The sequence below is a fragment of the Mycobacterium sp. ZZG genome, from assembly GCF_054786995.1.
The window spans coordinates 1-54513 of the sequence record NZ_JBTBFV010000021.1 but is presented as its reverse complement, the minus strand read 5'-3'; the positions used below and the strand labels follow the sequence as shown (position 1 = coordinate 54513).

The window sequence follows — 54513 nt, the reverse complement described above, 5'->3', positions numbered from 1 at the left end:
CGTTCTGCGTGCCGTGGCCCTTGGCGAACTTCACCTGGTCAGGATACGTCGCGCCAGGCGCGCAGCACTGCGTCGACGTTGCCGGCGCCCGAGCCGTCCAGCCAGACGATGCGGTGGTCGCGGCGGAACCATGAGCGCTGTCTGCGCACGTAGCGCCGCGTACCCAGGAACGTGGGTTCGCGCGCGGCGCTGCCGTCACCTCCGGCGTCGAGGTCGGCCAGCACCTGCGCGTACCCCAGGGCCCGCGCGGCGGTGACGCCGTCGCGCAGCCCCCGGTCGATCAGGGTGATGACCTCCTCGACCAGCCCCCGCTCGAACATCAGATCGGTGCGCCGCGCCAGGCGCTCGTCCAATGCCGTCGTCTCCCAGTCCAATCCGACGATCACGGTGTTCCAGCGCGGCGTCCCGATGGTCGGTGCGGACGCCGCGAAAGGCCGGCCCGTCAGTTCCACGACCTCCAGCGCCCGCACGATGCGCCGTCCGTCGGTGGGCAGGATCGACGCCGCCGCGGCCGCGTCGACCGCGGCCAGTTCGCGGTGCAGCGCCGCGACCCCGATCTCGGCGAGACGCTCCTCCCAGCGGGCCCGCACCTGCGGGTCGGTGGCCGGGAACGACCACTGGTCCAGCAGCGACTGGATGTAGAGCATCGAACCGCCGACGATGACCGGGACCGCGCCCCGCGCGGCGATCGCCTCGACGTCGGCGGCGGCGGCGACCTGGTAGCGGGCCACGGTCGCGGTCTCGGTGACGTCGAGCACGTCGAGCTGGTGGTGGGGCACCCCGCAGCGCTCAGCCGGGGTGAGCTTGGCGGTGCCGATGTCCATGCCCCGGTAGAGCTGCATCGCGTCGGCGTTGACCACCTCGACGGCGGTGTCGGCGCTCAGCGCGGCCGCGACGGCCAGCGCCAGGTCGGACTTGCCGGTACCGGTGGGGCCGACGAGGGCCAGCGGCCGCACGGCGGTCACGGTGTCCATACGCCGGCGAAGTAGCCGACGCCGTAGGGGGCGCCGCGGTAGAACTCCTCGGCCACGCGTGCGCCGGGCCCCGCCAGCCCCGCCAGCACCTGGTAGGCCACCCGGCCGAGGATCACCGACGGCAGGTCGGTCAGAGCCGCCGTGTCGCCGGCGGCCAGCGCGTCGTCGAGCGCGGCCTGCGCGCGCGGGGAATCCGGGTCGTGGCCGCCCGGGGCGGCCGGGGTGAGGGTGTTGGCGCCGTCGGCGACCACCAGGACACCGATCTGGTCCGGCTCGGCCTCGATCTCGGCGCGCAGCCGCCGGCCGGTCTCGACGGCGACGGCGGCATCCAGGTCGGCGCGGTAGCCGCGGACCTCGACCTCGGCGGCCGCGACGCCGCCGCGCAACCACGCAGCGATCAGCGCGCACAGCGGCAGCGCCGTCGCCTCGCCGGTCACAGCGCCGGCGGACAATCCGACGCGGACCTCGACGCCGTAACCGGCGAACGTGCCCACCGCGTCCGGCCGCAGGACTGTGTCGGCCGGTGTGACGCCGACGGCGATCCAGCGCGGTGGCAGTGCGGCCGCCGCCGACAACGCGGCCGCGCGCAGATTTTCGGTCTCGGTGGCCGCCGACGACGCCAATTCCGGGACCAGCAGCGGCGCCGACGGGACGAGCGCGATCGCGTTCAGCACGGCATCCAACTAATCACACGGTCACCGGATCACGGGTGGCCGCTTCGCCGCGGGCCAGCGCGACGGTGGCCACCACCATCACCGTCACCGCCGCCACGAGCGTGACCCAGCCCGCCTCCCCCGGCCGCAAGGTCTCACCCAGAACCACCACGCCCAGTCCGCACGCGACCATCGGCTCGGTCACCGTCATCGTCGGCAGCGAGGCCGTCAGCGCACCGGCCCGGAACGCCGCCTGCTGCGTCGAGGTGCCCAGGATCGCGACCACCGCCCACGCGTACAGCTCGGGCGTGCGCAACAGCTCCAGCACACCGGCCACGCTGGTGACGTCGAGGCGGTGCACCACCGCCTTGGTCAGCACGGCGAACAGCCCCCACAGCGCGCCGGACACCACCGCCATCAGGACCGCGCTGACCGGCCCGGACCACACGGTCGCACCGATCACGCACAGCAGCAGCGCGGGACCGAGCACCAGGGCCACGGCCAGCCAGGTCTCGGCCGAGGCCCGAGACGCCCCCGCGGTCGGGTTGCCGACGGTCACGATGATCGCGACCGCCCCGGCCAGCAGCGCCGCCCACAACCATTCCCAGCGGGTCACGCGCCGGTGCGCCAGTTTCGCGCTGATCGGAAGCGCGAACAACAGCGACGTGACCAGCAGGGCCTGCACCAGCAGCACCGAGCCCAGACCGAGCGCCGCGGCCTGCAGCGCGAAGCCGATCGCCGCCACCGCGCTGCCTGTCCACCACCGGCGGTCCCGCAGGAGTTTCGCGAAAAGCTGCAGGTGGCTGACCTGTTCGTCGGTCACCTCGTGTACCGAGCGCTGGTGCATGACATCACCGACCGCCACGAAGAAGGCGGCGGCGAGCGCGAGCAGGGCGGCCAGATCCGCCTTGGCCATCGACGACCTCCTCCGTGTTTCCCGGGAGAGCCTAGAGAGCTGCCGGACGCAAGGCGTGGGCGCAGCGCCGGGCAACCTGTTTCAATAGCCTGCAGGAGCGTTGTCACGCTCACAGGCGCCGCGCCGCGCGGCAGGTGCGTGGGAAACCGCGCGGAGACACGAGGTACGGACATGACGATCACCGAACCCGGCGGATCCCAGGACGCCGGACATCAGGACACCGATCCTGCGCAGGAGGCCCCCTCCGCGCCGGTCCCGGCCCCGAAGCCGTCCGCTGCCGCGAAACCCAAGCCGGGTCCGGCGCGGCCCGGACCCCGCCCCGCCGTCCCGGTGACGGCCCCCGTGGTGGGCACCGCACCGACCAGCGACCCGCACCGCTTCGGCCGCGTCGACCCCGACGGCACCGTCTGGCTGATCACCGCCGCCGGTGAGCGCACCATCGGCTCGTGGCAGGCCGGTGATGCGGAGGCCGCCTTCGCGCACTTCGGTCGCCGCTTCGACGATCTGCACACCGAGGTGGTGCTGTTGGAAACCCGGCTGGCGTCCGGGACCGGCGACGCCCGCAAGATCCGCTCGGCGGCGACGTCGCTGGCCGAGAGCCTGGCCGACGCGCACGTGCTCGGCGATGTCGACTCGCTTGCCGCGCGGCTGGCCGCCATCGTGGATCAGGCCGACAGCGCCACCCAGGAGGAGAAGGCCCGGCGCGAGGAACTGCGCGCCACCCAGACCGCCCGCAAGGAAGCACTGGCCGCCGAGGCCGAGGACATCGCCGCCAACTCGACGCAGTGGAAAGCCGCCGGCGACCGGCTGCGGGCCATCCTCGACGAGTGGAAGACGATCACCGGGCTGGACCGCAAGGTCGACGACGCGCTGTGGAAGCGCTACTCGGCGGCGCGCGAGACGTTCAACCGGCGCCGCGGCTCTCACTTCGCCGAGCTGGACCGGGAGCGCGCCGGGGCCCGGCAGGCCAAGGAGGCGCTATGTGAGCGTGCCGAGGCGCTGTGCGACTCCACCGACTGGGGTCCGACCTCGGCGACGTTCCGCGACCTGCTGACCGAGTGGAAAGGCGCCGGGCGGACGTCCAAGGACGTCGACGACTCGCTGTGGCAGCGGTTCAAGGCCGCACAGGACAAGTTCTTCTCGGCACGCAACGCCGCGACCGCCGAACGCGACGCGGAGTTCCGCGCCAACGCCCAGGCCAAGGAGGCGCTGCTGGCCGAGGCGGAGCGGATCGACACCTCCGACCTGGAAGCCGCACGCGCGGCGCTGCGGGCGATCGGCGACAAGTGGGACGCCATCGGCAAGGTTCCGCGGGAACGCGCCGCCGATCTGGAGCGCCGGTTGCGGTCGGTAGAGAAGAAGATCCGCGACGCCCCGACCGGCGGGGTCGACCCGGAGGCCCAGGCCCGCGCCGATCAATTCCGCGCCCGCGCCGAACAGTTCGAGCGCCAGGCGGAGAAGGCTGCCGAGGCGGGCCGCAGCAGGGACGCCGAGCAGGCCCGCGCCAGCGCCGAGCAGTGGCGACAGTGGGCCGACGCGGCCGCGGATGCGCTGAGCCGCAAGCGGTAGCTAGCTCTTGGGCGGGGTGGTGTCGTCGCCCTCGTCGGGGAACGATTCCAGCAGACCCTTCTGCTGGCCTTCCGCGGCGCGGCGGCGCCGCTCCTCCTCGGCCGCCAGGTGCAGGGCGGTCCGGGTGGCCACGACGCGCGCCCAGTGATAGCTGAGCAGGATCACCGCCAGCCACGCGACGATCAGCCCGATGCCGGGGCCGGGCTGGGACTCCAGCGCGGTCTGGCGCGACCACACCGCCAGCAGCCCGAGGAACGCCGACACGGTCGACCCCGCCAGCGCGATCCAGGCCAGCGTCCAGCGCCGCGTCAGCAACGCGAGCATCGAGAACCCGACCCCGAACACCAGCGACAGCCAGGTGAACACCCGCGAGGGCAGCGCAATCCCGACGTCGGAGGCGGCATCGGAGCCGGTGAGCACGTCAAATCCTTTGACGCCGCCCGTGTGGGGCAGCGCGAGGGTGGTCAGCAGCACGAACACCAGGATTGCCAGCACCAGCGCCCGCGGGCCGGGATCGATCTCGCGCGCCACGCGCCGTTCGGCCGCTTCGAGGTCGTTGCGGTAGGCGTCGAAACCGTTGGCCCCCTCGGCGCCGGCTGCCCCGGTCATCGGGCACATCCACTCGCCGCGGGCGTAGCGGCGGGCGCGCCGATCGAGGGCATGCCCAGTCCGACCCCGGTGCGTGGCTTCTGCCCGGCCGCGTGGGCGTCGCCGGCGCGGGTGCGCCGGTGCGAGATCAGCTGCCCATCGGCGATCAGATGGTGCGGCGCGGCTGCGGTGACGGTGGTGACGACGATGTCGCCCGGCCTGATCTCGCCGTCCGGCCGCCCGGGCGCGAAGTGCACCAGCCTCCCGTCGCGGGCACGGCCCGACATCCGGGCGGTGGCGGCGTCCTTGCGTCCCTCGCCGGTGGCGACCAGCAGTTCGACCCGGCGGCCGACCTGGGCGGTGTTCTCCTCCAACGAGATCCGCTCCTGAAGCTCGATCAGCCGTTGGTAGCGTTCGGACACAACAGCTTTGGGCACCTGGTTGTCCAGCTCCGCGGCCGGGGTCCCCGGCCGCTTCGAGTACTGGAAGGTGAACGCGCTGGCGAACCGCGCGGCGGCGACGACGTCGAGGGTGGCTTGAAAGTCCTCCTCGGTTTCGCCCGGGAAGCCGACGATCAGATCGGTGGTGATCGCGGCATCGGGGATCGCGGCACGCACCCGGTCGATGATGCCGAGATAGCGTTCGGCCCGGTAGGAGCGGCGCATCGCGCGCAGGATGCGGTCGGAGCCGGACTGCAGCGGCATGTGCAAGGTCGGGCAGACGTTGGGCGTCTCGGCCATCGCGTCGATGACGTCATCGGTGAACTCGGCCGGATGCGGCGAGGTGAACCGCACGCGTTCCAGCCCGTCGATGCGGCCGCAAGCCCGGAGCAGCTTGGCGAACGCCCCCCGGTCGCGCGGTTGGTTGTCCGCTGCCGTCAGGTCCTCGCGCAAGCGCTCGTCCGGTGCCGTCAGGTCCTCGCGCAAGCGCTCGTCCGCGAACGAGACGCCGTAGGCGTTGACGTTCTGCCCCAGCAGGGTGATCTCGAGCACTCCCTGGTCCACCAGCGACTGCACCTCGGCGAGCACATCACCCGGCCGCCGGTCGACCTCCTTGCCACGCAGAGACGGCACGATGCAGAACGTGCACGTGTTGTTGCATCCGACCGAAATCGAAACCCAAGCAGCGTAGGCGGATTCGCGACTCGCCGGCAGCGACGACGGGAACTCGCGCAGCGCCTCGGCGATCTCGACCTGAGCGACGCGGTTGTGCCGGGCGCGGTCCAGCAGCGCCGGCAGCGACCCGATGTTATGAGTGCCGAACACCACATCGACCCACGGCGCCTTGCGCAGCACCGAGTCCCGGTCCTTCTGGGCCAGGCAACCGCCGACGGCGATCTGCATGTCCGGGTCGGCCTGTTTGCGCGGGGCCAGATGGCTGAGGTTGCCGTACAGCTTGTTGTCGGCGTTCTCGCGGACCGCACAGGTGTTGAACACGACGATGTCGGCGTCGGCGCCGTCACCGGCGCGCTGGTATCCGGCTTCTTCGAGCAGACCGGACAGGCGTTCGGAGTCGTGCACGTTCATCTGACAGCCGTACGTGCGGACCTCGAAGGTTCGCACCCGACGATCGGGCGAAAACCCGCTCGCCTGCTGCGTCACCGTGGAAGTCACGGGCCCTATCCTACGGAGCACAGGCGGTCGTCCCGAAATCAACCGGGGGCGAGCGAAGCGACGGGGAAAACAACCGCGGGCGAGCGAAGCGACGGGGAAAACAACCGCGGGCGAGCGAAGCGACGGGGAAAACAACCGGGGGCGAGCGAAGCGACGGGGAAAACAACCGGGGGCGAGCGAAGCGACGGGGAAAACACCGATCGCGGTCTTCCAGCACACGGGACGTTCCCTGGGTAAGGTCTTCACGCATGGAGAGCCCCAGGGAGTCCCCTGACGTGCCGATGGTCTCTGTGAAGGCGGTGAACAAGCACTTCGGCGCCCTCCACGTCCTCAAGGACATCAATCTCGACGTCGGCCAGGGCCAGGTCGTCGTCGTGCTCGGGCCGTCCGGTTCGGGCAAGTCGACGTTATGCCGCACCATCAACCGGCTGGAGACCATCGATTCGGGCACCATCTCCATCGACGGCGTGGTGTTGCCGGCGGAGGGACGCAAGCTGGCCCAGTTGCGCTCCGATGTCGGCATGGTGTTCCAGTCGTTCAACCTGTTCGCGCACAAGACAATTCTGGAGAACGTGACGCTGGCACCGATGAAGGTGCGCAAGGCGTCCAAGGAACAGGCGCGGGAGAAGGCGATGCGCCTGCTCGAGCGCGTCGGAGTGGCCAACCAGGCCGACAAGTACCCCGCGCAGCTCTCGGGTGGCCAGCAGCAGCGCGTGGCGATCGCACGCTCGCTGGCAATGGACCCGAAGGTGATGCTGTTCGACGAACCGACCAGCGCACTGGATCCCGAGATGATCAACGAGGTGCTGGCCGTGATGGCGGGACTGGCCGCCGACGGCATGACGATGCTCGTGGTGACCCACGAGATGGGCTTCGCGCGCAGGGCCGCCAACCGGGTGGTGTTCATGTCCGACGGCGCGATCGTCGAGGACGCCGAACCCGCCCAGTTCTTCGAGAACCCGCAGACCGACCGCGCCAAGGATTTCCTCGGCAAGATCCTCCACCACTGATCAGGGCCCCGGCGAAAGGAACCCCACCATGTCCCCCAAATCCCTGTCCGCGCGTGTCGCGGGCGCATTGGCACTGGCCGTCGCACTCCCGTTCGCAGCGACCGCGTGCGGCGGCGGTGACGGTGGCGGCGGCGCGGGTGGCGGCGACACGATCGTCATCGGCACCAAGTTCGACCAGCCCGGTCTGGGGCAGAAGAACCCCGACGGCACCATGAGCGGCTTCGACGTCGACGTCGCCACGTATGTCGCGGGTGAGCTCGGGTACGCCCCCGACAAGATCGAGTGGAAGGAGGCGCCGTCGGCGCAGCGCGAGAACCTGATCCAGAACGGCCAGGTGAGCTTCATCGCGGCGACGTATTCGATCACCGACGCACGTAAGGAGAAGGTCTCTTTCGCCGGGCCCTACCTGATCACCGGGCAGAGCCTGTTGGTCCGTTCGGACAACACCGACATCACCGGCGCCGCGTCCCTGGAGAACAACAAGATCCTGTGCTCGGTGTCCGGTTCGACGCCCGCCCAGAAGATCAAGGACGAGTACCAGGGCGTGCAGCTGCAACAGTACGACACGTACTCGGCATGCATCGACGCGCTCAAGAACGGCGCCGTCGACGCGGTCACCACCGATGAAGTGATCCTGGCCGGCTACGCCGCGCAGTCCCCGGGCGCGTTCAAGATCGTCGGCGAGCCGTTCTCCGAGGAGCGGTACGGCATCGGCCTGAAGAAGGACGACTCCGAGCTGCGCACGAAGATCAACGACGCACTGAAGAAGATGGAGGACAGCGGCGCCTGGAAGGCAGCGTTCGACAAGAACCTCGGTCCGGCCGGGATCACCGCGCCGGCACCGCCGCCGCTGGACAACTAGGGCGCCCAGGTAGCCACCGGAGCCGCCCGTGGAGGTTTTCACCGAGTACCGAAGCGAGATCTTCGCCGCGTTCTGGACCACGATCCAGCTGACGGTCCTGTCAGGCATCGGCGCTCTCGTCCTCGGCACGGTGCTGGCCGCGATGAGACTCTCGCCGGTGCCGACGCTCAACTGGATCGGCACGGCGTACGTCAACATCGTGCGCAACACCCCGCTGACGCTGATCATCCTGTTCTGCTCGTTCGGCCTGGCCCAGACGCTGGGATTGACGCTGGCCGACCGGCAGTCGCCGACGTTCATCGCCGACAGCGGCTTCCGGCTGGCCGTACTGGGCCTGACCGTCTACACCGCGTCGTTCGTATGCGAGACGGTGCGCTCTGGGGTGAACACCATCCCGCTGGGTCAGGCCGAAGCGGCCAGGTCCCTCGGGCTGACATTCAGCCAGAATCTGCGGATCGTGCTGCTACCACAGGCATTTCGTGCGGTCATCATCCCGTTGGGTTCGGTGCTGATCGCGCTGACGAAGAACACCACGATCGCCTCGGCGATCGGGGTGGCCGAGGCCGCGCTGCTGATGAAGGAGATGATCGAGAACACCGCGGCGGTGCTGGTGGTCGGCGGCATCTTCGCGCTCGGGTTCGTGATCCTGACGCTGCCGCTGGGGTTGTTGTTCGGCTGGCTGGGCAAGCGGATGGCGGTGGCGCGGTGATGAGCGCGACTTCGACCGGCGAGCAGACACAAAATCGCGCATTCTGGCGGCCAGCGATGCGATTTACTGTCTGCTCGCCGAGGCAGGTGGGCTGGTTGTGACCGGGTCCTCCGTTCTGTTCGACGCACCCGGGCCGCGCGCGCGGATCCGCAACCGGGTCATCTCGGCGGTGACCCTGGTGGTCCTCGCACTGGTGGCGTGGGTGGTGTATTCGCGGCTCGACTCGCGGGGCCAGCTCACCGCCGAGAAGTGGGAACCGTTCCTGACGCCGGACCTGTGGCGCACCTATGTGTTGCCGGGCGCGGAGGGCACGCTGACCGCGGCGGCGGTGTCGATCGTGCTGGCGTTGGTGCTCGGTCTCGCGCTCGGCGTGGGGCGACTGTCCTCGCACACCGGGATCCGGTGGGCCTGCTCGGTGTTCGTCGAGTTCTTCCGAGCGGTGCCGGTACTGATCATGATGATTTTCGCGTACTTCCTGTACGCGTTCTACGACGTGTTCCCGTCCAAGCATCTGGCGTTGGCCGGCGTGATCACCGGGCTGACGCTGTACAACGGCGCGGTGATCGCCGAGATCGTGCGCGCCGGTGTCCACGCGCTGCCGCGCGGTCAGTCCGAGGCGGCATCGGCGCTCGGCCTGACGTGGGGGCAGACCATGCGGTCCATCCTTCTGCCGCAGGCGATCACCTCGATGCTGCCGGTGCTGATCTCACAGCTGGTGGTGGTGTTGAAGGACACCGCGCTGGGCTACCAGATCACGTTCGTCGAGATGGTGCGGCAGGGCACGGTGATCGGCTCGGCGTACGGCAACTACATTCCCGCGCTGATCGTGATCGCGCTGCTGATGATCGCGCTGAACTTCTCGCTGTCGTGGTTTGCCACCTGGTTGGAACGCCGGATGCGCAGATCCCGGAAGGGTCCGGCGCCGATGGAGGCCGAACCGCTGGACATGCAGGGCGACCGCAGCCGCGCGGTCTGACGCGGACCGCCGATGAGTTCCACCCTGCTGGCCTTCGAGGTGCTGCCCGAGTCGACGCTGCGGGACATGGTCGATCTGATGGTCCGCCTGATCGAGGCGTGCGGAGCGGTGGTCATCATGATCGGCGCCGTCGTCGCGATCGTGAAGTTCGTCGCCGCCCTGGGCCGGCGCAACATCAACCAGTTCTCCGCCGTCCGGCTCACCTTGGCCCGGTTCTTGGTGCTGGGGCTTGAATTCCAGCTCGCGGCTGACGTGTTGCGCACCGCGATCTCGCCGTCCTTCGATGAGATCGGCAAGCTCGCCGCGATCGCGGCGATCCGCACGGCGCTCAACTATTTCCTCAACCGCGAGATCGCCCAGGAGCAACGCGAGATCGAGCTGTTGCGCCACCCGCGGCCCACAGCCGATCCCCCACCGGTGTCGTGAACATCGTCCTCGACGCGTCATGGTGCTTCGCGCTCGCCGGCATCGTGCTGGGGTCGGCGGCGCTGATCGTCTTCCGCCGACCCCTGCCCGCCTTGCGGGTGACGCTCGAGCTGCTCACCGCGGCCGGGCTGCTGCGGTTGAGCGTGGATTCGTCGTGGACAGCGATCACGGTGGCCGCCGGGCTGATCGTGCTGCGCCGCGTCATCACTCGTACCCTGATCGCCGACCTCACCCCGTCACCGCGGCGGACGCCCCGAACCACGTAGACAGTGCGTCAGTCAGTCCCGCGCACTCCAAGTTCGTCGATCCGGTCGGTCAGCAGACGTTCAATGCGCTTCTGCCACAACGCCAGTCCGTACGGATGCGGAGTCGGAAAGTCACCGATGTCGAGGCTCACCTGTGCAAAACCGTGCAACTGCAGGGTTTCGCCGGCCGCCAGGAACCGGTCGGCGACACCGCGCTGGTCGAGCACCTGCTGAGCTCACACTTTCCGACGCTCCCTTTCGTTCGCCAACTCGGCGGTCACCACGTCCAGCGCCATCGACTGGTTGTAGCCACGGCGGGCCAGCATTCCCACCAGCCGTCGCGCCACCTTGTTCTCGGCCTCCCTGTCGTCGGGGTCGCCGAGCTTCTCGCGGCGTAGCTTGTCACGGACCAGTTGTTCGGCACGGGTGCGTTCGGCGCCGGCATCGATCCCGGCCAACGCCGCGTCGATCACCTCGTCGTCGACGCCCTTCTTGCGCAACTCGGCGGCCAGGGCGCGCTTGCCCTTTCCGGCGTTGATGCGTCGCGACCGCACCCACTGCTCAGCGAAGTCCTCGTCGTCGATCAGGCCGACCTGCGTCAAGCGGTCCAGGACCGCGACGCTCACGTCGTCGGGGTATCCGCGCTTGGCGAGCTGCGCCTCGAGCTCGGCACGCGTCCTGGCCCGGGCGGTGAGCAGGCGCAGGCACAGGGCCCGCGCCTGCTCAGCACGCTTGTCGGACTCGTCGACCTGAGCTCCGGCCGGGTCAGAAGTCGACGGGAGCGGGAAGAGCGTCATCGGCTGCATCATCGGTCAACTGAGCCCCGATACCGAGCTTCTCTTTGATCTTCTTCTCGATCTCGTTGGCCACGTCGGGGTTCTGCAGCAGGAAGTTCCGGGCGTTCTCCTTACCCTGGCCGAGCTGCTCCCCGTCATAGGTGAACCAGGATCCGGACTTGCGGATGAAGCCCTGCTCGACCCCCATGTCGATGAGCGAGCCCTCCCGGCTGATCCCGCGGCCGTACAGGATGTCGAACTCGGCCTGCTTGAACGGCGGCGAGACCTTGTTCTTGACGACCTTGACCCGGGTGCGGTTGCCGACCGCGTCGGTGCCGTCCTTGAGCGTCTCGATGCGCCGGACATCCAGGCGGACCGAGGCGTAGAACTTCAGCGCCTTACCGCCCGTGGTGGTCTCGGGGGACCCGAACATCACGCCGATCTTCTCGCGCAGCTGGTTGATGAAGATCGCGGTGGTGCCCGAATTGTTCAGCGCCCCGGTCATCTTGCGCAGCGCCTGGCTCATCAGGCGGGCCTGCAGACCGACGTGGCTGTCACCCATCTCCCCTTCGATCTCCGCGCGCGGCACCAGCGCCGCCACCGAGTCGATGACCAGGATGTCCAGCGCGCCGGAGCGCACCAACATGTCGGCGATCTCGAGTGCCTGCTCACCGGTGTCGGGCTGGGACACCAGCAGCGCGTCGGTGTCCACGCCGAGCTTCTTGGCGTACTCCGGGTCCAGCGCGTGCTCGGCGTCGATGAAGGCGGCGATACCGCCGGCAGCCTGCGCGTTGGCGACGGCGTGCAGCGCGACGGTGGTCTTACCGGAGGACTCCGGACCGTAGATCTCGATGACACGGCCGCGGGGCAGTCCGCCGATACCGAGCGCGACGTCGAGGGCGATCGACCCGGTCGGAATGACCGCGATCGGCGGGCGCACGTCCTCGCCGAGTCGCATCACCGACCCCTTGCCGAAGTTCTTGTCGATCTGCGCGAGCGCCAGTTCCAGGGCCTTCTCGCGATCAGGGGCTTGCGGTGCCATGGTGATACCTCTCCGGTAGTCGTTGTTGACCGGTTCTCGGTCGGTTGGCCGTGACGCTAGGCGAAGCCACCGACAAGTCCTTCGTACGATGTCTGCGGTCGAACTCCCCCCACAGTAGACGAACAGGTGTTCGATTCAAGTGGACACGCCGACGGCTCACCTTTTCCGGGCATGACGCGTCCGGATCCCGGCCGGTACCGCCGAGATGGCGGCGTACACATACCGGCCGCAGGTCGGCGGCGGTGACAGCGCATGAGCACGTGTCGTGAAGGCGCACGGCTTCACCGGCACCCGCGACGACGGCTCTCCGACCACGCCGAGGCGTTCGGCGGCGCCGGCCGCATCGTCGTGATGCGGGCCTCGTCGTTCAGCGACGGACACATCCTCGCCGCCTCCGCCGGGGATCCCCGGACCGCCGCGACGACCTCGCCGGACGCCAGGACCGGCTTCGAGGCGATTCGAAGCCCGAACTCCTTGGGGCGCAACGAGTTCGCCGCTCGGCTGGACGCGCCGCGCGCGCCGGTCCTATCGTGGATCATCCGCCACGGAACGGACTCTCATGCACGAGATGGCGATCACCCAGAGTGTCGTCGATGCCGTGTGTGAACACGCCGCCGGACGCCGCGTGCACGGCGTGACACTGGAAGTCGGCGCGCTGTGCGCACTGGTCCCCGACTCGATGCAGTTCTGCTTCGAACTGGCCACCGAGGGCACCGTCGCCGAAGGCGCACAGCTGGACATCGACGTGCGCCCCGGCACCGCACACTGCCGCGCCTGCGGCGCCGACTTCGCGCTGGCGGACTTCTTCCTGCTCTGCCCCTGCGGCAGTGCCGACGTCGAGGTGACCGCCGGCCAGGACATCAGGATCCGATCGATGGAAGTGAGCTGATCATGTGCGCAACCTGCGGCTGCGGCGAGAACACATCGACGATCACCGGCCACGCCCACGACCACGCCCACCCCCATGACCATGGCAGTCGGCGCACCCACACCGTCGCTCTCGAGCACCGGGTACTCGCAAAGAACGACGCCCTGGCCGAACAGAACCGCCGGTGGCTCGCGCAACGCCGCATCCTCGCGCTGAACCTGACCAGTTCGCCCGGCGCTGGGAAGACCACACTGCTGGAGCGGACCATCCGCGAGATGGACGCCGCCGGCCCGGTGACGGTCATCGAGGGCGATCAGGAAACCCTGCTCGACGCCGAACGGATCCGGGCCACCGGCGCACCCGCGGTGCAGATCAACACCGGGGCCGGCTGCCACCTGGACGCCCAGATGATCGGTGATGCGCTAGGGGTTCTCAACCCGCCCGAACACTCGCTGCTGTTCATCGAAAACGTGGGAAACCTGGTCTGCCCGGCCATGTTCGACCTCGGGGAGCACGCCAAGGTGGTGATCATCTCGGTGACCGAGGGCACCGACAAACCTCTGAAGTACCCGCACATGTTCGCCGCCGCCGGGCTGGTGCTGATCAACAAATCCGATCTGCTGCCCTACGTTGACTTCGACGTCGACCGCTGCGCCGACCACGCACGGTCGGTCAACCCCGGCGTCGACGTGCTGACGGTGTCGGCCAAGACCGGCGCGGGCACCGCGGATTGGTACCGCTGGGTCCGATCGCGGCAAACCGGAACCGGTGCGGGGACCTAGATCCATCGATCCGTTGACAACGGCCGTTCGGCGCGAGTAAACCAAAACCAGCGGCGTGCAAGTGGGCCGACGGTCGACTCCGATGCCGCAGGGGTCCCAGCCCGGCCCCGGAAAGCTGTGACACATGCCGAGCGAGGCAGCAGTCAAAGCGGAAGAGGCATTGATCCACGTGCTGTGGATCAACGCCGGACTGAGTTGTGACGGCGATTCGGTGGCGTTGACTGCCGCCACCCAACCGAGCATCGAGGAGATCGCGCTCGGCGCCCTCCCCGGTCTGCCCAAGGTCGCCGTCCACTGGCCCCTGATCGACTTCGAATGCGGGCCCAGCGGAGGTGCGGACGACTTCCTCGAATGGTTCTTCAGAGCAGACAGAGGCGAACTGGAACCATTCGTGTTGGTCGTCGAGGGGTCCATCCCCAACGAGAAGATCAAGGACGAAGGCTACTGGTGCGGGTTCGGCAACGATCCGGCAACCGGTCAGCCCATCACCACCAGCGAATGGTTGGACCGGCTCGCCCCGAAGGCGACCGCCGTCGTCGCGGTCGGGACGTGCGCCACCTACGGCGGTATCCATGCGATGGCGGGCAACCCGACCGGCGCGATGGGTGTGCCCGACTACCTCGGATGGGACTGGAAGTCCAAGGCAGGGATCCCGATCGTGTGCGTGCCAGGCTGCCCGATCCAGCCGGACAACCTCTCCGAGACGCTGACGTACCTGCTGTACATGGCCACCGACCAGGCGCCGATGATCCCCCTGGACGACGCGCTGCGGCCCAAGTGGCTGTTCGGGGCGACCGTGCACGAAGGCTGTGACCGCGGCGGTTACTACGAGCAGGGTGACTTCGCGACGGAGTACGGATCTCCCAAGTGCATTGTGAAACTCGGGTGCTGGGGTCCGGTCGTGAAATGCAACGTGCCCAAACGGGGCTGGATCAACGGGGTCGGCGGATGTCCGAACGTCGGCGGCATCTGTATCGGGTGCACGATGCCAGGATTCCCGGACAAGTTCATGCCGTTCATGGACGAACCAACCGGCGGCAAGCTGTCCTCGACCGCGTCCGGGCTGTACGGATCGATGATCCGCAGCCTGCGCCACATCACCGGCCGCACCGTCGACCACGAACCCCGGTGGCGGCACCCCGGCGAGAAACTCGAATCAGGAGCGGCCCGCACCTGGTAGGAGCGGAGGCCCGGGCACATCCCGGCGAACCACCCGACGCCCGCCGCACGCGTGAACTGCGCAGCGTCACAGAGAGAGAAGAAGTTCGATGACAACGACCATTCCCGAGCCGTCCCACGTCAAGCGTGACCCCGGTCAACTCGTGGAAATGGCGTGGGACCCGATCACCCGCATAGTCGGCAGCCTCGGCATCTACACCAAGATCGATTTCGAGAACCGGGAGGTGGTGGAGTGCCACAGCACCTCGTCGATCTTCCGCGGCTACTCGATCTTCATGAAGGGCAAGGATCCCCGGGACGCCCATTTCATCACCAGCCGCATCTGCGGTATCTGCGGCGACAACCACGCCACCTGTTCGTGCTACTGCCAGAACATGGCCTACGGCGTCAAACCGCCGCACCTCGGCGAGTGGCTGATCAATCTCGGCGAAGCCGCAGAATACATGTTCGACCACAACATCTTTCAGGAGAATCTGGTCGGGGTCGACTACTGCGAGAAGATGGTCGCCGAGACCAACCCCAGCGTGCTCGCCAAAGCCGAGAACACCCCGTCCCCGCACGCCGACGCGCACGGCTACCGCACCGTCGCCGACATCATGAGAGCGCTCAATCCGTTCACCGGCGACTTCTACCGGGAAGCGTTACAGGTCAGCAGGTGGACCCGGGAGATGTTCTGCCTCATGGAGGGACGCCATGTCCACCCGTCGACGCTGTACCCGGGCGGCATCGGCACCACGGCCACCGTCCAGCTGATGACCGACTACATGACCCGGCTGATGCGCTATGTCGAATTCATGAAGAAGGTCGTGCCGATGCACGACGACCTGTTCGACTTCTTCTACGAGGCGCTGCCCGGGTACGACCAGGTGGGGCTGCGGCGCACCCTGCTCGGATGTTGGGGCTCCTTCCAGGATCCCGAGGTGTGCAACTTCGCCTATAAGGACATGGAGCGCTGGGGTGACGCGATGTTCGTCACGCCCGGCGTGATCATCGACGGCAAGCTGCACACCCACTCCCTGGTCGACATCAATCTGGGAATCCGAATCCTGTTGGGCCACAGTTATTACGAGGACTGGTCCGATCAAGAGATGTTCGTCAAGACAGACCCGCTCGGCAACCCGATCGACCGGCGCCACCCCTGGAACCAGCACACCAACCCCAAGCCGCAGAAGCGGGACTTCGACGAAAAGTACAGCTGGGTGATGTCGCCGCGCTGGTTCGACGGCACCGATCACCTCGCGCTGGACACCGGCGGCGGCCCGCTGGCGCGGCTGTGGTCGACCGCGCTGGCCGGTCTGGTCGACATCGGCTACGTCAAGGCCACCGGCACCAGCGTGCAGATCAACCTGCCCAAGACAGCCCTGAAAGGTCCCGTCGAGTTGGAGTGGAAGATCCCCGGGTACGGCTCGAACACGTTGGAACGCAACCGGGCCCGGACGTACTTCCAGGCGTACGCCGCCGCGTGCGCGCTCCACTTCGCCGAGAAGGCGCTGACCGAGATCCGCGCCGGGCGCACCAAGACCTGGGAGAAGTTCGAGGTGCCCGACGAGGGCATCGGCTGCGGCTTCACCGAGGCGGTGCGCGGGGTGCTGTCCCACCACATGGTCATCCGCGACGGCAAGATCGCGAACTATCACCCGTATCCGCCGACCCCGTGGAACGCCAATCCGCGCGACAGCTACGGGACACCCGGACCGTACGAGGACGCGGTGCAGGGCCAACCGATTTTCGAGGAGAACGACCGGGAGCACTTCAAGGGCATCGACGTGATGCGCACGGTGCGCAGCTTCGACCCGTGCCTGCCGTGCGGTGTGCACATGTATCTGGGCGGAGGCAAACAGTTGGACCTGCTGCACTCCCCCACCCAGTCCGTCACCGGGGAATAGGGCATGGGCCCGCCGGCCCCGCCGCGCCGCGACGACGCACAGTGGCGCACGGCGGGTGATCGGATCCAGACGCTGCTCGACGCGCTCGCGACCGGCGGCACCGCCGCCCGTGAGCGCGCCGCACAACTGGTCCGCGAGGTGACCGACCTCTACGGCGCCGCGCTCGAGCGAATGCTGGACACCGCGCTGGCCGCCAAACCCGAACTGGCGCAGGCCTTCACGGCCGACGATCTGGTAGCCAGCCTGCTGTTGGTGCACGGTCTGCATCCGCACGACACCGAACGGCGGGTGGCCGACGCGCTCGCCGCGGTACGGCCCTATCTGGGTTCACACGGCGGCGACGTCACACTGCTCGGAGTGGCCGACGGCGTCGTCCGCCTGCAGTTGCTGGGCAGCTGCACGAATTGCCCGTCCTCGTCGGTGACGCTGGAACTCGCCGTTCAGGACGCGGTCCGCACCGCCGCCCCGGAGATCGCCGCCATCGAGGTGGTCGCGACCGAAGCAGATGGCCGACCCGGCGTCATCCCGGCCCATTCGTTGATGAGCCGGGTGCACGCCGGGCACTCCACGTGGCTTCCGGTGCCCGAACTGGCCGGCTTGCGCGACGGCGAGGTCGGCGGCTTCCGCACCGCAGGCGTGAGCGCCCTGGCGTGCCGCGTGGACGGCGCCGTAGTCGCCTACCGCGATCGGTGCGCCGCGTGCGCAGGCTCATTGGCCGGGACCCGGCTGGCCGGCACCGTGGTGCACTGCCCGGGGTGCGGCGCGCGGTTCGACGTGCTCCGCGCCGGGCGCGGGATCGGCGGCGACGGCCACCTGGAACCGATCCCGGTGCTCGAACGCGACGGCGTGTTGTCGCTGGCCGTACCGGCGCGCGCGGAGGTGGCGTGATGCCGGGAGCCTTCGACGTGCTGGCCCGGGTCCGGGCCGATCGGGCGGCCCCCCGGCCGGCCGGGGAGCGCTGCGAGATGTGCGCCGAACCCGTCGGCGACGAACACCAGCACGTGGTCGACGTCGAAGGCAGACAACTGATGTGTGTCTGTCGCGGCTGCTATCTGCTGTTCACCGATACCGCTGCGACATTGCGCTATCGGGCGGTGCCGGACCGATACCTGGCCTTCCCGGACCTCGCGTTGGACCGCCGGGTGTGGGAGCGCCTGCAGATCCCGGTCGGCCTTGCGTTCTTCTTCCACAACTCCTCGCTCGGGCGCACCGTGGCGTTCTATCCCGGCCCGGCGGGGGCCACCGAATCGGAACTTGATCTGCAGGCGTGGAACGACATTCGCGGCGCCGACCCGCGGGTTGACCGGCTGGCCGCAGACACCGAGGCCCTGCTGGTCCGCATCCCCGACATCCCTGATGCCACGCCACGGGGATATTTGGTCCCGATCGACGCCTGCTACGAGTTCGTCGGGCGACTGCGCATGCTGTGGCACGGATTCGATGGAGGCTCCGAGGCCCATGACTTCGTCGATGGGTTCTTCACCCTCCTCGACCAGCGCGCACCGGCGGTGCCACGCCCATGACCGAGATCCACTTCACCGTCGTCGACATCGCGCCCGAGCCCTACGCCGTCACCCCGGTCCTGACCGCCCGGGTCGGCGTCGCGGCCGACGGTGACACTCCGGTCCACGCGCTCGCGCTGCGATGCCAGGTGCGCATCGAACCGTTGCGGCGCAGCTATTCCGACGCCGAGGCGGACGGACTGGTGGACCTGTTCGGACCCCGCGAGCGGTGGTCGACCACCCAGCAGACCTTCCTGTGGCAGCACACCGCCGCGGTCGTCGCCGGGTTCACCGGCGACACGATCGCCGAGCTGCCGCTGGAGTGCACCTACGATTTCGAGGTCAAGGCCGCCAAATATCTGCTCGCACTCGGCACCGGCACCGTTCCGCTGCGATTCCTGTTCAGCGGAACGGTTTTCACGCAGGGCGAGCGGGGTTTCAGCGTCCGTCAGGTGCCGTGGGACCGCGAGGAACGCTTCGACATGCCGGTGGCGGTGTGGCACGACCTCATCCGGCAGCACTACCCCGGCACCGGCTGGTTGCGCCTGTCCCGCGACACCATCGACGCGCTGGCGGCCTACCGGTCGGCGCGCGGGTTGCTCGGCTTCGACGACGCGGTCACCGATCTGCTCGCCGCGGCCAGGGAGTTGCGATGAGCACCGGATGGGACCGGGCCCGCGCCGTCGCCGACGCGGTGCTCTACGAGGGCTACCTGCTCTACCCGTACCGCGCGACTTCCGGGAAGAACCAATCACGCTGGCAGTTCGGGGTACTGGGCCCGCCGGGCGCCGAACAGGCCAGGATCGGCGAGAACGACTCGCTGTCGGCGCAGCTGCTCGTCGAACCCGACGGCGTGCCGACGCTGTCGGGCGCGGTGCGCTTCCTGCAGCTGCAGCAGCGCAGCGCCGAGCGCGGCACCCCGGACGGCTATCAGCGGGTGCACGAACTGCAGGCCGGCCCCCGCCGGTGGCTCAGCTGGGACGAAGCGGTGGAGTGCGAGGTCGCGATCGACCCCGCACCGGTGACCGGTTCGCCTCGCACGGTGGACATCTCGATACCCGCAGGCCGCGACGTCGAGACCGTCGATGGCGGCAGACTGGTGCGCGAGCGGCGCAGCCTGCACGGTCAACTGGCGATCGGCGCCGAACCATGCGACGGCCTGGTGCGGTTGACGGTGGAGGTCCGCAACACCGCGGTCCCCGCGGCAGACAAACGCGAGGCGATCGCGACCTCGCTGATCGGCGCCCACCTGCTGCTGGAGATCGACGGGGCCGAATTCGTCTCGCTGCTCGAGCCTCCCGACCGGACCGCCCAAGCCGCGGCACGATGTCGCCAGCACCGCTGCTTCCCGGTGCTGGCCGGCCGGCCCGGTGAGCGCGACCTGGCGCTGGTGTCGCCGATCATCCTCTACGACCACCCCGAGATCGCCGAACAGAGCCAGGGCGACCTGTATGACGCCTGCGAGATCGACGAGATCCTGACGCTGCGCGTGATGACCATGACCGACGAGGAGAAGTCGGCGGCGCGGGCGACCGACCCGCGGGCCGCCGACATCATCGACCGCTGCGACTCGATGTCCCCGGAGGCCATGCTCGGTCTGCACGGCGTGCTGCGCGACCCGCACGCGTGCACGCCCCCGTTGATTCCCGAGATCCCCTCAGACACCGACTGGTGGGATCCGCAGGCCGACACCGCTGTCCGTCCGGAACTCGACGCCGTCCTGGTGAACGGCACCAGGGTCGCGCGGGGTAGCCGGGTGCGGCTGCACCCGTCGCGGCGCGCCGACGCCCAGGACCTGTTCTACGCCGACAAGACCGCGCGAGTGACGTCGGTGCACGCCGACGTCGACGGCGGCGAGCACATCGGAGTCGTCCTCGACGACGACCCCGCCGCCGACCTGCACGACTGGTACGGCCGTCATCTCTACTTCGCGCCCGACGAGGTGGAGCCGCTCGTGGAAGGGAGAGCACCATGGAAGTAGTCGGTCGGATCACGGTGGCACTGGTGGCCGCGGCGGTCCTCGCGGTGACGGTGGTCGGGGTGCGGTCGATCCCCGACATCCAGCGCTACCTGAGAATGCGCCGCATGTGAGCTGAGGAAGGACCCGTCATCACGCCCCGAATACTGGTGGCCGGGATCGGCAACATCTTCCTCGGAGACGACGGCTTCGGACCCGAGGTGATCCGGCACGTCCCGCCCCGGCTCACCGGGCCGGACGTCCGGGTGACGGACTACGGGATCAGAGGCATGCACCTGGCCTACGATCTGCTCGACGACTGGTCGGCCCTGGTTCTCGTCGACGCTATTCCCGACCGCGGCGCACCAGGATCGCTGGACGTCTTCGACGCCGATCTCCGAACCCACACCGGCCGAACAGGTCTGGACGCCCACGCGATGGACCCCGCCGCGGTGTTCGCGAGCCTGGACGCACTCGGCGGGACGCCGCCGCGCACCGTGGTCGTCGGCTGCCAGGTCGCGACGGTGGCGGAGGGAATCGGGCTCTCTCCCGTCGTCGCCGCCGCGGTACCGGCCGCCGTGCGTGCCGTCGAGGACGTGGTGGCCGGCCTGGCGACGCACTCCGCGGCGGGGAGGGGCTGATCATGTGCCTCGGTATCCCAGGACAGGTGGTCGGCATGGTGGACGGCTACGGTGACCAGCTGGCGCTCGTCGACGTCGCCGGCGAACACCGCAAGGTCAACGTCGGCATGCTGCCCGAGGAACACTTCGCGGCCGGCGACTGGGTGATCATCCACATGGGTTTCGTCGTCGAAAAAACCGACAAGGCCGGCGCGGACGCCGCGCTGGCCGGCCTGGAGCTGATGGGCAGAGGGCGCACCGCCGAGGAGTCACCATGAGCGGCCGCAGGCGGGTCCGCGCCTGCGTGCGCGGTGTCGTGCAGGGCGTCGGCTTCCGGCCTTTCGTGTACACCCAGGCCACTGCGCTCGGACTGTCGGGTTCGGTGCGTAACGACACCACCGGCGCCCTCATCGAGATCGAGGGCGCCGAAGCGGACATCGATCGCTTCCTGTCCCGGCTGCACACCGATCCACCACCCCTGTCTTTCGTGGAATCTGTTGAGGTGCAGGATATTCCGCTGGTAGGCGGCACCGGATTCGCGATCGCCGACACCTCGCGCACCGGCGGCGGCCGCACACTCGTCTCCCCCGATGTCGCCATGTGCGCCGACTGCGCCTGCGAGTTGCGCGACCCGGGCAACCGCCGCTACCGGCACCCGTTCATCAACTGCACCAACTGCGGCCCGAGATTCACGATCACCGCGGCACTGCCGTATGACCGCTCGTCGACCACGATGGCGGGCTTTGCGATGTGTGCCGCCTGCGCACGCGAATACACCGACCCCGCCGACCGCCGGTTCCACGCGCAGCCCATCTGCTGCCCGCAGTGCGGGCCGACGCTGCGATACCGGGACAATGCCGGACGGGAAACCCACGGCGAGATCGCGTTGCGCGCCGCCAGGGAGCTGCTGTGCGGCGGAGGCGTGCTGGCGGTCAAGGGCGTCGGCGGCTACCACCTGGCCTGTGATGCCGCCGATCACCACGCTGTCAACGGGCTGCGCACGCGGAAACGCCGCGGCGACAAACCGTTCGCGGTGATGGTGCCCGATCTCGCCGCGGCACGGACCATCGCCGAACCGGACCCGGCGTCCGCGGCGCTCCTGGGCAACGTGGCCCGCCCGATCGTGTTGATCCCGCGGCGCTACGGCGCGCCGATCGACCAGGCAGTGGCGCCGCACAACCCCGACCTCGGGGTGCTGCTGGCCTACAGCCCGTTGCACACCCTGCTGTTCGGCCTCGACGGCGACGAACCCGGGCCGCAGGCTCTGGTGATGACGTCGGGCAATCTGGGCGGCGAACCCATCTGCTTCACCGACACAGACGCGCTCCACCGGCTCCGCGGCCTGGCCGACGGATGGCTGATGCACGACCGGCCCATCCTCGTCCCCTGCGACGACTCGGTGATGCGCGCCGACACCCCGATCCGGCGCTCACGCGGTTACGCACCTCTGCCGATCGCCCTGCCGGTCGCGGTACCCCCCACACTCGCCGTGGGCGCAGATCTGAAGAACACCATGGCCGTCGCGGACGGCAGGTATGCCTGGCTCAGCCAGCACATCGGCGACATGGACGACCTGGCCACCCTGTCGGCGTTCGACTCCGCACAGCAGCATCTCCGGGTCCTGACCGCGGTGGAACCGGAGGTACTGGTCACCGATGCGCATCCGCGGTACCGCTCGACGGCGTGGGCGCTGCGCAACGCCGCCGGCCGTCCGGTACGCAGCGTGCAACACCACCACGCGCACCTGGCCGCGGTGATGGCCGAGCACGGCATGGACGGCGCCGCGCCCGTCCTCGGATTCGCCTTCGACGGAACGGGGTACGGCCCCGACGGGGCGGTGTGGGGCGGTGAGGTTCTGCTCGCCGACTACAAGGGTTACCGGCGGCTGGCCCGGCTGCGCTATGTGCCGCTGCCGGGCGGCGACGTCAGCGTGCTGCGTCCGTACCGGATGGCGCTGGCCCATCTGTGGGCCGCCGGCCTGCCGTGGACGCCGGACCTGGCACCGGTACGAACATGCCCGCCCCGGGAACAGCGGATGCTGCGCCACCAGCTCGAGACCGGCCTGGGGTGCGCACCGACCTCCAGCATGGGCAGGCTGTTCGACGCGGTGTCGGCGCTGGCCGGCGTTCGTCAGATCGTCGATTACGAGGCGCAGGCGGCGATCGAACTCGAAGGTCGCTCCCGCGACTGTGACTGCGGCACAGCCGGTTACCGGTTCGCCGTCGACCACGCGCCATCCACGGCGGAGATCGACCCCGCCCCCGTGCTGTCGGCGGTGGTCGACGACGCCCGCGCCGGTGTCGCCGCCGGTGTGATCGGGGCGCGTTTTCACGACGCGGTGGCCGCGCTGATCCTCGAGCTCGCGCTCGCCAACCGCGGCTACACCGTGGCCCTCTCGGGCGGAACGTTCCAGAATGCCCTGTTGCTGCGCCGGTCGCGCATGCTGTTGGCCGCGAACGGGTTCGACGTCATCACACATCACCGTGTGCCACCCAACGACGGCGGTGTCGCGCTGGGTCAGCTGATCGTAGGAAACGCCGTCTGAAAGGGAGGACGCCGATGTGTCTGGCAGTACCGGGAAAGATCATCAGCATCGAAGAACGTGACGGCACGCTGATGTCGGTCGTCGACTTCGGCGGCGTCAAGAAGGATGTGTGCCTGCAGTACCTCCCCGACGCCGAGATCGGCCACTACGTCGTCGTCCACGTCGGCTTCGCCATCCAGCGACTCGACGAGGAGTCGGCACGGCGCACGCTGGCCGAGTTCGAGCACCTCGGCGTCCTCAAGGAGGAATTCGCTGACGGTTTCGAGCTGGCAGCGCGGCAGGCGGGCACCGCCAATCCCGCAACCGACGGGCCTTCGGAGGTGAGGTCGTGAAGTATCTCGACGAATTCAGCAACCCGGAGCTGGCCGCACGGCTCCTCGACCAGATCAGGTCGGCCACCACCCGACGCTGGTCGATCATGGAAGTCTGTGGCGGGCAGACCCATTCCATCATCCGGCACGGTATCGACCAACTGCTGCCGGACACCGTCGAAATGATCCACGGGCCGGGGTGCCCCGTGTGCGTCACGCCGTTGGAGATCATCGACAAGGCCCTGGAGATCGCATCCCGGCCGGAGGTGATCTTCTGCTCGTTCGGCGACATGCTGCGGGTGCCCGGCAGCGAGAAGGACCTGTTCCGCGTCAAGAGCCAAGGGGGCGACATCCGGGTCGTGTACTCCCCACTGGACGCGCTGACGATCGCGCGGGACAACCCGGACCGGCAGGTGGTGTTCTTCGGTATCGGCTTCGAGACCACCGCGCCCGCCAACGCGATGACGGTCTACCAAGCCGAAAGGCTTGGCATCGGCAACTTCTCGCTGCTGGTGTCCCACGTGCTCGTACCGCCGGCGATCTCCGCGATCATGGAGTCCCCGACGTGCCGCGTCCAGGCGTTCCTGGCGGCCGGCCATGTGTGCACCGTGATGGGCACCGGTGAGTATCCGCCGCTGTGCGACAAGTTCGGAATCCCGATCGTGGTCACCGGTTTCGAGCCCCTGGACATCCTGGAGGGCATCCGGCGCACGGTGATGCAACTCGAATCCGGCCGCCATGAACTGGAGAACGCCTACCCCCGCGCCGTTCAGGACGTCGGCAACCCGGCCGCCAAGGCGATGCTGCTCGACGTGTTCGAGGTGACCGACCGGGCCTGGCGCGGGATCGGCGTGATTCCCGCCAGTGGTTGGCGGCTGTCCGACGCCTACCGGGATTTCGACGCCGAACAGCGCTTCGCCGTCAGCGACATCCACACCGAGGAGTCCGCGGTGTGCCGCTCCGGCGAGGTTCTGCAGGGGCTCATCAAACCACACGAGTGTGCGGCCTTCGGAACCCTGTGCACACCGCGAAACCCGCTGGGGGCCACCATGGTCTCGTCCGAGGGCGCCTGTGCGGCGTACTACCTGTACCGGCGCCTCGAGGTGACCAATGCCTGATACCGAGCCGGAGGCGAGCATCGATATGGAGTCGTGGGTGTGCCCGGCCCCGTTGCGCGACGCCCCCAACATCGTGATGGGACATGGCGGCGGTGGCGCCATGTCCGGCGAGCTCATCGAGCAACTGTTCCTGCCCGCGTACGGGCCGGCCGCCGACGCGGCGATGGGAGATTCGGCGATCGTCGACCTCGGCGGCGCCCGCCTGGCGTTCTCCACCGACTCGTTCGTCGTCAAGCCGATGTTCTTTCCGGGCGGTTCGATCGGCGACCTGGCGGTCAACGGCACGGTCAACGACCTGGCGATGGCCGGAGCGGTTCCGAAAGTGCTCTCGACCGCCTTCATCCTCGAGGAGGGCACGCCGCTGGAGGAGCTGGCACGGATTGCCCAGGCGGTGGGCACCGCGGCGCTGGCGGCCGGGGTCAGGCTGGTCACCGGTGATACGAAGGTCGTCGACTCCGGCCACGGTGACGGGGTCTATCTGAACACCGCGGGCATCGGGCTGATCGACGAGCGCACCGACATCCGTCCGCAGCGGGCGGCGCCGGGCGACGCGGTGATCGTCAGCGGCGACATCGGCGTCCACGGGGTTGCCGTGCTCAGTTGCCGCGAAGGCCTGGAGTTCGCCACCGCGGTCTCCAGCGACACCGCTCCGCTACACGGACTGGTGGCCGCGATGGTCGCCACGGGCGCGGACCTGCACGCACTGCGTGACCCGACGCGCGGTGGGCTGGCCGCGACGCTCAACGAGATCGCCCGGGCCGCCGGGGCCGGTGTGTCGGTCGACGAACGCGCGCTGCCTGTTCCGGCGGCGGTGCGCGACGCGTGCAGCATGCTCGGTCTCGACCCGCTCTATGTCGCCAATGAGGGCAAGCTGGTCGCGTTCGTCGCCGCCGCGGACGCCGACCGGGTGCTCGCCGCGATGCGCGCGCATCCCCTGGGCGCGCGCGCGGCGGTCATCGGCACCTGTGTTGCCGAACATCCGGGCATGGTGGTGGCCAGGACGGCGCTGGGCGGCACCAGGGTGGTGGACCTGCCGATCGGCGAGCAACTGCCCCGGATCTGCTGACATGCCGGCCCCCGCCGGGCAGCATCGCACCGGCCACCCGCTGTTCGCGCGTTTCGCCTATCCGCCGAACGAACTCGGGTACTGCGGGCCGGACGACACCGGCGCGTTGCTGGGGACCGCGGAGCAGACGGCCGCGGTGGCGCGGGAGTTCGACGGCGCGTGGCCGTACCTTCAGGCGATCGCGGACGCGGCGGGTGTCGCCGACCCGCTCGACCGGGACGTGGTGCGCACCTACTGGGTGGGCGGTCCGCTCCTGGACGCGGTGGGCCGAAAGGACCTGCTCGCCCGGCTCCGGTCAGCGTTCGCCGGTCAGGTGACGGGGCTGCTCGATGAGGTGGGCGATCAGGCAACTGCGTTGGCGCACCACAGTTTTCACGTGCTCGTGGTGTATCCGTGGGTGAGGTTCCTGGACCGGGACCCGGGCACAGCGCTGCGCATCCTGCAGAATTGCCGGATCCGTTGGGGCACCGTGACTTCCGTCGACGACGACCACGTGCTCATCGACTCGGCGCCGCTCACCTTCGATGCCGGCCGTCTGTCGCTCGGCGACCCGGAGCCTGAGCGGGTGCGCTGGCACCGCGACGGCACGTCGCTGACCACGAGACCGGCCGTCGGCGATGTCGTGGCCGCCCACTGGGACTGGGTGTGCGAGCGTCTGAGCGAGGCGGACACCGCCGCTCTGAACGCGGCGACGCAGGCTACCCTCGGAGTCGTCGCCACCGCCAGAAACCGATCTTGAACAGGGAGAACGCCCCGAGCACACGGTTTCGGTGACCACCCCGGGGGTATCCGCTCGAGCGGGCATGGCCGCGACGAGCGGCGGCCTGTGAGGAGGGCGACCCATGGACAATGGTAGAGAAAGCGGATCCCGCGACACTGGGTCAGATGAGCCGTCGGGCGGACCGGTAGATCGGCCGTCCGGCGCCATCGAGGGCGCCGAATCGGTGCCCAGTCACGGCGAACCGGGGCAGAGCGACTTCGAGACAGGATTCACGACGGAACCTCCGCGGGATGTCGAGCCCGAAGTGCCGCCGTACGCCGGGCGGAAGAAATCGGCTGATTCCGGAAGCGCAGGCGGCGAGCAGAATCACTGACCGGTCACCACTGGTCGCGGGGCACATCGAAGTCGGCGCACAGCGCCCGCCATACCTCGCGGGGCTCGACGCCGTCCTCGATCGCCTGCGCCGCGGTACGGCCGCCGATGCTGGTCAGAACATGGTCCATCAGCATCGACGAGGCCCGCACCGCACCGAACTGCCCCTCGACGAGTTCGTGGAATTCCGTCAACCGCACAGGCCCAAACTACGCCGGGTCCCCGATGGCGTCATGGCACACCCGTACCGGATCGGCGACTTCGGCGGCTCCGGCCCCGGCCCGGCGGGCCGCCGCGCGGTAACTCGGCGTCGCGAGCACCTCCTGCACGGCCGCGCCCAGCGCCCCTGCGGTCAACGGCCGCACGAGGCGCGCACTGCCCTGTCGGACAAGGCGATTGGCGATCTCCCACTGGTCTCCTCCACCCGGGACCACCACCATCGGAATCCCGGCCAGCAGCGACTTCGCGACCGTCCCATGGCCGCCGCCACAGACCAGCACATCGGCCCGGGACAGCAGCTCATCCTGGCGGCCCAGACCCACCACCGCCCACGGCGGCACCTCGGCGTCGGGTCCGTGCAGGCAGGACACGGCCACCCGGGCTCCCGCGGGCAGCACCTCGCCGGGCACCAGGCTGGTCAGCGCCAGCTCGGCCAGGCCGACCGCACCGGTCGTGGCGGTCGACGGGGCCACCACGACGACGGGACCGTCGCCGTCGGGCAACCGCAGCACGTCGGTTGTCGGTTCGTAATGCAGCGGTCCCACGATGACGGCCTCGGCCGGCCAGTCCGGGCGCGCCACCTCCAGCGCGGGCAGCGTGGCGATCAGGCGGCGCACCGGCCCGGGGTCGTCGGCCGGCAGCCCGATCCCCCGCCGCGCCTCGGAGCGCTGCCGCAGCCCGTCCCGCCATGATTTCGCGCTCAACGCGCGCAACACCGAGTCGCGCAGCCGACCGCGCAGGCCGGTACCCGGCGCCAGGCCGCTGCCGATGGGCGGCAGCCCCTTGGACGGCCGATAGAGCGGGTGGGTGTTCAATTCCACCCACGGCAGACCGAGCAGGTCGGCGGCCAGCCCACCACAGGCGGTGATCGAATCCGAGACCACCAGATCCGGATCCAGCGCTGCGATGAGTTCCCGGTTCAGGACGGCCATCCGGGCGGCACGCTGGTGGATCTTCGCGCCGGCGTCGGCGTCGTCGTCCTCCGCGGTGGGGTCCAGACCGCACAGTTCGACCGCGTCGATGCCGTCACGGCGCGCCGCATCCAGCCATCTCGTTCCGGTGAGTAACGTCGGCGCGTCGCCGGCGGCGCGCAACTTCAGGCACAGCGCGATAGCCGGAAATGCATGCCCGGGGTCGGGTCCCGCGACCACGGCTACGCGCATGCGGGCTACCCTGCCACACCGTCGGCCCGTTAGGCTCCGACGGTATGACCGACGATGCCCTGCACCCGCTGCTGCCGACCTCCGACTCCGCTCCCGCTCTCCCCACCATCGACGCCGCGGAAACGGTGCAGAGGTTCCTGTTCGCGATGGCGGACCAGGATTTCGACACGATCGAAGCGCTGGCCGCTCCGGATCTGCTCTGGCAGAACGTCGGTCTGCCGTCGATCCGGGGACGGAGCAGGATCCTCAAGTTGCTGCGCGGCGGTGAAGGCAAGTTCGGTTTCCTGGTGAAGTTCCACCGCATCGCCGCTTCCGATGAGCGCTCGGAGCAGACCGGCATCGGCGGCACGGTGCTGACCGAACGCACCGACGCGCTGATCTTCGGGCCGCTGCGCCTGCAGTTCTGGGTGTGCGGCACATTCGAGCTGAACGCCGACGGGCAGATCACGTTGTGGCGGGATTACTTCGACTTCCTCGACGTGATGGTCAAGGCGCCGCTGCGGGCCCTCGCGGGCCTGGTGGTGCCGTCCCTGCGCCCGACGTTCTGAGCGCAACCGGACTCCCGAACGCCGGCACCCCGCTCCAGGCCCTCCGGGCGGCTCGCAGCGAGCCTCACGCTTGTTTCAGGCGGCCCAACTCGTCGAACGCCTGCGCCCACGCGGTCAATCGGTCGGTGGCCATCCCCAGCTCGTCGCGGTAGCGCCGCTGCGTCATCGGTGAACTCGACATGGCACCGCTGTTCGCCGCCGCCACCAACTGCGCTGCCGCGGAGACCATTTCGTTGTACTGCCGAGCTCCGCGGTCGAGCTGGGTGGTGAACGCGGTGATCGTCGGCGCCAGGTATACGCGCGAATGCGGCGCCGACTTCACGGCCTTCTCCATCGACACCACCTCTGCGGCGGTGGCGACCATGGTCGCCGCGGTCTGCTCAGCCGCCACCCGCAATTCGGAGAGTTCGCCGACGGGCAGCATCTGCCCGCGCTCCATCACGCCGAGTAGCGAGAACAGCCCGCGTTCCGAGGCCGCGAGCGAGGCCATCGGCTGGCGGGCCGCCGATCCCCAGGGCGGCAGCCGGCGACCGGTGCGGGCCCGCTGTGGCGGAAGCGGTTCGCCGCGCAGCCAACGGTAGCGCAGGAATGACAGGGTGGCCAGGAACGCGGCGCCGACCGCGATCGGCGCTGGGATGAACAGCGCCCACACCGGGGTGCTCCACGACGCCAGCAGCGCGGTGACCGCCAGCCAGAACAGCGTCGACACGGTGAAGAACACCCCGAGCCGCAGCGCCCAGCGCCGCTTACGCAGCAACTTGGCACGCGGATCGGCGGCGGCATTGAGTTTCTCGGCCACCAGGTCCGACCATTCTGCGGCGGTGTCGATGCCGCGCTGGGCCAGAGAACGCCAGGCTTCGGGTCGGCCGGTCCGAGTGCTCACGTCATGCTCCCGTGGATGTTATTGCGACAGCGGGTTTTCCGGTGTCGGGTTGGCGGCCGGTGTGGCAGGGGTCTGGGTGGGGGCCGCCGGAGTGGCACCGCCGGCGGGCAGCTGCTCGCCGCGCATCGACGCCCGGATCTGCTCCAGCCGTGAATGCCCGGCCATCTGGACGCTGGCCTGCTGGACCTCCAGCATCCGGCCCTGCACCGAGTTCTGGGCCAGTTCGGCCGAGCCCATCGCGTTGGCGTAGCGACGCTCGATCTTGTCGCGCACCTCGTCGAGGCTGGGAGTGCTGCCCGGGGCGGCGATCTCGCTCATCGAACGCAGCGAGGCGCTGACCTGTTCCTGCATCTTGGCCTGCTCCAGCTGGGACAGCAGCTTGGTGCGTTCGGCGATCTTCTGCTGCAGCACCATCGCGTTCTGCTCGACGGCCTTCTTGGCCTGACCGGCGGCCTGCAGCGCCTGGTCGTGCAGCCCTTTGAGGTCCTCGACGCTCTGCTCGGCGGTCACCAGTTGCGCGGCGAACGCCTCGGCGGCGTTGTTGTACTCGGTGGCCTTGGCCGCGTCACCGGCTGCTACGGCTTGATCGGCCAGCGTCAGCGCTTGGCGGACGTTGACCTGGAGCTTCTCGATGTCTGCGAGTTGGCGGTTGAGCCGCATCTCCAGCTGGCGCTGGTTGCCGATCACTTGCGCCGCCTGCTGCGTCAGCGCCTGGTGCTGGCGCTGGGCCTCCTCGATGGCTTGCTGGATCTGCACCTTCGGGTCGGCGTATTCGTCGACCTTGGAGCTGAACAGCGCCATGAGGTATTTCCACGCCTTGGTGAACGGATTGGCCATGAGTTCATTCCGCCTTCGTGTCTGTCGAACGGTGTCGGCTGTACCGGCAAGTACTTAAACCCAACTTATCGGTTCGGCGCAGATCGCCACACCCCTGCAGGGGGACCGGGTCAGGCCACCGCCATCGACACGACCTGGGGAATGACCACCTTGGTGCTGACGTCGATTCCGGCGGCGCTGGCAACCTTGCCCGCCTCGCGGGCTTGGGCCGCCCGGGACTCCTCGAGGGCCAGGTCGTCACCGGCCTCGGACAGCACCCGCGACAACGGCACGTCCAACGCGCCGCAGATGGCGCTGAGCAGCTCGCTGGAGGCCTCCTTGCGACCGCGCTCGACCTCGGACAGATAGCCGAGGCTCACTCGCGCCGAGTCCGAGACCTGCCGCAGGGTGCGCCCCTGCTCGACCCGGGCGCGACGCAGCACGTCGCCGATGACCTCGCGCAGCAATGTCGTCATCGCGCGTCCCTTCCGATTGATGTCGGTTTGCTCAGTAGTGCAACGCCCGATACCGCCCGGATGGTTCCCGGACGACGACGGCGATGTTCACTGCTGTTCGACCAGCCGGCGCAGATGGCGCACCGCGGCCCTGACCGCGGCCATCCGGATGTCCCAGCGACCTTCGGTGAGCTGCAGCGGCACCACGTCGGTGTCGAGCGGACCGGCCAGACCGAGGAACACCGTTCCCACCGGATGACCGGCGTGCGGCTCCGGACCGGCGACACCGGTGAGGCCGACGCCCCAGGTCGCCCCGCAGCGCTGCATCGCGCCGACCGCCAGCGCGCGGGCCGTCGGTGCGGCGACCGGACCGACGTCGGCGAGCAGTACGGGTGCCACCCCGGCCAGGCCGGCCTTGGTGTCGACGGTGTAGGTGATCAGCCCGCCCCGGAGCACCGCGCTCGCATCCGGCACCCCGCCCAGGGTGGCGGCGAGCAGACCCGCCGTCAGTGACTCCGCGGTGGCCACGGTCTGCCCGCGCACGGTCAGATCGGCGACCAGCGCCCGCGCGTCGTCATCGACCAGCGGGTCGTCCACGCCGGTCCCTGACGGCCGAGACGAAGTAGTCCACTCCCGTGGTCACGGTCAGCACCACCGCGGTGAGCATGATCACCCACGCGGCGGTCAGCCAACCGTCGGACAGCGGCAGGATGAATAGCCCGATCGCCACGGCCTGCACCAGTGTCTTGAGCTTGCCGCCGCGGCTGGCCGGGATCACGCCGCGGCGCAGCACCACCAGTCGCAGCACCGTCACGCTCAGTTCGCGGACCAGGATCAGCACGGTCACCCACCAGGGCAGGTCCCCGAGCACCGACAGCCCGATCAGCGCCGAACCGATCAGCGCCTTGTCGGCGATCGGGTCGGCCAGGGTGCCGAACTCGGTGACCATGCCATAGCTGCGGGCCAGGGCGCCGTCGAAGTGGTCGGTGATCACCGCCACCGCGAAGATGGTGAATGCGGTTACCCGCCAGGTGGTTTCGTGGCCATCGCCGACGAACAGCGCGACCAGGAACACGGGCACCAGAACCATCCGCACGCCGGTGAGCATGTTGGCGAGGTTTGCGACCCGGGCACGGGGAACCACAGGATCGGTATGTGGTTGGCCCGGCACCGACACAGAATACTGGTTGCCCTTGCCGATACTCTTCGGTGCATGAGCGCAGATCCGGACGCATCCGCCGGTGAACTGCTGGTGCGCCGCGCCACCACCTCCGACGTGCCGGGGATCAAGGCACTCGTCGACATCTATGCCGGCAAGATCCTGCTAGAGAAGAATCTGGTGACCCTGTACGAGTCCGTGCAGGAGTTCTGGGTCGGCGAGATCGACGGCGAGCTCATCGGGTGCGGGGCACTGCACGTGCTCTGGTCCGATCTCGGCGAGGTGCGCACCGTGGCGGTGCATCCCAGGGTGCGCGGCCGCGGCGTCGGGCACGCGATCGTCGATCGTCTGCTGGCGGTGGCCGCCGAACTGCACCTGCGGCGGATCTTCGTGCTCACCTTCGAGACCGAGTTCTTCGGACGGCACGGGTTCCAGGAGATCGACGGCACCCCCGTCACCGCCGAGGTGTACGAGGAGATGTGCCGGTCCTACGACACCGGCGTCGCCGAGTTTCTGGACCTCTCCTACGTCAAGCCCAACATCCTGGGCAACACCCGGATGCTGCTCACTCTCTGAGCCCTCTGTCGCCGAAACCGCATTCCACGCGGTCGAAACGCGACTTGACGCGCGTGGAATGCGATTTCGGCGGTTTAGAAGCCGGGGTCGTCCGCGTCGGCATCATCGGCGGCGCCGTTGGCGTCCGATCCGCCGCGGATCAGCGCCAGCGTGCCCGCCAGCTCGTCGGGTTTGACCAGCACCTCGCGCGCTTTCGACCCCTCCGAGGGTCCGACGATCCCCCTCGTCTCCATGACGTCCATCAGCCGGCCGGCCTTGGCGAACCCGACCCGCAGCTTGCGCTGCAGCATCGAGGTGGAGCCGAACTGCGAGGACACCACCAACTCGACGGCCTGCAGGAACACGTCCATGTCGTCGCCGATGTCGGGGTCCACGTCCTTGCGCTCGCCGGCCTTGACCGCGGTGACGCCTTCGACGAACTCGGGCTCGGCCTGTTCCTTGGTGGCCGAGACGACTGCGTGGATCTCCTCGTCGGTGATGAACGCTCCCTGCAGGCGCAGCGGTTTGTTCGCGCCCATCGGCAGGAACAGCCCGTCGCCCATGCCGATCAGCTTCTCGGCGCCGGGCTGGTCGAGGATGACGCGGCTGTCGGTCAGCGACGACGTCGCGAATGCCAGTCGTGACGGCACGTTGGTCTTGATCAGACCGGTGACGACGTCGACGGACGGCCGCTGCGTCGCCAGCACCAGGTGGATCCCCGCCGCGCGTGCTTTCTGGGTGATCCGCACGATCGCCTCTTCGACGTCGCGGGGCGCGGTCATCATCAGGTCGGCCAGCTCGTCGACGATCGCCAGGATGTAGGGGTAGGGCTTGTACTCGCGCTTACTGCCCAGCGGCGCAGTGATCTCGCCAGAGCGCACCTTCTCGTTGAACACGTCGATGTGCCGCACCCGCGAGGCCTGCATGTCCTGGTAGCGCTGCTCCATCTCCTCGACCAGCCAAGCCAGCGCGGCGGCCGCCTTCTTCGGTTCGGTGATGATCGGCGTGATCAGATGCGGAATGCCCTCATACGGGGTCAGTTCCACCATCTTGGGGTCGATCAGGATCATCCTGACCTCGTCAGGAGTGGCGCGCGCCAGCAGCGAGACCAGCATCGAGTTCACGAAGCTGGACTTGCCGGAGCCGGTGGAGCCGGCCACCAGCAGGTGCGGCATCTTGGCCAGGTTGGCCGAGATCATCTCACCCTCGATGTCCTTGCCCAGCCCGATGACCAGCGGATGGTGGTCTGAACGGGTCACCGGATCGGTGAGCACGTCGGCCAGGCGCACCATCTCGCGGTCGGTGTTGGGCACCTCGATGCCGACGGCCGATTTGCCCGGGATCGGCGCGAGCATGCGCACACTCTCGGTGGCCACCGCGTAGGCGATGTTGCGGTGTAGCGCAGTGATCTTCTCGACCTTGACGCCCGGGCCGAGTTCGACCTCGTAGCGCGTGACGGTCGGCCCGCGGGTGCAGCCGGTCACCGCGGCGTCGACCTTGAACTGTTGCAGTACCGAGGTGATGGCGTCGGTCATCGCCTGATTCGCCGACGTCAGCCGCTTCGGCGGATCCCCGGCGATGAGCAGGTCCAGCGACGGCAGCGTGTAGGGGCCCTCCACCACCCGGTCCAGCGTGAGCTTGGGCTCCCTGCGGGGCTTCTTCTTCTCGCGGATGGGCGCCGGGGCAGGCGGCTCCTCATCGTCGAGCGGATAGTTGTCCATCGGCGTGCCGACCGGGCCCGCCGGCTTTGCGAGCGGCTCGGTGGGCTGATTGGCCGTCGGCCACGACCGAGCCTCGTCCTTCCCGAAGTCGGCCTCGTCGTAGTAGCCGTCGGAGAAGTCTTCGGCACCCGCAGCGCCGGGCTCGTCGTCGTCGTAGTCGTCGTACTGGTCGTCGTCGTAGTTGTCGTCGTAGTCGGCGTAGTCACGCTGCCAGCGGGTGGTGAACATGTCCCGGACGACCGAGGGCACCTCGCGGATGGTCGTGCCGGTGACAAGCAGCAGCCCGAACAGCACACCGATGAACAGCAGCGGCGCGGCGATCCAGGCGGTCAGCCCGTCCGACAGCGGGCCGCCGATCGCGAAGCCCAGGAACCCGCCCGCGTGCTGACGTTCGATCGGACCCTGCGGCGCACCCGACCACAGGTGCCAGAGGCCCAGTGCGGGCAGCGCGATCATCGTGAAACCCAGGATCAGCCTCGGCCGGGACTCGGGGTCGGGTTCCGACCGCATCAAGATGACGCCGATGGCCGCCAGCACGATCGGCACCAGCACCACCGCCGCACCGATCATCACCCGCACCACCGTGTCGATCCAGGCGCCGACCGGGCGGGCCGCCTCGAACCATGAGCTCGCGGCCACCACGACTGCCAGGCCGAGCAGCGCCAGCGCGATGCCGTCGCGCCGATGTCCGGGCTCCAGATCGCGGGCCCGGCCCACCGACCGCGCCGTGCTGCCCGCCCCCTTGGCCAGCATCAGCCAACCGGCCCGCACCCCGCGACCGACCGCGGTTCCCGCCGCGGCCACCGGCGACGGGTGCCGCCGGGCGGGCTTACGGCGCGAGGCCGTCGGCCGCGCCGGCCGGGACCCGCCCCGCGCAGGCGCCTTTGACCTGCTCGGACGGGCTGCAGATCGGGACGCGGTCTTACTCGCCATGCCGGTAAGCCTAGTCCCAAAGGTCTCATATGCACCATCTGCCACAGTGGTCACAGATTGGTGACGGCCCCTGACCTGCATCGGATGCGGTGTGAGGCGCGGCACGTGCGCTGAGTAGGGTGGACAACTGTCCAAAACACCGCAGCGAGGAGTTGCCATGCCCGTCGTCGTCGTCGCCACCATGAAGGCCAAGCCCGAGTCCGTCGACGCGGTCCGTTCCGCATGCCAGACGGCCATCGAGGCGGTACACGGTGAGCCCGGATGCGATCTCTACGCATTGCACGAAGCGGACGGCACGTTCGTCTTCGTCGAGCAGTGGGCCGACGGCGACGCGCTGCAGAAGCACAGCGCGGCACCCGCGGTAGGGACGCTGTTCGGCACGATCGGCGAACTACTCGACGGCGCCCCCGATATCAAGGTGCTGCAGCCCGTGGTGGCCGGCGATCCGACCAAGGGCCGGCTGCGTCCGTAGCGGGTCGACATGGGTGAACTCAACGGCAAAGTCGCCTTCATCAGCGGCGCCGCCCGGGGCCAGGGCCGCGCCCATGCGGTGAAACTCGCCTCCGAGGGAGCCGACATCATCGCGCTGGACGTGTGCGCGCAGATCGACTCGGTGCCCTACCCCATGGCCACTCCGGAGGATCTGGCCGCGACGGTCAAGCTCGTGGAGGACACCGGCGCGCGGATCGTCAGCTACGAGGCCGACGTGCGGGATCGCGACGCGGTCAAGGCCGCGGTGCGGGGCGGCACCGAGCAACTCGGCGACCGTCTCGACATTGTGGTGGCCAACGCCGGCATCGCGCCGATGGCCGCGGCCGATGCGTGGCAGGACGTGATCGACGTCAACCTCACCGGCGTCTACAACACCATCGACGTCGCGATGAACCCGATGATCAAGTTCGGCAACGGCGGGTCGATCGTGCTGACCAGTTCGGTGGCCGGCCTGATCGGCCTCGGTGCACCGATGGCGGGTTCGGTCGGCTACGCCGCCGCCAAGCACGGCATCGTCGGCATCATGCGGGTGTACGCGAATTTCCTTGCGCAGTACAGCATCCGGGTCAACTCGGTGCACCCGTCGGCGGTGAACACCCCGATGATCGACAACGAGTTCACCCGCTCCTGGCTTGAGGGCATGGCCCAGGAGAACGACGGCGGTCCCGACATGGGCAACGCGCTGCCGGTGTCGGCGCTGGAACCGGAGGACATCGCCAACGCGGTGTTCTGGCTGGTGTCCGACGCCGCCCGCTATGTCACCGGCGTCACGCTCCCGGTCGACGCGGGGTATATCAATAAACGATGAGTGCCCCGAACGCCGCCGCGCAGACCGCCTTCGGGCCGATGGTGCTGGCGGCGATCGAGCACAATGAACCGCCGCACCGGCGCCTGGTCGACGACGATCTGGCCGAGTCTTTCCTGCCCAGGCACCTCAGGCTGCTGGTCGGGTCGACCCGCGCGGCCGCACTGCGCCGCGCGGTGCACGCCGCCACCGAGCGGTCGGGGCCGGGGCTATGGGCGAGCATCGCCTGCCGTAAGCGCTACATCGATGAGCGGCTGTCCGATCCGCTCAACGTCGCCGACGCGGTCGTGGTGCTCGGCTCGGGGCTGGACACCCGCGCCTGCCGAATCGCCCGCCACGGCGACCTGCCCGTCTTCGAGGTCGACCAGCAGGTCAACGTCGACCGCAAAGCCGGGGTGCTGCAGCGCGTGCTGGGCGGGACGCCGGCGTCCGTGCATCTGGTTCCGGTCGATTTCGAGAACGACGCGCTGATCCCCGCGCTGGAATCGCACGGATACCGCCCGGAACACCGCACCTTCTTCATCTGGGAGGGTGTCACGCAGTACCTCAGCCAGGGCGCGGTGCACGCGACCCTGTCCCAGCTGGCGTCCGCCGCGCCCGGCAGCAGGCTCATCTTCACCTACATCCGGCAGGACTTCATCGACGGCACCGACCGGCACGGAGCCGATGCGGTCTATCGCCGGTTCCGCGGCCGCCGCCAGGTGTGGCAGTCGGGCATTGTGCCCGAACTCGTCGGCGAACAGCTCGCCGAACACGGCTGGCGCCTCGTCGAGCAAGCCGGCCCGAGCTACTTTCGCGACACCTATATCCGGCCCACCGGCCGGACGCTGGCGGCCTCCCCCATCGAATGGACCGTTCTGGCCGAACGCTGAGTTCGCGACTCCGTCACGCCAGGTCGGCGTAGCATCGGATTCGTCGGGGGGCTCATCGAGCCAGGCCGTTGCCAGATCCTTGCAGGGCCCGTCGGCCATCGGTCGCGGGGCACGAGGGGGACGTGATGCTCGACTCGGAGACAACGGGGCCGTGGCCGCCATCCTGATCGCCGAGGACGAGCCCCGGATCTCCGCCTTCGTCCGAAAAGGATTGTCGGCCAACGGATTTTCAGTGAGTGTGGTTGCCGACGGGATCTCCGCGCTCATGCAGGCGCGTAGCGGCAGTTTCGACCTCATGCTTCTCGACACCGGACTCCCGGGAATGGACGGCTTCACGGTGCTGCGGCGGCTTCGCGCCGAGGGAAGTTCGCTGCCTGTGCTGATGCTGACCTCGCGGGCCAGAGCCGCGGAGTCGGCCCGGATGCTCGAGGCGGGCGCCGAGGACTCCATCGCCAAGCCGTTCCGGTTCGAGGAACTCCTTGCCCGGGTGCGTCTTCGGCTCGCCGCCGGACGCGTCGCCGGGCCCACGACGCTCAAATACGGCACCCTGTCGCTGGACCTGCGGACCCGCCGCGCCCACGTCGGCGACTACTCCGTGGACCTGTCGGCGCGCGAGTGCAAGCTGGCCGAGACCTTCCTGCGCCATCCGGGTCAGGTGCTCACCCGCGAGCAGCTGCTGCAACAGGTGTGGGGCCAGGACTACGAGCCGGGGTCCAACGTCGTCGACGTCTATGTCCGGTACCTGCGGCGCAAGCTCGGCGCGAGCCGGTTCGTCACGCTGCGGGGGCGCGGCTACCGGCTCGAACCGATCTGATCCTTCGTCAGCAAACGCCTCTTGGCCGGCCTCGCCCGGTCCGCCGGCGACTTCGGCTGCATTGCGGGATGCCATGCCCGGAGCCGGAAGGCGGAGCCGAGTCCACCCCGGGGATGTTGTGCCCGTCGGCACCACCCAGCCTCCTGAACAGCCAAAGCCGCACCGAGGTCGCGCATGACGCATTAGCTGAAATTGTCACTGAGGAATTGACGAAACCCGATATTCGGTGGAGGGGCCCGATTTTGTCGATGCCGCATCGCACGCCGGTGTCGCCGTGCATACTCTAATGGTCAGCGATACCGCAGCGAATCGACCAGCCGCCGCGGGCCACGGCTTGTGAGGGGTAGCCGTGACACGTCGGCGGCGTTTCCGCTCTCAGATCTCGATGACCGTCGGGACGATCATGGGCTGCCTCCGGTAGGTCTCCCCGACCCACTTGCCCACCGTCCGCCGTACCGCCTGCGCGATGCGCGAGGGATCGGTGATGTTCTGCGAGGCGAGTTGCTCCAACTCCGCTTCGATCTTCCTGGCCACCGGTTCCAGCGCCTTGGGATCCTCGGAGAATCCCCGCGAGTGCAGGTGCGCCGGAGCAGCCGCCCGGCCGGTGCCGCGGCGCACGACGACCGTGACGGCCACGAAGCCCGACGACAGGATGAGCCGTTCCCCGAGGGTGGCGTCGCCGACATCGCCGGTGATCAGCCCGTCGACGAACATCTTCCCGACCGGCACGGCGCCGGCGATGCTCGCCCGCCCGGCCACCAGGTCGACACTGACGCCGTTCTCGGCGAGCAGGATGTTCTCCTCGGGCACCCCGGTCCGGGCGGCCAGCTCCGCATTGGCACGGAGCATCCGCCACGTCCCGTGCACCGGCATCACGTTGCGCGGCCGCACCCCGTTGTAGAGGAACAACAGTTCGCCCGCGTACGCGTGGCCCGAGACATGAACGCGCGCGTGCTGATTGGTGACGACCCGGGCGCCGATCTTGGCCAGCGCGTCCATCACCCCGTAGACCGCCTCCTCGTTGCCCGGGATCAGCGACGACGACAGGATGATCAGGTCTCCGGCAGTCAGCGTGATGCTGCGGTGCTCACCGCGCGACATCCGAGACAGCGCGGCCATCGGCTCGCCCTGGGTGCCGGTGGTGATCAGCACCACCCGGTCGGCGGGCATCATCTCGGCCGCGGCGATGTCGACCACGTCCTCATCGGCGACCTTGAGGTAGCCGAGTTCGCGCGCGATGGTCATGTTGCGCACCATCGAGCGACCGACGAAGGAGACCTTGCGGTTCAGAGCGACCGCAGCGTCGATGATCGACTGCACACGGTCGACGTTGGATGCGAAACAGGCGACGATCACCCGGCCCTCGGCGCCACGCATGAGCCGGTGAAGGGCCGGGCCCACCTCACTCTCGGAGGGTCCGACACCGGGGATCTCGGAGTTGGTGGAGTCGCACAGGAACAGGTCGACCCCCGCATCGCCGAGCCGGGACATCCCCGGCAGGTCGGTGGGCCTGCCGTCGGGCGGCAACTGGTCGAGCTTGATGTCACCGGTGTGCAGCACGGTCCCGGCCCCGGTATGGATGCCGATGGCCAGGCAGCCGGGAATCGAGTGGTTGACCGCGAAGTACTGGCACTCGAAGACACCGTGGGTGCTCTTCTGCCCCTCGGTGACCTCGACGAATTTCGGCGAAAGACGATGTTCCCGGCACTTCTCGGCCGCCAGCGCCAGCGTGAACTTCGAACCCACGATCGGGATGTCGGCACGCTGCTTGAGCAGGAACGGGATCGCGCCGATGTGGTCTTCATGGGCATGGGTGACGACGAGCGCCTCGATGTCGTCGAGACGGTCGGCGAGGTGCCGCAGGTCGGGCAGGATCAGGTCGACGCCGGGTTCGTCGTGGGTGGGGAACAGCACCCCGCAATCCACGATGAGCAGACGTCCCAGATGCTCGAAAACGGTCATGTTGCGGCCGATTTCGTTGATCCCGCCGAGTGCGGTGACCCGCAGTCCGCCGGGGGCCAGTGGTCCCGGTGCCTTGAGCTCGGAGTTCACTACCGGCCCGCTACCTCAGCACGCCTGCGGCGCGCATGTCGCCGGCCAGGGCCTCAAGCTGTTCGTCGGTGGCCGGGATCTGCGGCAGCCGCGGCTCACCCGCCTCGAACCCTTGCAGCCGCAGCCCCGCCTTGGACAGGGTGACCCCCCCGAGCCGCGCCTGGGCGCGTGCGAGCGGGCCGAGCGAGACGCTGATCTTGCGCGCCGTCGCGACGTCTCCGGACGCGAAGGCCCCCATCATGTGCCGCAGCTGCGCGGCGGCCAGATGACCCCACACGCTGATGAAGCCGACCGCACCCATCGCCAGCCACGGCAGGTTCAGGGCGTCGTCGCCGGAGTAGTAACTCAGGCCGGTCTCGGCGATGATCTGCCCGCCGCCGTGCAGGTCCCCCTTGGCGTCCTTGATCGCGACGATGTTCGGGTGGCCGGCCAGCGCTCGGATGGTGTCCCACTCGATCGGCACCACCGAGCGCGGCGGGATGTCGTACAGGATCACCGGCAGCTCGGTCGCGTCGGCGACAGCGGTGAAGTGCGCCACCAGTCCGGCCTGCGGCGGACGTGAGTAGTACGGGGTGACGATCAGCAGTCCGTGCGCACCCTCGGCGGCGCTGGCCTTCGCCAGGTGCACGCTGTGCGCGGTGTCGTAAGAGCCCGCACCGGCGATGATTCGCGCGCGATCGCCGACGGCTTCGAGCACCGTGCGCAGCAGCACGAGCTTCTCGTCGTCGGTCGTGGTCGGGGACTCACCGGTCGTACCGGACACCACCAGACCGTCGCACCCGGCGTCGACCAGCCGGTTCGCCAACCGGGCCGCGGCGTCGGTGTCCAGCGACCCGTCGGGCTTGAACGGAGTAACCATCGCGGTCAACAGGGTGCCCAACCGGGCCGGGGCGTCGAATCCGCTGGTACTCACGGGCACCAAGATTACCCGGTCACCCTCGCTTGCCACGAATGCCATTGCAGTCAGATTTCGGTTGCCAACGGGCTGGTGGCCACCTCCGTGCCGTCGGCGAGCACGCTGATCTCGAAGTCCGAGAACACCTGCGGTGCGGCGTCGGTGAGTTGACGCAGGCATTCGACGGCCAGCCGCCGAATCTCCCGGTCGGCATGTTCGCTGGCCCGCATGGCGACGAAATGCCGCCACGCCCGGTAGTTGCCCGTCACGACGATCCGGGTCTCGGTCGCGTTGGGCAGCACCGAACGGGCAGCTTGGCGGGCCTGCTTGGCGCGCAGCGTCGACGCGCCCTGCTCGGTGAACTTGGCCTGCAGTCGAGCGAGCAGTTCGGTATAGGCAGCACGGCTCGCGTCCGCGGCCTCGGTGAAGATCTGTAGCAGCTCGGGATCATCCTCGATGTCCGGCGGCGCAACCACCTGCGAGTCGTGCTCGGGCACATACCGCTGCGACAGCTGCGAGTAGGAGAAGTGCCGGTGCCGGATCAATTCGTGCGTGCACGACCGGGAGAGGCCGGTGATGTAGAACGACACCGATGCGTGCTCGAGTACCGAGAAGTGGCCGACGTCGATGATGTGGCGAACGTAGGCGGCGTTGGTCGCGGTGCGCGGGTTGGGCTTGTTCCAGCTCTGGTAGCACGCGCGGCCGGCGAATTCGACCAGTGCGGCACCGCCGTCGGCGTCGGTGCTCCACGGCACGTCGGCGGGCGCGGTGAACTCCGTCTTGGCGATCAGTTGCACGCGCAGCGGCGCGATCTCGGCCATCGGGTGAGCCTAACGTGCACCGATTCGCCGACCCGCCGCTGACGAGTCCGCGGCCACGCACACCGCGTCACTCGGATTGACGTGTGCCCACCTCGGCGGGGCTACAGCGGATTGGCGGCGATGAAGTCGACGACGACGGTCGCCAGTTCGCGGCCCTTGTCCTCCTGCAGGAAATGCCCACCGCCGGCAATGGTCACCTCCGGCTGCCCCTGGGCGCCCGGGATCAATGTGCGCAGCGGTTCATCGGCCCCGCGAGTGATCGGATCAGAATCCGAGAACGCACGCAGGAACGGCTTGTCGAACGTGCGGAGCACCTCCCATGCCGCTCGGTTGGCCGGCGCGGCGGGGTCGTCGGGGCTGGTGGGCACCAGCGTCGGGAACTGCCGCGCGCCGGCCTTGTACGAATCGTCCGGGAACGGTGCGTCGTAGGCGGCGATGACCTCTGGGGAAAGCGTCGAGACGCACCCGCCGTCGACGATCTTGCCGACCGGGAAATGGGGGGTCTCCTGACTGAACCGCTGCCACGCCAGGAAGGCCTCACCGGGGTGCTGATCGCCGGTGGGCAGCGTGGTGTTGGCCGCGACCACCCGGGCGAACCGGTCCGGATGCTCACCGACCAGGCGCAGCCCGATCAGCCCGCCCCAGTCCTGGCACACGAGCGTGATCCCGGCCAGGCCGATCGCGTCGATCGCGCCCCACGTCCAGTCCACGTGCGCCTGGTAGGTGTAATCCTCGCGGCGGGCCGGCTTGTCGCTGCGGCCGAACCCGACCAGGTCGATCGCGACCGCCCGCAGCCCGGCTTCGACCAGGACGGGGATCATCCGCCGGTACAGATAGCTCCACGACGGCTCCCCGTGCAGCAGCAGCACCACCGGGCCGTCGGCCGGACCTTCGTCGAGGTAGTGCACCCGTAGCCCGCCGACGTCGACGTAGTGCGGGGCGAACGGGAAGTCGGGCAGGTCGGCGAAGCGCTCATCGGGGGTGCGGAGAACATCCATTGGCTCAGCTTGCCAAGGCCGCGCGCAATTCGGTCGCCAAATCGCCGCGCTCCCCCACGACCACGTCGCCCAGGCCGAGCCACTCTGCCATGGTCTGCAATTCGGCGGCCAACCCGCGCGCGACGTGCGCGCCGTCCCGACCGTCCTCGGTGAACGCGCCGAGTACGGCGAGCGCGCCGTTCACCCGGTCGGCCTTGAGGTCGACGCGTCCCGCGAGATCACCGTCGAGCAGAAAAGGCCACACGTAGTAGCCGAACTGCCGCTTATGGGCCGGGGTGTAGATCTCGATGCGGTAATGGAAATCGAAGAGACGCTCCACCCGCGGCCGGAAGAAGATCAGCGGGTCGAACGGGCACAACAGCGCAGTGCCGCGGTCCCGGCGCGGGACGCTCTGCCCGGTGCGCAGATAGGCCGGGGCCGACCATCCCTGGACGTCGACCTTCTCGATCTCGCCGGCGGCGACCAGTTCGGCTATGGCGGGCTTGACCTGCCGGGCATTGAGCCGGAAGTAGTCGCGCAGATCGGCTTCGCTCGCGACGCCGAGCGAGGTGGCCGCGCGCAGGACCAACTCGCGCACCGCCTCGGCCTCGTTGACCTCACGCCCGACCACCTCGGCGGGCAACACGCGCTCGGTCAGGTCGTAGTGCCGCGCGAACCCGAGCCGGGTGGCCGTGGTCAGCACGCCGGCCGACCACAGCGCCTCGGCGACCCACTTCGTATCGCTGCGATCCCACCAGGGCCCTTTGCGGCCACGGGGCTCAGATTCCAGGTAAGCCTCGATCTGACCTGCGGTCGACGGACCGAGCGTGGCGACCGCTTCAACGATGTCGTCGGCGAGTGCGGCGTTCTTCTTCACGATCTCGACGCCCCACCGGCCGTGCCGGTACTCCCGCATCCGCCACCGCATCAACGGCCAGTCATCGACGGCCATCAACGCGGCTTCGTGCGCCCAGTATTCGACCAGCAACCGCGGTGAGCGCGCCGAATGGCTCCATGCGGCACGGTCCAGCAGATCTCGGTCGTAAGGACCGAGACGGCTGAACACCGGCGCGTAGTGCGCCCGCACCGCCACCGACACCGAGTCCAGCTGCAGCACCTGCAGCCGGGAGATCAGCCGCTTCAGATGCGCGCGTGTGACCGGCCCCGTCGGCTTCGGCTCGTGAAACCCCTGGGCCGCGACGGCGATCCGGCGGGCCTGTAGGGCGGTCAACGTCGCGCTACGAAGAGAGGACGCCATCGGGTTATCGTGGCCTACCGCACCGACAACTCGGTCCGCGGCGTCTGGCGCAGTTGCGGCCCGTAGTGAGGGCCGACGGCAGACGTCGCGCCGCCGAGCGTTCAGCGCCGTACGTAGGTGTAGAACCGGTAGCGCAGCCCTGACGAGCTCTCGCGCCAGTCCTGCTCGGTACCGACCCACGCCTCGTCGAGCACCGGCGCCAGCGCGTCGTCGTCCTCTCTGCGCAGATCGATGTCCACCTCGGTGACCTCGCACCGCGTCGCCGACGGCAACGCCAGCCCGTAGATCTGCGAGCCACCGATCACCCATGCGTCGTCCAGCGGGGCGCCCTCCAGGGAGGTCACCACCTCTGCGCCGTCGGCCGTGTAGTCAGCCTGCCGGGAGACCACGACATTCCGGCGGCCGGGCAGCGGCCGGAACCGCTGCGGCAGCGACTCCCACGTCAACCGGCCCATGATCACGGTGCGGCCCATGGTGAGCTCCTTGAACCGGGCCATGTCCTCCGGCACACGCCACGGGATCCCGTTGCCGCGTCCGATGACTCCGGAACTGGACTGCGCCCAGATCAGGTTCAGATCCGTCGTACTCATGATTCGGACCTGCAAGCAGTCCTCAACATCGTCGATTCGGACCTGCAAGCAGTCCTCAACATCTTCGATTCGGACCTGCAAGCAGTCCTCATACAGCCACCGGGGCCTTGATCGCCGGGTGCGGGTCATAGTTTCTGATGACGACGTCCTCATAGGTGTAGTCGAAGATCGAATCCCGCGGCGCGAGAACGAGTTCCGGGTATGGCCGCGGATCACGGGAGAGTTGCTCGATGACCTGGTCGACGTGGTTGTCGTAGATGTGGCAGTCACCGCCGGTCCAGATGAACTCCCCCACGCCCAGGCCCGCCTGCGCGGCCATCATGTGGGTCAGCAGCGCATAGCTGGCGATATTGAACGGCACGCCGAGGAACAGGTCGGCGCTGCGCTGGTACAACTGGCAACTCAGCTTGCCGTCGGCGACGTAGAACTGGAAGAACGCATGACACGGCGGCAGGGCCATCTGTGGGATCTCGCCGACGTTCCAGGCCGAGACGATGTTGCGGCGCGAGTCGGGATCGCGCTTGAGCAGGTCCAGCGCCGCGCTGATCTGGTCGATGTGCTCACCGGACGGGGTCGGCCAGGACCGCCACTGCACCCCGTAGACCGGACCCAGATCGCCTGTCGGAGAAGCCCATTCATCCCAGATTGTGACACCGTGGTCCTGCAGCCACCGGACGTTCGAGTCGCCGCGCAGAAACCACAGCAGTTCATAGACGATGGACTTGGTGTGCACCTTCTTGGTGGTGATCAGCGGGAACCCGGCGTTCAGGTCGTACCGCATCTGATGACCGAACAGGCTGCGGGTGCCGGTTCCGGTGCGGTCGGATTTGGTGATGCCCGTATCGAGCACCAGACGCAACAAGTCCTCGTAGGGCGTGGGGATCGGCACGCGCCAAGCTTACGTCGCCCGAACAGAGTCGAGCAGTTCGACGCGGCCCAGCGCGTTCCTCATCCGATCCACTGTTTCCGGGCGAGTAGTGCGGATTGCTGTAATCATCGAATGGTGACGTTTCCGCGGGATACCGGGGATATCCCACGACCAACCGAATTGGCCGCCGTCGCCGACTTCTTCCAGGCTGTGGCCGAGCAACCTGCCGCACTTCTGATCGAGGGTGAAGCCGGCATCGGCAAGAGCACCGTCTGGCTGTCCGCGCTCGAGCGGGCCCACTCGTGCGGAATGCGCGTACTCCGTGCACGTTCGGCCGCCGCTGAATCGGTACTGGCCTATGCGGCGCTGGCTGACCTGATCCGGGGCGTCGACCCCCCGGTGTTGGCGAATCTGCCGGAGCCCCAGCGACGAGCGCTGGACCGGGTGATGCTGCGGGCGGGCGTCGAGGACGTCGCCACCGACCCACTCGCCGTGGCGGCAGGTTTCTTGTCGGTCATCGACATCCTGACAGCGGAGTCGCCCGTGCTCATCGCGATCGATGACCTCCAGTGGCTGGACACCTCGAGCGCAAGCGCCCTCGCATTCGCCTGCGCCCGCCTCACCGGTCAGGTGGGATTGCTCGGCACGGTACGCACCCCCACAGACGGCGACCGCGCCCCGCCGCTGCCCCAGATGCCACGGCCGGACCGCACCCGGCGAATACGAGTGCAGCCCTTGTCGGTCGGTGCGCTCCATGCGGTTCTGCACGAACGGCTGGGGCGGACGTACTCGCGACGGACGATGGTGCGGATACACGAGGTCTCCGCCGGTAACCCGCTCTATGCCCTCGAGTTAGCCCGCTCGATCGGGGATGCGGCCACGCTCGCCGATCAGCCGCTGCCTCCCACCCTGGCGGACGTGGTGCGAACCCGCCTCGGCGCCTTGGACGCCGAGCTGCAGGACGTGCTGCTGGCCGCCGCCTGCGCCGCAAGCCCGACCGTCGAACTCGTCGCTCGTACGTCCCGCAGAGGCATCGACAGGACCGTGGAACTACTGGAAGTGGCCGAGAACAAAGGAGTCATCGGGATCGAGGGCAACGGTGTGCGTTTCACCCACCCCCTGCTGGCCTGGGGGATCTACACCTCGGCCGCCCCGGCGAAGCGCCGGGAGACCCACCGGCGACTCGCCGACGCCATCGAGGAACCAGAGTTGCGGGCCCGGCACCTGGCTCTCGGCTCCACCCATGGTGACCCCCGCACCCTTCGGTCGCTGGACGCGGCAGCCGAGTCAGCACGAAGCCGCGGAGCACCGGTGGCGGCAGCCGAACTCACCGATCTGGCCATCGGACTGGGCGGAGACACACCGCAGCGACGAATCCTGTCGGCTCAACACCATTTCCATGCCGGCGAGCCCGCGCGTGCGCGCGCCGAGCTGGAAGCGACGATCGCTCAGCTGCCGCCTGGAGTGCTGCGCGCCGAGGCGACAAGTCTGCTCGGCTACATCCGATTGCTCGACGACAGTTTCCCGGAGGCCGTTGAACTCCTTGAGGGGGCGATACCCGACGCCGCCGGCCATCCCCCGGTCGTGGTGCCGGTGCTGGTCGCCCTGTCTTTCGCACTGTTCAACACGGGCCGCCTGGATGATGCGATACGGCGCGCCGAGGAGTCGGTGACCAGTGCCGAAAATCTGGGGCGCCCCGACTTGCTGAGTCAAGCACTGAGCATGCGGGCCATGATGGCCTTCTTGCGGGGCGACGGCGCCGATGAAGCGGGTCTGCGACGAGCGGTGGAAATGGAGGACCCTCAGGCCAACATCCCGAGCGCGTTCCGGCCCAGAGCGCACCAGGCTGTCATCCGCGCGTGGGTGGGTGAGCTCGATGAGGCTCACGCCGATATGCGCTCACTGCGAAGGCAGTGCATCGAACGCGGTGAGGACGGCGAGCTGATGTTCGTCGCGTTCCACAGCGCGATGACCGAGATATGGCGAGGGAACTTCGCCGACGCCACATTGATCGTCGAAGACACCGCATTGCTCGCCCAGCAGCTCGGGGGGGACCTGCCGATGTCGGTGACACTCACCGCCCGGGCGCTACTCGGGGCTTACACGGGCCGGGCCGACGACGCGCGCAAGGATGTCACTTCGGCGCTTGCAGCAAGCCAACGCTGTGGGTCGGCACTGCTCGGCGAGTGGCCGAGGACAGCGCTGGGGTTCCTCGAGGTGTCACTCGGCGACCATCAAGCCGCCCTCGACACCCTCGAACCTCTGCTGCCGAAGCTTCGCGCTGCACCGAACGCGACCGAGATCATCACGGCGTCGTTCGTCGCTGATGCCGTCGAGGCGATGGTCGCCCTGGATCGTTGTTCTTCGGCGCTTCCCCTCGTGGAAGCGCTCGAACTCAACGGCCGCCGTCTCGGCCGCGCCTGGATGCTTGCTGTGGGGGCGCGGGGCCGGGCGATGGTGTCGGCCGCCTGCGGCGACGTCGACGCGGCGGTGGTGGCCGCCCACCACGCGATGTCGCGACACGAGGATCTGCCGATGCCGTTCGAGCGAGCACGCACGCAGCTCCTCCTCGGCCAGCTTCAACGTCGACAGCGCCACAAAGAGGACGCGGCGGCAACACTGCAGGACGCGCTGAAGACTTTCGAGCAACTCGGTACCCCGTTGTGGGCCAACCGGGCACGCGCTGAGCTGGGCCGCGCGAATGTCGGCCCACACCGCGACGCCGTGCTCACGCCATCCGAACGACGGGTGGCCGAACTCGCCGCGTCGGGGTTGACGAACCGCGGCATTGCGGCCGCCATGTTCATCAGCCCAAAAACCGTGGAAGCCAACTTGTCCCGCATCTACGCCAAGCTCGGCATCCACTCGCGGGCCGAACTCGGGCGGCACATGAGCCGACCCGGCGTATAGGGACAATCGCCCTCCACATCGGAAAAGCATAGGGAAACACCCGATTAATCCGCCCCCTGTTCGGGCCTACGCTCCGCGTAGCCGGCTCGGGTGTCTCGCCGAACTGATCCCTGGCCGGTTCAACAAACGCCGGCGATGTCGACCACTGATGGAGAAGTCATGAGCAAACAGATACCCAAGCTATGGGCCATGTTGGCCGCCGCGGCCGTCGTCTTCGGGCTTGTGTGGGTGGCGCCGGCGGCGGTGCCCACTCTGGCCCCGAGCATGACGCCCGTGGCGAATGCCGACGTGCTGCCCAATGGCTATGACGTGAACTGTACGAAATCCAACGACGGCCAGGTGGTGTGCACCATTGCGGGCTGCCCGCGAGTACACGAGGATCTCGCCGGGGACGTCGTGCACACCAAGATCAATGGCGGGCCACAAGCCGAGCTGGACAAGGCGTGCGGCAACGTCACAACCCAGGTCGTCAACACGTCCTCAGGTTTTAATCTGGCGATCCAAGGCTGTCGCAAGAGTACGTTCGGCAGCGATGATTGTGGTGCCTGGTCGGACTACAGGTACACGCCTCCCGCGCCGCCCGCACCTCAAGTTGTTCAGTGCCCGCCTGGGTCGAAGAGCGCCACCGTTCCAGTCGGGCAACAGTGCCAGTTGGCCGACGTGCAGTGCCCGCCTGGCTCGAAGTCCCCGACCGTTCCAGCGGGCCAGACGTGTGCCTTGGCACAGAAGAACTGCCCGCCGGGATCGTTGTCGGCGACCGTTCCGGGTGACCAGCAGTGCGCAGCTCCGACGAATGCAGTGTCGATGAACGTGACTCGGGCCGGGCTCAACGCCAATGTCGCGGTCACCAACAAATCGGCACTGCCCGCCGAATGCGCCTACACCGCAACAAGAACGAGCGGATTGCTCGGGCCGGAAACAGTGAACAGGAACGTCAGCGTCGGCGCGAACAGCACCGGAAACATCACCGACCTGTTGTGGCCGCCACCTCTTGTCAGTTACCGCGCGACTGTGCGATGCACGGCCGACTATGACGGGAAACAGGTCACCATCGGCGAGTCCACCCAGAACGTGAGCGGATAGTCTCGACCGCTCACTGCAACAACGGAAGTGCCTGCCCTGCCTGGGCGACCCGGGGCCTGCGCAAGCCCCCGAGCCTCCAGGCAGGAAGGCACTCTCGTCGGGCAAGCGCAAGCCGCAGTGTTTCATCAGCTGGGTTGCGCCTGAGCCGTGCAACCAAGACGCACGCCCCCAGTAGACCTCGGGGCTCTCCCCCGCTGCCGCGAAGCGGACGCCCGCTCTGATGAGTCGTTTCCGAGTCGTAGGGAAACACCCGATTTACCCTGTCCGCCAACGCGATAGCTTCGATTTGATGAACATCTCCGTCCCGTGCTATCTCGTCGAGTGGTACCGATCGTCAGCCACCGCCGAGTCGCTCGAGGAGACAGCGGCCCGACTCAACGAGTGCGCGGCGTCGGTATCCGCGTTGGGACCGCCCGTGCATCTACTGTCCATGGTTGCCGTGCCCGGCGACGAAGTTCTGTTCGGTGTCTTCACGGCAGGATCGGCGAGCGCCGTCGCACAGACATGCGACCGGGCCGGCATACCGGCCCAGCGCGTCACCACCGCCACCGACCTGGATCTGTCACAGTGACCCCGGCCCGCGCGGTGTCACGCGCTATTCAGGAAGCTGCGGTCCGACCTTGCGCGCGAGTTCGACGGCCGCGTTGTCGGCCTGGTCAGCCGACATGCTGAGCACCGCGACCTGCACACTGTTGTTCCGCCCGGCCGCAGGAAACTCCACCTGGCCGTAGCCCAGGAACCGCATCCCGTCCGGACCCGGCCGGCCGACGTCGGGCATTCCGGGCTCTGGTGGGGGTAATGTGCCGTTGATCGCCGTACCGGGGTTGCCGATCTCCAGCGAAATCGACTCGTAATTCTCCGGGTTCTCCCACACGCATGCAGGTACCTCGGGGTTGTTCGAGGTCGACCTACCTTCCACGGTCACGCCGAGCAACGCCGAGATATCCTCTGCCGCAATCAGCGAACACGCGTCGATCGCAGATGCGTGTCCAGCGTCGGCGGCGACGGTTCTCGACGTGTCGCCGGCATTGGCGTCACCGCCGCTGGGGCCGCTCTGCGAACCGCACCCCGCCATGGTCAAACACAGGACAGCCGACACGAGGCGAGAAGTCGTCGTGAGATCTTTCATCCGAACCCCCTTGATCAGCAGTTGTCACGAATTGCGCACGCAGTCGTAGGTGAGCGGGATTTCGTCGCCCAATCCGACGACGTCGAACTGGTCGACGCCGATCGCGTCGAACGAGTGCGCGTCGATCCCGAGGTCGGCCCACTTCGCGGCGCTGGTTCGATCGTCGGCGAAGGTCAGCGGGATCTCTCCCCCGTCGGAGAGCAGCATGCCGTACGTCTTGAGTGCCCGCAGGATCACCTTCTCCCCTTCCGAGTAGTCCGATTCGTCGAAGCCGGACTTCAACCGAAACCGCACGCCGTAGGGAGGTGCGTCTGGATCGGCACTTGTCGGACCACCGGCATGGGTGGCTGGTCGGACGTAGACGGATTCCTTGATTCTGTCGTTCGGGAGTATGAATCGAAGCGCATGAGCGACTGCGCCAGAGGCAACTTCGTCGGCGGTCGGGGTGAGAGCGGCGATCGGGAAGCCGGCGGCGTCAGCGCTCGTGCACTGGTCGCCGCGTAGGGTCGGCGGATACTTCTTATCGAGATCCCATACGAAAAAGCCTTGCGCCGTGATGGTTTCACCTTCTGCAGTGGCTTGATAGGTCTCGTAGAGCCTCCGGCCGTCGCGGTCGGCGACGAGCAGATGACAGTCACCCTGCCCCACGCTGTCGCCTGAGGCGTCACACGTGAGATCCGGTGACCCTTCGATGTTGGCGTCCAGCGGAACCGGCATCTCGGCGGGAACGCTGTCGCATGCCGTTCCGCCCCAGCAGTAGTCGTCGGTGCCGACCACGTGGCGGCGCGGCGTGTCGCCGTCGGCGAAAAGACAGGGATGGAGAAATCGATCTGGAGAGCGTTGTCGCCGCCCCAGCCGCCCATGCTGCTCAGCGCCTGCACGATCGCGTCGCTGCGGTCGGATTCTTCTGCTCCGGAGACGTCGGTGGTCCACGGTTGCGGACCGCTGAACAGGCCGTCGTATGACGCCGGCCGCGGGGCCGGACTCGCGGCGTACCCGCTTTGTGATTGACCGCCGCAGCCAGAGGATGCGACAACAACTGCGCACACGAGCGTGAGGGTCTCGGTCCGCAGTGTCCCCACCATGCTCACGCTCCGCTGCCTCAAATATCTCGCCGTTTGCTGAAGTGCCGACAGCGTGGTCTGCCTTCCGGGACGGGACGCTATATCGGGTAAGTCCGCGATAAATCGGGTGTTTCCCTATGGTGGTCGGGGCGCGCACAGCGTGCGTCGACCCGGCTGAGGTAGAACGGAACCCATGCCGAGGATCACCGATACGATCACCACCGCAGACGGCGCCTGCCCCGTCAGCCTGCACACGCCCGACTCCGACGGGCCGTGGCCCGGCATTGTCATGTATCCCGACGCCGGAGGCGCCCGACCGACCTTCCGCGCGATGGCAGACAGGTTGGCCGGCTACGGCTACGCCGTGCTCGTGCCCGACGTGTATTACCGCGACGGTGACTGGGCGCCGTTCACGATGGCGACGGTGTTCGAGGACGAGGCCGAGCGTCGTCGACTGTTCGGCATGATCTCCAAGATCACCCCCGAGATCATGGCGTCCGACGCGATCGCGTTCTTCGACTACCTGGCGGCCCGGCCCGAGGTCCGGGGCGCGTCGTTCGGCACGACCGGGTACTGCATGGGCGGCCGCACGTCGCTGGTGGTGGCCGGGCGGGTCCCCGATCGGGTCGCGGCGGCGATGTCCTTCCACGGGGGCGGCCTGGCCACCGACGACACCAGCAGCCCGCATCTGCTCGCGGACAAGATCCGCGCCGCGGTCTACATCGGTGCGGCCCGCAGCGACCGGTCGTTCACCATCGCCGACGGTGAACGACTGGAGAAGGCGCTGACCGATGCCGGCGTCGAGCACACCATCGAGTGGTACTCGGCGTTTCACGGGTTCGCGGTGCCCGACAACGGGCCCTATGACGAGCCCGCCGCGCGCCGGCACTGGGACGCGATGCGTTCCTTCTTCAACAGTCACCTAGTCTGAGCTGCGTGTACGACCAGAGTTTCGGTGAATCGGCGTTCGGTGAGCAGGGCCGGCGGATAGACCCCGTGCTGGCCCGCAGTTGGTTGCTGGTCAACGGCGCGCAGTACGAGCGCTTCGACGCGGCCGCTCACTCGAGGGCCGACATCGTGGTCCTCGACATCGAGGACGCCGTCGCGCCGAAGGACAAGGCCGCGGCCCGGGCCAACGTGATGCGCTGGCTCGGTGAGGGCCACACCGACTGGGTTCGGGTGAACGGGTTCGGCACCGAGTGGTGGGCCGGTGATCTGGAGATGCTGGCGGGCAGCCCGGTGGGCGGGGTCATGCTGGCGATGGTGGAGTCGGTCGACCATGTCACCGAGACCGCCAAGCGCCTGCCCGGCGTGCCGATCGTCGCGCTCGTCGAGACCGCGCGCGGCCTGGAGCGAATCAACGAGATCGCCTCTGCTAAGGGCACCTTCCGCTTGGCGTTCGGTATCGGCGATTTCCGGCGCGACACCGGCTTCGGTGACAACCCGATGACGCTGGCCTACGCGCGGTCGCGCTTCACGATCGCTGCGAAAGCCGCTCATCTGCCGAGCGCGATCGACGGTCCCACCGTCGGCTCCAGCGCACTGAAGCTCAGCGAGGCCACTGCCGTGTCAGCGGAGTTCGGCATGACCGGCAAGATCTGCCTGACCCCCGAACAGTGCCTGACCGTCAACGAGGGGCTCTCCCCGTCGGCGGAGGAGATCACCTGGGCGAAGGAGTTTCTCATCGAGTACGAGCGTGACGGCGGCGAGATCCGCAATGGCTCCGATCTTCCGCGCATCGCCCGCGCCAACAAGATCCTGGAGCTCGCGCGCGCATACGACATCGAACCGTCAGAGTTCAACGACGTCGACGAGCCCACTCACATCCCGGCCCCGTCGGACACCTACCACTACTGAGGCTGGGGTCCATCACTGGAGGCTAGAGGCGCCGCCTGCGCGCCAAGTAGGTCGTGACGGCCCGCAACGCGCCGCGCGCGGCGTAGATCCCGGCAAGCACCGTCAGGATGATCAGCACGACGAACATGACAAGCCAGTTCGTGCGGGAGTGCTCGACGTTCTGAGAGGGACCCGTTTGGTGGTCCAGTCGTTATGCGACTTTCGGTTGATGGGTCGCGGCCCACTGTAGGGCAAACTCGGCTGGGGTGCGGTCGCCATGGGCGGAGTGGGGCCGATTGGCGTTGTAAT

General features: G+C 68.5%; 60 protein-coding genes and 1 pseudogene (1 of these 61 only partly in view). 34 read left to right on the top strand and 27 right to left on the bottom strand.

Going from position 1 to position 54513, the window contains the following annotated elements; all coding sequences use genetic code 11:
* The 4 genes in view from dapF to ACXMYJ_RS14115 are tightly spaced (at most 13 nt apart) and all read right to left on the bottom strand, a layout consistent with a single transcriptional unit that may run on beyond the window.
* Window positions 1-34, bottom strand: partial view of a diaminopimelate epimerase gene (gene dapF / locus ACXMYJ_RS14130; RefSeq protein ID WP_260751728.1) — the 5' end (the start) only. It extends 836 nt beyond the left edge of the window; only the first 34 of its 870 coding nucleotides appear in the window; it begins with the start codon at window positions 32-34; its stop codon lies beyond the left edge, outside the window.
* Window positions 35-38: 4 nt separating this feature from the next.
* Window positions 39-956: a tRNA (adenosine(37)-N6)-dimethylallyltransferase MiaA gene (miaA, locus tag ACXMYJ_RS14125; RefSeq protein WP_260758070.1), complete on the bottom strand. Its 918-nt coding sequence runs from the start codon at window positions 954-956 to the stop codon at window positions 39-41.
* Between the two features lie 5 nt (window positions 957-961).
* On the bottom strand, window positions 962-1648 hold the full coding sequence (locus ACXMYJ_RS14120) for a class III extradiol ring-cleavage dioxygenase family protein (protein WP_260758069.1): 687 nt from the start codon (window positions 1646-1648) through the stop codon (window positions 962-964).
* A gap of 13 nt (window positions 1649-1661) precedes the next feature.
* Window positions 1662-2543 (bottom strand): DMT family transporter, encoded by an 882-nt coding sequence (locus ACXMYJ_RS14115; protein WP_460356986.1) that lies wholly within the window; start codon window positions 2541-2543, stop codon window positions 1662-1664.
* A gap of 171 nt (window positions 2544-2714) precedes the next feature.
* Between ACXMYJ_RS14115 and ACXMYJ_RS14110 the strand changes: the two genes are divergently transcribed.
* A complete protein-coding gene (locus ACXMYJ_RS14110) occupies window positions 2715-4112 on the top strand; it encodes a DUF349 domain-containing protein (protein WP_260751725.1) in 1398 nt (465 codons plus the stop codon).
* On the opposite strand, the gene ACXMYJ_RS14105 is transcribed toward ACXMYJ_RS14110, so the two are convergent.
* Window positions 4113-4721 (bottom strand): Rv2732c family membrane protein, encoded by a 609-nt coding sequence (locus ACXMYJ_RS14105; RefSeq protein WP_460356983.1) that lies wholly within the window; start codon window positions 4719-4721, stop codon window positions 4113-4115. It lies immediately after the preceding gene.
* On the bottom strand, window positions 4718-6226 hold the full coding sequence (gene miaB, locus ACXMYJ_RS14100) for a tRNA (N6-isopentenyl adenosine(37)-C2)-methylthiotransferase MiaB (RefSeq protein ID WP_396885475.1): 1509 nt from the start codon (window positions 6224-6226) through the stop codon (window positions 4718-4720). Before miaB ends, ACXMYJ_RS14105 begins: the two co-directional genes overlap by 4 nt.
* Window positions 6227-6594: 368 nt before the next feature.
* Here miaB and ACXMYJ_RS14095 point away from each other — a divergent pair, with 368 nt between their 5' ends.
* The 6 genes from ACXMYJ_RS14095 (at window position 6595) to ACXMYJ_RS14070 (ending at window position 10562) form a co-directional block, all read left to right on the top strand.
* Window positions 6595-7323 (top strand): amino acid ABC transporter ATP-binding protein, encoded by a 729-nt coding sequence (locus ACXMYJ_RS14095; RefSeq protein ID WP_260758068.1) that lies wholly within the window; start codon window positions 6595-6597, stop codon window positions 7321-7323.
* 28 nt (window positions 7324-7351) lie between these two features.
* Complete coding sequence (locus ACXMYJ_RS14090) at window positions 7352-8185, top strand: glutamate ABC transporter substrate-binding protein (protein ID WP_260751720.1); 834 nt, start codon at window positions 7352-7354, stop codon at window positions 8183-8185.
* Window positions 8186-8213: 28 nt separating this feature from the next.
* Window positions 8214-8894 carry an amino acid ABC transporter permease gene (locus ACXMYJ_RS14085; protein WP_260751719.1) on the top strand — a complete coding sequence of 227 codons (681 nt, stop codon included), beginning with the start codon at window positions 8214-8216 and terminating at the stop codon, window positions 8892-8894.
* A gap of 97 nt (window positions 8895-8991) precedes the next feature.
* A complete protein-coding gene (locus ACXMYJ_RS14080; protein WP_260751718.1) occupies window positions 8992-9870 on the top strand; it encodes an amino acid ABC transporter permease in 879 nt (292 codons plus the stop codon).
* Window positions 9871-9882: 12 nt separating this feature from the next.
* Window positions 9883-10296 carry a DUF1622 domain-containing protein gene (locus ACXMYJ_RS14075; protein ID WP_460356979.1) on the top strand — a complete coding sequence of 138 codons (414 nt, stop codon included), beginning with the start codon at window positions 9883-9885 and terminating at the stop codon, window positions 10294-10296.
* Window positions 10293-10562: a hypothetical protein gene (locus ACXMYJ_RS14070; protein ID WP_460356977.1), complete on the top strand. Its 270-nt coding sequence runs from the start codon at window positions 10293-10295 to the stop codon at window positions 10560-10562. Before ACXMYJ_RS14075 ends, ACXMYJ_RS14070 begins: the two co-directional genes overlap by 4 nt.
* Window positions 10563-10585: 23 nt before the next feature.
* Here the strand turns inward: ACXMYJ_RS14070 and ACXMYJ_RS14065 are convergent.
* From ACXMYJ_RS14065 to ACXMYJ_RS14050, 4 genes and pseudogenes are all read right to left on the bottom strand, one after another.
* Window positions 10586-10771: pseudogene (locus ACXMYJ_RS14065) on the bottom strand (FAD-dependent monooxygenase); the annotation flags it as partial.
* Window positions 10772-10777: 6 nt separating this feature from the next.
* Window positions 10778-11338: a recombination regulator RecX gene (recX, locus tag ACXMYJ_RS14060; protein WP_460356975.1), complete on the bottom strand. Its 561-nt coding sequence runs from the start codon at window positions 11336-11338 to the stop codon at window positions 10778-10780.
* Complete coding sequence (gene recA / locus ACXMYJ_RS14055) at window positions 11307-12359, bottom strand: recombinase RecA (protein WP_260751712.1); 1053 nt, start codon at window positions 12357-12359, stop codon at window positions 11307-11309. The genes recX and recA overlap by 32 nt, the downstream gene beginning before the upstream one ends.
* 281 nt (window positions 12360-12640) lie before the next feature.
* A complete protein-coding gene (locus tag ACXMYJ_RS14050; protein WP_460356971.1) occupies window positions 12641-12898 on the bottom strand; it encodes a hypothetical protein in 258 nt (85 codons plus the stop codon).
* A 20-nt stretch (window positions 12899-12918) separates the two neighbouring features.
* Between ACXMYJ_RS14050 and ACXMYJ_RS14045 the strand changes: the two genes are divergently transcribed.
* The 16 genes from ACXMYJ_RS14045 (at window position 12919) to ACXMYJ_RS13970 (ending at window position 26932) form a co-directional block, all read left to right on the top strand.
* The gene (locus ACXMYJ_RS14045; RefSeq protein ID WP_260751710.1) at window positions 12919-13248 is read left to right on the top strand and encodes a hydrogenase maturation nickel metallochaperone HypA/HybF; all 330 of its coding nucleotides are present in this window, start codon (window positions 12919-12921) and stop codon (window positions 13246-13248) included.
* A 2-nt stretch (window positions 13249-13250) separates the two neighbouring features.
* Complete coding sequence (hypB, locus tag ACXMYJ_RS14040; RefSeq protein WP_460356969.1) at window positions 13251-14009, top strand: hydrogenase nickel incorporation protein HypB; 759 nt, start codon at window positions 13251-13253, stop codon at window positions 14007-14009.
* A gap of 124 nt (window positions 14010-14133) precedes the next feature.
* Entirely contained in the window at window positions 14134-15189 is a 1056-nt protein-coding gene (locus ACXMYJ_RS14035) for an NADH-quinone oxidoreductase subunit B family protein (protein WP_260751706.1), read from the top strand.
* An 88-nt stretch (window positions 15190-15277) separates the two neighbouring features.
* Window positions 15278-17074: a nickel-dependent hydrogenase large subunit gene (locus ACXMYJ_RS14030; protein WP_260751703.1), complete on the top strand. Its 1797-nt coding sequence runs from the start codon at window positions 15278-15280 to the stop codon at window positions 17072-17074.
* Between the two features lie 3 nt (window positions 17075-17077).
* The gene (locus tag ACXMYJ_RS14025) at window positions 17078-17962 is read left to right on the top strand and encodes a NifU family protein (protein WP_460356966.1); all 885 of its coding nucleotides are present in this window, start codon (window positions 17078-17080) and stop codon (window positions 17960-17962) included.
* On the top strand, window positions 17962-18597 hold the full coding sequence (locus ACXMYJ_RS14020) for a DUF5947 family protein (protein ID WP_260751700.1): 636 nt from the start codon (window positions 17962-17964) through the stop codon (window positions 18595-18597). Before ACXMYJ_RS14025 ends, ACXMYJ_RS14020 begins: the two co-directional genes overlap by 1 nt.
* Window positions 18594-19232, top strand: a complete 639-nt coding sequence (locus ACXMYJ_RS14015) for a DUF6084 family protein (protein ID WP_460356963.1) — start codon at window positions 18594-18596, stop codon at window positions 19230-19232. Before ACXMYJ_RS14020 ends, ACXMYJ_RS14015 begins: the two co-directional genes overlap by 4 nt.
* Window positions 19229-20557, top strand: a complete 1329-nt coding sequence (locus ACXMYJ_RS14010) for a hypothetical protein (protein ID WP_460356961.1) — start codon at window positions 19229-19231, stop codon at window positions 20555-20557. The genes ACXMYJ_RS14015 and ACXMYJ_RS14010 overlap by 4 nt, the downstream gene beginning before the upstream one ends.
* The gene (locus tag ACXMYJ_RS14005) at window positions 20548-20667 is read left to right on the top strand and encodes a DUF6893 family small protein (RefSeq protein WP_460356959.1); all 120 of its coding nucleotides are present in this window, start codon (window positions 20548-20550) and stop codon (window positions 20665-20667) included. Before ACXMYJ_RS14010 ends, ACXMYJ_RS14005 begins: the two co-directional genes overlap by 10 nt.
* 30 nt (window positions 20668-20697) lie before the next feature.
* On the top strand, window positions 20698-21174 hold the full coding sequence (locus tag ACXMYJ_RS14000) for a hydrogenase maturation protease (protein ID WP_460357012.1): 477 nt from the start codon (window positions 20698-20700) through the stop codon (window positions 21172-21174).
* A 2-nt stretch (window positions 21175-21176) separates the two neighbouring features.
* Window positions 21177-21431, top strand: coding sequence for a HypC/HybG/HupF family hydrogenase formation chaperone (locus ACXMYJ_RS13995; protein ID WP_260751696.1), 255 nt, complete (start codon window positions 21177-21179; stop codon window positions 21429-21431).
* On the top strand, window positions 21428-23698 hold the full coding sequence (gene hypF / locus ACXMYJ_RS13990; protein ID WP_460356956.1) for a carbamoyltransferase HypF: 2271 nt from the start codon (window positions 21428-21430) through the stop codon (window positions 23696-23698). The genes ACXMYJ_RS13995 and hypF overlap by 4 nt, the downstream gene beginning before the upstream one ends.
* A gap of 14 nt (window positions 23699-23712) precedes the next feature.
* A complete protein-coding gene (locus ACXMYJ_RS13985) occupies window positions 23713-24030 on the top strand; it encodes a HypC/HybG/HupF family hydrogenase formation chaperone (protein WP_260751692.1) in 318 nt (105 codons plus the stop codon).
* Window positions 24027-25127 (top strand): hydrogenase formation protein HypD, encoded by a 1101-nt coding sequence (gene hypD / locus ACXMYJ_RS13980; protein WP_460356954.1) that lies wholly within the window; start codon window positions 24027-24029, stop codon window positions 25125-25127. Before ACXMYJ_RS13985 ends, hypD begins: the two co-directional genes overlap by 4 nt.
* Window positions 25120-26193 (top strand): hydrogenase expression/formation protein HypE, encoded by a 1074-nt coding sequence (gene hypE / locus ACXMYJ_RS13975; protein WP_460356951.1) that lies wholly within the window; start codon window positions 25120-25122, stop codon window positions 26191-26193. The genes hypD and hypE overlap by 8 nt, the downstream gene beginning before the upstream one ends.
* A gap of 1 nt (window position 26194) precedes the next feature.
* Window positions 26195-26932, top strand: a complete 738-nt coding sequence (locus ACXMYJ_RS13970; protein ID WP_460356948.1) for a DUF6390 family protein — start codon at window positions 26195-26197, stop codon at window positions 26930-26932.
* Between the two features lie 359 nt (window positions 26933-27291).
* On the opposite strand, the gene ACXMYJ_RS13965 is transcribed toward ACXMYJ_RS13970, so the two are convergent.
* Window positions 27292-27486, bottom strand: coding sequence for a DUF3046 domain-containing protein (locus ACXMYJ_RS13965; protein ID WP_260751686.1), 195 nt, complete (start codon window positions 27484-27486; stop codon window positions 27292-27294).
* A 9-nt stretch (window positions 27487-27495) separates the two neighbouring features.
* Window positions 27496-28668 (bottom strand): glycosyltransferase, encoded by a 1173-nt coding sequence (locus ACXMYJ_RS13960; RefSeq protein WP_460356946.1) that lies wholly within the window; start codon window positions 28666-28668, stop codon window positions 27496-27498.
* Between the two features lie 44 nt (window positions 28669-28712).
* On the opposite strand from ACXMYJ_RS13960, the gene ACXMYJ_RS13955 reads away from it, so the two are divergent.
* Complete coding sequence (locus ACXMYJ_RS13955; RefSeq protein WP_460356944.1) at window positions 28713-29216, top strand: limonene-1,2-epoxide hydrolase family protein; 504 nt, start codon at window positions 28713-28715, stop codon at window positions 29214-29216.
* Between the two features lie 64 nt (window positions 29217-29280).
* Here the strand turns inward: ACXMYJ_RS13955 and pspM are convergent, their stop codons facing one another.
* The 5 genes from pspM to pgsA all read right to left on the bottom strand — a co-directional run bounded on the left by pspM (window position 29281) and on the right by pgsA (window position 32541).
* Window positions 29281-30099 carry a phage shock envelope stress response protein PspM gene (gene pspM, locus ACXMYJ_RS13950; protein ID WP_460356940.1) on the bottom strand — a complete coding sequence of 273 codons (819 nt, stop codon included), beginning with the start codon at window positions 30097-30099 and terminating at the stop codon, window positions 29281-29283.
* An 18-nt stretch (window positions 30100-30117) separates the two neighbouring features.
* The gene (gene pspA, locus ACXMYJ_RS13945) at window positions 30118-30936 is read right to left on the bottom strand and encodes a phage shock protein PspA (RefSeq protein WP_260751683.1); all 819 of its coding nucleotides are present in this window, start codon (window positions 30934-30936) and stop codon (window positions 30118-30120) included.
* Window positions 30937-31046: 110 nt separating this feature from the next.
* The gene (clgR, locus tag ACXMYJ_RS13940) at window positions 31047-31391 is read right to left on the bottom strand and encodes a transcriptional regulator ClgR (protein WP_260751682.1); all 345 of its coding nucleotides are present in this window, start codon (window positions 31389-31391) and stop codon (window positions 31047-31049) included.
* 87 nt (window positions 31392-31478) lie between these two features.
* Window positions 31479-31967, bottom strand: a complete 489-nt coding sequence (locus ACXMYJ_RS13935; protein WP_460356936.1) for a CinA family protein — start codon at window positions 31965-31967, stop codon at window positions 31479-31481.
* On the bottom strand, window positions 31945-32541 hold the full coding sequence (gene pgsA, locus ACXMYJ_RS13930) for a CDP-diacylglycerol--glycerol-3-phosphate 3-phosphatidyltransferase (protein WP_460356933.1): 597 nt from the start codon (window positions 32539-32541) through the stop codon (window positions 31945-31947). Before pgsA ends, ACXMYJ_RS13935 begins: the two co-directional genes overlap by 23 nt.
* A gap of 42 nt (window positions 32542-32583) precedes the next feature.
* On the opposite strand from pgsA, the gene ACXMYJ_RS13925 reads away from it, so the two are divergent.
* Window positions 32584-33105 carry an amino-acid N-acetyltransferase gene (locus ACXMYJ_RS13925; RefSeq protein WP_443188356.1) on the top strand — a complete coding sequence of 174 codons (522 nt, stop codon included), beginning with the start codon at window positions 32584-32586 and terminating at the stop codon, window positions 33103-33105.
* A 74-nt stretch (window positions 33106-33179) separates the two neighbouring features.
* Here ACXMYJ_RS13925 and ACXMYJ_RS13920 read toward each other — a convergent pair whose 3' ends face one another.
* Window positions 33180-35897, bottom strand: coding sequence for an FtsK/SpoIIIE family DNA translocase (locus ACXMYJ_RS13920; protein WP_460356930.1), 2718 nt, complete (start codon window positions 35895-35897; stop codon window positions 33180-33182).
* On the opposite strand from ACXMYJ_RS13920, the gene ACXMYJ_RS13915 reads away from it, so the two are divergent.
* The 4 genes from ACXMYJ_RS13915 to ACXMYJ_RS13900 all read left to right on the top strand — a co-directional run bounded on the left by ACXMYJ_RS13915 (window position 35896) and on the right by ACXMYJ_RS13900 (window position 38721).
* Window positions 35896-36210, top strand: coding sequence for a putative quinol monooxygenase (locus tag ACXMYJ_RS13915; RefSeq protein ID WP_260751677.1), 315 nt, complete (start codon window positions 35896-35898; stop codon window positions 36208-36210). The two genes, ACXMYJ_RS13920 and ACXMYJ_RS13915, sit on opposite strands and share 2 nt — an antisense overlap.
* A gap of 9 nt (window positions 36211-36219) precedes the next feature.
* Complete coding sequence (locus ACXMYJ_RS13910; RefSeq protein WP_460356926.1) at window positions 36220-37038, top strand: mycofactocin-coupled SDR family oxidoreductase; 819 nt, start codon at window positions 36220-36222, stop codon at window positions 37036-37038.
* Window positions 37035-37907, top strand: a complete 873-nt coding sequence (locus tag ACXMYJ_RS13905) for an SAM-dependent methyltransferase (protein WP_460356924.1) — start codon at window positions 37035-37037, stop codon at window positions 37905-37907. The genes ACXMYJ_RS13910 and ACXMYJ_RS13905 overlap by 4 nt, the downstream gene beginning before the upstream one ends.
* Window positions 37908-38058: 151 nt before the next feature.
* Window positions 38059-38721 carry a response regulator transcription factor gene (locus tag ACXMYJ_RS13900; RefSeq protein WP_443188352.1) on the top strand — a complete coding sequence of 221 codons (663 nt, stop codon included), beginning with the start codon at window positions 38059-38061 and terminating at the stop codon, window positions 38719-38721.
* A gap of 375 nt (window positions 38722-39096) precedes the next feature.
* On the opposite strand, the gene ACXMYJ_RS13895 is transcribed toward ACXMYJ_RS13900, so the two are convergent.
* From ACXMYJ_RS13895 to ACXMYJ_RS13865, 7 genes are all read right to left on the bottom strand, one after another.
* Window positions 39097-40773, bottom strand: coding sequence for a ribonuclease J (locus ACXMYJ_RS13895; RefSeq protein ID WP_460356920.1), 1677 nt, complete (start codon window positions 40771-40773; stop codon window positions 39097-39099).
* A 10-nt stretch (window positions 40774-40783) separates the two neighbouring features.
* A complete protein-coding gene (gene dapA / locus ACXMYJ_RS13890; RefSeq protein ID WP_443188350.1) occupies window positions 40784-41686 on the bottom strand; it encodes a 4-hydroxy-tetrahydrodipicolinate synthase in 903 nt (300 codons plus the stop codon).
* 50 nt (window positions 41687-41736) lie between these two features.
* Entirely contained in the window at window positions 41737-42489 is a 753-nt protein-coding gene (gene thyX, locus ACXMYJ_RS13885) for an FAD-dependent thymidylate synthase (RefSeq protein WP_260751667.1), read from the bottom strand.
* A 101-nt stretch (window positions 42490-42590) separates the two neighbouring features.
* Window positions 42591-43487 carry a haloalkane dehalogenase gene (locus tag ACXMYJ_RS13880; protein WP_460356916.1) on the bottom strand — a complete coding sequence of 299 codons (897 nt, stop codon included), beginning with the start codon at window positions 43485-43487 and terminating at the stop codon, window positions 42591-42593.
* Window positions 43488-43491: 4 nt separating this feature from the next.
* Entirely contained in the window at window positions 43492-44724 is a 1233-nt protein-coding gene (locus tag ACXMYJ_RS13875; RefSeq protein ID WP_460356913.1) for a winged helix-turn-helix domain-containing protein, read from the bottom strand.
* Window positions 44725-44825: 101 nt separating this feature from the next.
* Window positions 44826-45314 carry a dihydrofolate reductase gene (locus ACXMYJ_RS13870; RefSeq protein ID WP_460356911.1) on the bottom strand — a complete coding sequence of 163 codons (489 nt, stop codon included), beginning with the start codon at window positions 45312-45314 and terminating at the stop codon, window positions 44826-44828.
* An 88-nt stretch (window positions 45315-45402) separates the two neighbouring features.
* Window positions 45403-46203: a thymidylate synthase gene (locus tag ACXMYJ_RS13865; protein ID WP_260751642.1), complete on the bottom strand. Its 801-nt coding sequence runs from the start codon at window positions 46201-46203 to the stop codon at window positions 45403-45405.
* 114 nt (window positions 46204-46317) lie between these two features.
* Here ACXMYJ_RS13865 and ACXMYJ_RS13860 point away from each other — a divergent pair, with 114 nt between their 5' ends.
* The 3 genes from ACXMYJ_RS13860 (at window position 46318) to ACXMYJ_RS13850 (ending at window position 50746) form a co-directional block, all read left to right on the top strand.
* Window positions 46318-49092: an ATP-binding protein gene (locus ACXMYJ_RS13860; RefSeq protein WP_460356908.1), complete on the top strand. Its 2775-nt coding sequence runs from the start codon at window positions 46318-46320 to the stop codon at window positions 49090-49092.
* A gap of 159 nt (window positions 49093-49251) precedes the next feature.
* The gene (locus tag ACXMYJ_RS13855; protein ID WP_260751639.1) at window positions 49252-50175 is read left to right on the top strand and encodes a tumor necrosis factor receptor family protein; all 924 of its coding nucleotides are present in this window, start codon (window positions 49252-49254) and stop codon (window positions 50173-50175) included.
* 289 nt (window positions 50176-50464) lie between these two features.
* Window positions 50465-50746, top strand: a complete 282-nt coding sequence (locus ACXMYJ_RS13850) for a hypothetical protein (RefSeq protein ID WP_260751636.1) — start codon at window positions 50465-50467, stop codon at window positions 50744-50746.
* A 24-nt stretch (window positions 50747-50770) separates the two neighbouring features.
* Here ACXMYJ_RS13850 and ACXMYJ_RS13845 read toward each other — a convergent pair whose 3' ends face one another.
* Together ACXMYJ_RS13845 and ACXMYJ_RS13840 are read right to left on the bottom strand one after the other, a co-directional pair.
* On the bottom strand, window positions 50771-51304 hold the full coding sequence (locus ACXMYJ_RS13845; protein WP_260751634.1) for a DUF3558 domain-containing protein: 534 nt from the start codon (window positions 51302-51304) through the stop codon (window positions 50771-50773).
* Between the two features lie 24 nt (window positions 51305-51328).
* Entirely contained in the window at window positions 51329-52081 is a 753-nt protein-coding gene (locus tag ACXMYJ_RS13840) for a hypothetical protein (RefSeq protein WP_460356904.1), read from the bottom strand.
* A gap of 480 nt (window positions 52082-52561) precedes the next feature.
* Between ACXMYJ_RS13840 and ACXMYJ_RS13835 the strand changes: the two genes are divergently transcribed.
* Window positions 52562-53299, top strand: coding sequence for a dienelactone hydrolase family protein (locus ACXMYJ_RS13835; RefSeq protein WP_460356901.1), 738 nt, complete (start codon window positions 52562-52564; stop codon window positions 53297-53299).
* Between the two features lie 5 nt (window positions 53300-53304).
* Window positions 53305-54225 (top strand): HpcH/HpaI aldolase/citrate lyase family protein, encoded by a 921-nt coding sequence (locus tag ACXMYJ_RS13830; RefSeq protein WP_443188341.1) that lies wholly within the window; start codon window positions 53305-53307, stop codon window positions 54223-54225.
* Window positions 54226-54513: the final 288 nt, after the last annotated feature.

What these genes read in the sequence shown, in the direction of transcription:
- ACXMYJ_RS14115 (WP_460356986.1), bottom strand. Translation starts at nt 2,543, where the DNA reads ATGGCCAAGGCGGATCTGGCCGCCCTGCTCGCGCTCGCCGCCGCCTTC.
- ACXMYJ_RS14110 (WP_260751725.1), top strand. Translation starts at nt 2,715, where the DNA reads ATGACGATCACCGAACCCGGCGGATCCCAGGACGCCGGACATCAGGAC.
- ACXMYJ_RS14105 (WP_460356983.1), bottom strand. Translation starts at nt 4,721, where the DNA reads ATGACCGGGGCAGCCGGCGCCGAGGGGGCCAACGGTTTCGACGCCTAC.
- miaB (WP_396885475.1), bottom strand. Translation starts at nt 6,226, where the DNA reads ATGAACGTGCACGACTCCGAACGCCTGTCCGGTCTGCTCGAAGAAGCC.
- ACXMYJ_RS14095 (WP_260758068.1), top strand. Translation starts at nt 6,595, where the DNA reads ATGGTCTCTGTGAAGGCGGTGAACAAGCACTTCGGCGCCCTCCACGTC.
- ACXMYJ_RS14090 (WP_260751720.1), top strand. Translation starts at nt 7,352, where the DNA reads ATGTCCCCCAAATCCCTGTCCGCGCGTGTCGCGGGCGCATTGGCACTG.
- ACXMYJ_RS14075 (WP_460356979.1), top strand. Translation starts at nt 9,883, where the DNA reads ATGAGTTCCACCCTGCTGGCCTTCGAGGTGCTGCCCGAGTCGACGCTG.
- recX (WP_460356975.1), bottom strand. Translation starts at nt 11,338, where the DNA reads ATGACGCTCTTCCCGCTCCCGTCGACTTCTGACCCGGCCGGAGCTCAG.
- recA (WP_260751712.1), bottom strand. Translation starts at nt 12,359, where the DNA reads ATGGCACCGCAAGCCCCTGATCGCGAGAAGGCCCTGGAACTGGCGCTC.
- ACXMYJ_RS14050 (WP_460356971.1), bottom strand. Translation starts at nt 12,898, where the DNA reads ATGATCCACGATAGGACCGGCGCGCGCGGCGCGTCCAGCCGAGCGGCG.
- ACXMYJ_RS14045 (WP_260751710.1), top strand. Translation starts at nt 12,919, where the DNA reads ATGCACGAGATGGCGATCACCCAGAGTGTCGTCGATGCCGTGTGTGAA.
- hypB (WP_460356969.1), top strand. Translation starts at nt 13,251, where the DNA reads ATGTGCGCAACCTGCGGCTGCGGCGAGAACACATCGACGATCACCGGC.
- ACXMYJ_RS14035 (WP_260751706.1), top strand. Translation starts at nt 14,134, where the DNA reads ATGCCGAGCGAGGCAGCAGTCAAAGCGGAAGAGGCATTGATCCACGTG.
- ACXMYJ_RS14030 (WP_260751703.1), top strand. Translation starts at nt 15,278, where the DNA reads ATGACAACGACCATTCCCGAGCCGTCCCACGTCAAGCGTGACCCCGGT.
- ACXMYJ_RS14025 (WP_460356966.1), top strand. Translation starts at nt 17,078, where the DNA reads ATGGGCCCGCCGGCCCCGCCGCGCCGCGACGACGCACAGTGGCGCACG.
- ACXMYJ_RS14020 (WP_260751700.1), top strand. Translation starts at nt 17,962, where the DNA reads ATGCCGGGAGCCTTCGACGTGCTGGCCCGGGTCCGGGCCGATCGGGCG.
- ACXMYJ_RS14015 (WP_460356963.1), top strand. Translation starts at nt 18,594, where the DNA reads ATGACCGAGATCCACTTCACCGTCGTCGACATCGCGCCCGAGCCCTAC.
- ACXMYJ_RS14010 (WP_460356961.1), top strand. Translation starts at nt 19,229, where the DNA reads ATGAGCACCGGATGGGACCGGGCCCGCGCCGTCGCCGACGCGGTGCTC.
- ACXMYJ_RS14005 (WP_460356959.1), top strand. Translation starts at nt 20,548, where the DNA reads ATGGAAGTAGTCGGTCGGATCACGGTGGCACTGGTGGCCGCGGCGGTC.
- ACXMYJ_RS13995 (WP_260751696.1), top strand. Translation starts at nt 21,177, where the DNA reads ATGTGCCTCGGTATCCCAGGACAGGTGGTCGGCATGGTGGACGGCTAC.
- hypF (WP_460356956.1), top strand. Translation starts at nt 21,428, where the DNA reads ATGAGCGGCCGCAGGCGGGTCCGCGCCTGCGTGCGCGGTGTCGTGCAG.
- ACXMYJ_RS13985 (WP_260751692.1), top strand. Translation starts at nt 23,713, where the DNA reads ATGTGTCTGGCAGTACCGGGAAAGATCATCAGCATCGAAGAACGTGAC.
- hypE (WP_460356951.1), top strand. Translation starts at nt 25,120, where the DNA reads ATGCCTGATACCGAGCCGGAGGCGAGCATCGATATGGAGTCGTGGGTG.
- ACXMYJ_RS13970 (WP_460356948.1), top strand. Translation starts at nt 26,195, where the DNA reads ATGCCGGCCCCCGCCGGGCAGCATCGCACCGGCCACCCGCTGTTCGCG.
- ACXMYJ_RS13960 (WP_460356946.1), bottom strand. Translation starts at nt 28,668, where the DNA reads ATGCGCGTAGCCGTGGTCGCGGGACCCGACCCCGGGCATGCATTTCCG.
- ACXMYJ_RS13955 (WP_460356944.1), top strand. Translation starts at nt 28,713, where the DNA reads ATGACCGACGATGCCCTGCACCCGCTGCTGCCGACCTCCGACTCCGCT.
- pspA (WP_260751683.1), bottom strand. Translation starts at nt 30,936, where the DNA reads ATGGCCAATCCGTTCACCAAGGCGTGGAAATACCTCATGGCGCTGTTC.
- clgR (WP_260751682.1), bottom strand. Translation starts at nt 31,391, where the DNA reads ATGACGACATTGCTGCGCGAGGTCATCGGCGACGTGCTGCGTCGCGCC.
- ACXMYJ_RS13925 (WP_443188356.1), top strand. Translation starts at nt 32,584, where the DNA reads ATGAGCGCAGATCCGGACGCATCCGCCGGTGAACTGCTGGTGCGCCGC.
- ACXMYJ_RS13915 (WP_260751677.1), top strand. Translation starts at nt 35,896, where the DNA reads ATGCCCGTCGTCGTCGTCGCCACCATGAAGGCCAAGCCCGAGTCCGTC.
- ACXMYJ_RS13920 (WP_460356930.1), bottom strand. Translation starts at nt 35,897, where the DNA reads ATGGCAACTCCTCGCTGCGGTGTTTTGGACAGTTGTCCACCCTACTCA.
- ACXMYJ_RS13910 (WP_460356926.1), top strand. Translation starts at nt 36,220, where the DNA reads ATGGGTGAACTCAACGGCAAAGTCGCCTTCATCAGCGGCGCCGCCCGG.
- ACXMYJ_RS13905 (WP_460356924.1), top strand. Translation starts at nt 37,035, where the DNA reads ATGAGTGCCCCGAACGCCGCCGCGCAGACCGCCTTCGGGCCGATGGTG.
- thyX (WP_260751667.1), bottom strand. Translation starts at nt 42,489, where the DNA reads ATGGCCGAGATCGCGCCGCTGCGCGTGCAACTGATCGCCAAGACGGAG.
- ACXMYJ_RS13880 (WP_460356916.1), bottom strand. Translation starts at nt 43,487, where the DNA reads ATGGATGTTCTCCGCACCCCCGATGAGCGCTTCGCCGACCTGCCCGAC.
- ACXMYJ_RS13875 (WP_460356913.1), bottom strand. Translation starts at nt 44,724, where the DNA reads ATGGCGTCCTCTCTTCGTAGCGCGACGTTGACCGCCCTACAGGCCCGC.
- ACXMYJ_RS13870 (WP_460356911.1), bottom strand. Translation starts at nt 45,314, where the DNA reads ATGAGTACGACGGATCTGAACCTGATCTGGGCGCAGTCCAGTTCCGGA.
- ACXMYJ_RS13855 (WP_260751639.1), top strand. Translation starts at nt 49,252, where the DNA reads ATGAGCAAACAGATACCCAAGCTATGGGCCATGTTGGCCGCCGCGGCC.
- ACXMYJ_RS13850 (WP_260751636.1), top strand. Translation starts at nt 50,465, where the DNA reads ATGAACATCTCCGTCCCGTGCTATCTCGTCGAGTGGTACCGATCGTCA.
- ACXMYJ_RS13845 (WP_260751634.1), bottom strand. Translation starts at nt 51,304, where the DNA reads ATGAAAGATCTCACGACGACTTCTCGCCTCGTGTCGGCTGTCCTGTGT.
- ACXMYJ_RS13835 (WP_460356901.1), top strand. Translation starts at nt 52,562, where the DNA reads ATGCCGAGGATCACCGATACGATCACCACCGCAGACGGCGCCTGCCCC.